This window comes from Bacillus sp. TCT6 (assembly GCF_056033845.1).
Genome location: NZ_JBVYHX010000001.1, coordinates 1,803,944 through 1,861,614, shown reverse-complemented (window position 1 = coordinate 1,861,614; position 57,671 = coordinate 1,803,944). Strand labels below are relative to the sequence as shown.

The following is a 57,671-nucleotide window of genomic DNA, read 5'->3' as shown; positions in this document are numbered from 1 at the left end:
AAACACTGTGCACCATGCAATTTAACAAAGTCCGAGTTCGGAAACTTTTCCATTAACTTATCGATACAATATAAAATAAATTCTTTATCTACTTCAACATCTAAGTGCTTTATCGTATATAACCACGTATTTGGATTATCACTCGTTTCTTTTAAAAATTGTACTAAGTTACTAATTCCCTCTTTGTCATGTTCATCTAAATGATCCGTAAGAGAAAAAATAGATTTAAAATAACGATTTTCTTCTTCACTTAGAAACGCTAGTTGCTCCTTCTTTTCTTTCGGAACAAACGTGATTGCTAAACAGCCTGTATAACGATATTTTTCTTGTAATTTACTATATTCCACAAGAACTGGTTCTATAAAGTTTGGATCTTGAACATAGAAAGCTTGCAATGTATCATCATATCCAGATAGAACTTGTACGTGTGAAGCATGCTCAATATCTATACTTAATAAAACAGGAATTCCTTCGTCAATCAGTCTCTTATAATTCTCTTCATTCCCTTTAAAATAACGATATTCATAACCTAATTCTTCTAAATAAGAAACAGTATCTGAAAACTTCGAACCTGTCATATCAAAAATAAACTCTGCTATTTCATCTTGTGTACGTTTCTCTCCCCATATACGCAACATCATCTCTAAACTTGTCGGAACACAATAATTATCCTTTTGTACAATAGGAACTATCGGCAAGTGAACCTTTTTTCCATCCGGATTTTTTTCTAAATTATGATATAAAGATTCTTTTAAACTCTTTTCTTCTCTTAATAGCTTTTGTAAATCTGCAAACTTATTCATTTTGTACAACGCTTCTGCACGTAAATGTACAAAGTAAGTATTATAGGCATGATATGGCAGCTGAGTATTTATGTTATCTATTACCGCTAACATTTCTTCATATTGCTCTAAATCTAATAAATACTTTACCTTCTCAAAATGAAAATATGGTACTTGTGGAAACTTTACAATCGCATCATCAATTAACTGTATTGCACGTTTTTGTTCCCCTTTATTCGCATACAATTGTGATAATAAATAGGTAGATAACTCTTCACAATCTTCATGCTGTATGCCAGCAATAAATTGTTCTTCCGCTTTCTCCCATTCACCTGTATGCATATAAACGTAGCCCCATTTATCAAAGACTGCACGTGTACTGTACTCCTCTGCTTTTTTCATATACATTAGCGCTTCTTCGTTTCGTTTCATTTCTAAAAGACATCGTACTAACGTAAAATATGTTTTCGCTAAAAAATCTGCATCTATTTCTTCTTTACCTAACTCTTCTAAAGAAGATTTTAACAACTGCTCTGCTTCAAGAATTTTTCGCTCATCAATTAACTCATCACAATATAAAGAGAGCGTTCTCATATTTGGGAATTTTTTATAAGCGTAGCGAATGAGAAATGAACTGTATTGGTGCATAAGCCCTTCATCAGTAAGGCGAATTAATATATCAAACTCCTTATGCGAAGGAATATTGGCAAGCCAATTCTTCACATAGGATAAAGTATTCGTTTCTTTTATATATGCAATTTCATTATTTATTTCCTGTAATCCGTCTACAAATCTCTTATCTTTCAAACACGCTTCTAACTGCTTAAAATCTAGCATGCATTCACCTCGAATTTATATTTAAACTGCTACTTGCTTAGATTTTACACACCATATAGTATGTATTCAACTAAAATCTCTTATAATGGATGGTATTAATTAATATTATTCAAATTTATAACAAAATATAGTAAAAACGATTGCTTTTCTCTGTATTTTGTTTGATTATATGGAATAACGTAACATGCAGTTTTGATCTTGTAAAAGCTGAACTTAGTACATAAAATTATATCGCCGATAATTCAAATATATCAGCGATTATATGTCGAATACCGACTTATCGACATTAAACGACAATTCTTATATATCATACCTTTTAACATACTATGTCACCAAATGTAATTTTCATATTCGGAGCGTACACTAAAGAAGAATGCACATGAAATATTTTGTAAAATCGGAGTTCAGCTTCATATTGAGCTAGCGCATTATCATATGTTAATCCTCTGTCTATTAAACATTCTATAAATTGCTGCTTATCACCCGGATTGCCTGCAATCCCCTCTTCTTTTAATGATTGATACAAATCGTTTTTATCATTGTGATGCATATTTGAATCTAAAAAGTTCACTTTATCGCTTACTCTACACTCAATATTTTTCACACCTAATTCACTTAAATATATCGGTATTTTCATGCCTATATTGCCATCTTTACCATTTCTTTTCGTATCACTTTCAAATAATTTCTGCAAAACACCTAACTGAATAAATTCTGATTGTTTCTCCCCATCTAAAGAGTATGAAGACATATTTGATATCCAATGTGGTTCAAAACAGATTATTTTTCCGCCCTTTTTAATTGAATGTATCATTTTTTGTAGCATCGTTTTTGGCGAACTCATATGTAATAAGAAAGCATGACAGATTGCTATATCGTATTTATCGTTCAGTTCAATTTCTGTAGCATCTTCCTCAATAAATTCTGATTCATACGGGAGGGAACGAAACAACTCTCTCGCTTCAGCTATTAATGCTTCTCCGCTATCAATGCCTGTATATGTTGATCCACCTGGAAGTAACGGCAACAAAACTAACCCTAAATAACCATATCCACAGCCATAATCAACAACATGTACTGGATCAGAAATCTTCCAAACTGAATTCACTAGAAAACTTACATAATCGCTATTGTAATATAAATCTCTCGTGTTTTTTAAATACGCTAGTTTACTGTTCCAATCGTATGTTTCCAACGTCTAACGCCTCCTTTTATATACACCCCTTACAATTCTCCATTTAACAAAAACATTCCTACATTTTAATTCCCCCAGAAATTAGTTTAATAAAGTGAGATTACTACTTACATGGCTCCTATACCAAATAAAAAGGCATACATATCTGTAATGATACATACACCTTTTATGCTACATCTCCTCAGGTGCCTCCACCCCAAGTAAACGTAATCCTTCTTTTAGTACAACCGTCACAGCATAAACCAATGCGAGTCTGCTGTCTTTTTCTTCGCTCTCTTCTAATATACGAACATTACCGTAATATTTATTGAATGATTGTGCTACATCTAATACATATTTCGAAATGATTGATGGCTCATTTTTATTGAAAGCTGCTTCAATTACTTGAGGGAATTTATTAAGTAATTTTACGACACTCCAGCTATGATCATCTTTTAAAGCAAACGTACATGTTTCAAATTCTACACTTTCTTTTCTTAAAATAGAGCAAGCACGTGCATGTGTGTACTGTACGTACGGGCCTGTTTCTCCTTCAAATTTCAGCATGTTTTCTAATGAGAATTCAATATTGTGCATACGCTCATTTTTTAAATCGTGGAAAATAACTGCCCCTACACCGACTTGCTTTGCTACTTCTTCTTTCTGTTTTAAGTTTGGGTTTTTCTCTTCAATATTTTGTTTTGCAAGTTCAATTGCTTCCTCAAGTACTTCTTCGAGTAAAATAACTCTTCCTTTACGTGTCGACATTTTCTTACCATCTTTTAAAATGAAGCCAAACGGTACGTGTTCCATACCATCAACCCAAGTATAGCCAAGTTTTTTTAATACAGTGAAAAATTGATTGAAATGTAAGCTTTGTTCTGGACCAACAACATATAGCGCTTTATCAAACCCATAAGTGTTTTGACGATATAAAGCTGCTGTTAAGTCACGCGTTGCATAAATCGTCGCACCATCTGATTTTCTAATTAAGCAGGGCGGCATTCCTTCTTCTTCTAAATTAACGACTAATGCGCCTTCTGATTCTTCAAGCAAATCATGCTCTTCTAAAATCCCAATAAAATCTTCCATTAAGTTATTATAAAATGCTTCTCCTTGAAAATTAGTAAATTCAACACCGAGAAGTTCATAAATGCGAGAAAATTCTTTAAGGGACTCATGACGGAACCAATTCCAAAGCTCTACCGCTTCTTCATCACCTTCTTCTAATTTCTTAAACCAAGCACGTCCTTCTTCTTCTAGTTCTTCGTCGTCTTTTACCTCTTCATGGAATTGGACATATAACTTAAATAGCTCACGTATTGGATCTTCTTTAACTACTGCTTCATTTCCCCATTTTTTATAAGCCGTAATTAACTTTCCAAACTGTGTTCCCCAATCTCCTATATAATTAATCCCTACAACTTCATAGCCACATTTTTCAGCGATATGTTTCAGCGAATTTCCTATCATTGTAGAACGTAAATGCCCCATCGAAAAAGGTTTCGCGATATTAGGAGAGGAATAATCAATTACTACTGTTTTTTCACAGCCAAAGTGGTTTTGACCGAACTCTTCTTTCTCCGCTAAAACTGTTTTTAATACTGCATCACTTACAGTTTCACGATTGAAAAATACATTTACATAAGGACCAACGGCTTCTACTTTCATAAAAAACGGATTATTTAATTTCTCAGCAACTTCCTTTGCGATAAGAGCTGGTGCTTTTTTATATTGCTTCGCTAATGAAAAGCATGGGAACGCTGCATCTCCAAATTCATCTTGTTTCGGTGTTTCAATTAAATCTAAAATTTGTTTTTGCGTTAATTCATTCGTGAAAATATTAGATAAACTTTCCGCAAACTGCATTTTATAATCCATGATACAACCTCCTTATTTTTTAAAACACAAAAAACTCGTCTCTAAAAAAGAGACGAGTTTTAACCCGTGGTACCACCCTTGTTGTTCGTTACGAACCACTTTCCCGTTTATAACGAGGACAGGGGGCCTCGGCTTTCTCTACTATTCGTTCAAGAAGCATCTCCGAAGTGCGCTTCATCTTTTTCTTCCGTACTAGGCTCACACCATCCCTAGCTCGCTTTCCTTCTAAAAAAGACTACTCTCTTCATCACAGACAGTATATTTAATTAATTATTGCTTATTATACATCTTTTCAAACAATTAGCAAGGGTCAATTACACCAAAGTGAAACTTAGCACTTTTTCTTTTGTATACATAAAAATTGTGTTTTTCAAATCTAGAACTACGAAAATGATCTTTTAAAACGACACGTTTTCTCGCCACTCGTTTTGCCTCCGCAATTGTTTCGTCAGTAATATCATGATACAAAGCGAAGTGTTTTAATCCTTTAATTCCGTCGGATTCTATGACAGTTTCTTCAAACATCGGATCAAGGTAAACGACATCGTAACTATTGTCTTCACATTGCGCTAAAAATGAAAAATGCTCCGTTTGCTTTACTTGAATTCTTTGCATTGCTTCATCAATTTCAGAAACGGATGAAGACCATGTTTTCAAACCATTTTCCATAATATAAGCCATATACTCATTGCCTTCAAGTCCTGTTACTTTTCCGCTTTCACCAACAACATAACTAGCTACAATACTATCTGATGCCATCCCGAGCGTACAATCTAACACTGTCATTCCTCTCTCTAATTGCGTGGCTTGTACAAACGGATCGTGTTCTCCACGCATTAACCTTTTTACACGAAACATCGCTGAGTTCGGATGAAAGAAAAACGATTCTTCCGTACCTTTCGGATAAATAGCTAATCGGTTCTTCCCTACGACAAGCACATCTTGTTCATACTGCTCATGCAGCTTATGTACTGGTATGTCATTACGTTTAACGAATGAACGATTTAATTCTGCGGCTACCTGCTTTGCATAATCTGTCATTTCTTTATTCGTTCTTCCTGCTGTTGTTACGATCATTGTTTCACCTCTATATAAAGAAAAGAGGGAGATTTACTCTCCCCCTTCTTTAGCAATTCTTTTCGAAAGCTTGCTCTAAGTTCGTAATAATTTCGTCCATAGTTGCACCTTCAATTTCATGACGGTGAATGAAGTGAACAACTTCTTTTCCATTTAATAATGCCATAGATGGTGAAGATGGAGGGATTTCTCCGAAGTATTCACGCATTTTTGCGGTAGCATCTTTATCTTGACCTGCGAATACAGTTACAAGATGATCAGGTTGTTTTTCAGCACGAACAACCGCTTGACCTGCTGATGGACGTGCTAAACCAGCTGCACAACCACAAACAGAGTTTACAACTACTAAAGTTGTACCTGATGTATTTTCCATAAATTCTGTTACAGCTTCTTCTGTAGTTAACTCTTCAAACCCAGAACGCACTAACTCTTGGCGCATTGGGATTACCATTTGGCGCATGTATTCTTCATAAGCATTTGACATCTTGTAATCTCTCCTTCAACTTTCATTCCAAATTCATCATATCACGCTCTATTACTAGGTGCAAAAGAAAGATTACGATGATTTCATTTTTTTGTAGGGATTTCACAAACCCCACCGCGGCAATGTCCAACTGGGACAAGTTTTCTATTGTTAGCGATATAATCGTATACTTTACTTCCAAAACCAAGTACGATAGATAGCTTTATAAAAGGAACGGCAAACCAATAAGATGGTACGGCCTTTGCTAATACATCTATGCTCTGAATGCCGTCATACCACTTATTATTTTTAAAAATATACAGTCTTTGTTCCATCTTACTTTGTAGTTCTTGAGAAAGCTCATACTTCTCAACTACATCTTCATCTCGAAATGAAACAAATTTCATCTTACCTTTTTTATCTAATTTTTTCGTACGTTCTGCAACCGCCGTACACATCGGACACCAACTATCATAGAAAACAATCATATATTATTCCCCTTTACGAGACTCTGTCATTTGTTTCCATACAGAACCTTTTGCTTCTTCTCCGCCTTCAATACGCTCTAATGCTAGACGCGCTTGCATCGCTACTTCAAACTCTGGATCATCTTGCGCTGCTTTTAATGCTGGAATTGCACTTTCATCTCCAAGCTCAAATAAGAACATAGCTGCACGCCAGCGTACTAATTTACTTGAATCTTTCAGAGATTTAATCATAACGAACATCGCTGCTGGATCACCTACGTCTGACAAGCAATCGCCTGCTGTACGGCGAACACTTACTGAACGATCTAATAACGCTTTATATAATAATGGCAATACTCCATCACCTTTTACCATACCTAAATACGCAGTTGCTAAACGGCGGATCGAAACTTTTTCATCATCTAACGCCATCTTCAACACTGGAATATCTTCTTCAGTAGGATCCATTTGTTCTAATGCTGCAAAACGGTTTTTCCAGTCAGAATCTTTCATCATCTCTTCTGTTACTTTATATGGCTCACGCTTTTGAATCGTTACTTCAACAGCACCTGCTTGATTTAATAATTCTTTAACCGTTTCATTTACACGTTCTTCTGAATAAGCAGCAACAATCTCTTCCACTACTTCTTTCCCGATTTCTTCAAAGTTACCGTAACGTGTACTTTGTTCCACCCATTTACGCTCTTTTACAACGTTTGGTGCAGACATTTGCACTTTCATAATTGATTCTTTAAAACGATCTGGTAAACCAACACGTTCTTCCGTCGTTCCATCTGTTAACTTTACTTGCATTGGAATTGTAAAGAACATTTGAACAAACACTTTCACTTCTCCAAAATGAGCAAGTTGTTGTTCTTCACTTTCTTCCACTACTTCTTCGCCGAAAACAGCACGAACTTGTTGTAATAAAACTTTCCAGTCATACTTCGCATTTCGCTCCACTGCTAAAAAGTCGGCTACATGATATACACCTTTAATGCCTTCAATTTTCAAAATTTCTTGCACTTGCATTGGCGCTTGTTCTTTATTTTCATTTGTATAATTATTACGCGCTCCTGATGGTAATACTTCATTCAAAATAACTTTCATTGTATTTGGACTTGGCGTCGGTTCAATTGCTTTAATCTTCACGTAAAAAACTCTCCTTTATTGCATGTTCTTAGCTGTATTGTAACATGTTATCACTCTATACTCCTACTCGGATGCTTAATTTTACTAATTCCTTTTCTACATTTCTGAAAAGCTTTATTCATTCTATTTTCACCTAATCTTTCCAAAACTATAGTTAAAAGTCTAATTGACAATTACATAAAAAGAAATTAACCTTAACTCATAAAATGACCTTGGTCATTTTATGAGTCAAGTCATTTTATGAGTTAAGTCATTTATAAGTGGAGGGATAACAAATGAATAATGTCATAATTATTGGTGGCGGTATCGCTGGACTTTGTGCAGCAATTTCCCTACAAAAAATAGGATTAGATGTAAAAGTATATGACAAAAAAACTGAACCCACTGTTGCTGGTGCAGGTATTATCATTGCCCCAAATGCAATGCAAGCACTGGAATTATACGAAATTTCTGAGAAAATCAAAAAATTCGGCAACGAAAGTGACGGTTTTAACCTTGTATCCGAAAAAGGAACTACTTTCAATAAATTAATTATTCCAACTTGCTATCCAAAAATGTACTCCATTCATAGAAAATATTTACATCAATTATTACTTTCTGAACTAAAAGAGGATACTGTCGAATGGGGAAAAGAATGCGTAAAAATAGAACAGAATGAAGAAAACGCCTTAAAAATAGTATTTCAAGATGGTAGTGAAGCACTCGGCAATATACTCATTGCGGCTGATGGTATTCATTCTGTCGTTCGAAAACAAGTAACACAAGGCGATAATTACCGTTATGCAGGCTATACGTGTTGGCGCGGCGTAACTCCTACTAATAACCTTTCTTTAACAAACGATTTTATTGAAACTTGGGGAACAAACGGTAGATTTGGTATCGTCCCTCTTCCCAACAATGAAGTATACTGGTATGCACTCATAAACGCTAAAGCTAGAGATTCAAAATACAAAGCTTACACAACAGCAGATTTATATAATCACTTCAAAAATTATCATAATCCCATTCCAGCTATTTTAAAAAACGCATCTGACGTTAATATGATTCATCGTGATATTGTAGACATCACTCCAATGAAACAATTTTTTGACAAACGCATCGTATTTATTGGAGATGCTGCCCATGCACTTACTCCGAATTTAGGTCAAGGTGCTTGTCAAGCAATTGAAGATGCGATTATTCTGGCTGAATGTATCGAAAATAATGCTCATTATCGTCAAGCATTTATAGAATACGAACAAAAAAGAAGAGATAGAATTGAAAAAATCTCAACCACTGCGTGGACAGTTGGAAAAATGGCGCAAATAGAAAGTAAACCTTTAACTATAATAAGAAATGAAGTAATGAAACGTATTCCAAAATGGATTTCTGAAAGGCAAGCACACGAACTATATAGTTTTCGTTTATAACAAGAAACTATAAACAGAATTCTTTCTATCTTGCTTTCGATTATATAGAGCTTTATAAAACAATAAACTGAATTCTGACGTAAGATTCTATTTGAGATTATCTATTAAACAGCTATAATTGTTTGTGTTAGGAGTAGATAAAATGCTAAGAGAAACGAGAAAAAAAGAGTTAAAAGAACTTATATTCCTAAAGGCAATACAGCTCTTCCAAGAACGTGGGTACGAAAACGTAACGGTTCAAGATATTACTACTGCATGTGGTATTGCAAAAGGAACTTTCTTCAACTATTTTCCGAAAAAAGAAAACATATTATTATTTTTAGGTGATTCTCAGATTGACCTATGGAATGAAAGTTTAAAAACGTATAAAAATATGGAACATCCAAAAGAAAAAATCAAACTTGTTTTAGGAGATTTACTGGATCGATTTACTGGACATGGTGATTTCATGAAGCATGCCGTCTTTGAGATTATAAAGTCAAACTACTTAGTAGAAAATGAATTAAAAAGTATACAACAGCTACAAGAAGGTTTGTCTTCAATTATTACCGAAGCGAAAGAGGCAGGAACATTAAACAGTCAATGGGATGTAAATATTATCACTTCTACTATTATGAGTACTTATTTTTATACACTAATGTCCCATTCCCAATTACATGCTAATGAAACAAATGCAAAAAATATACTCTATCAACAGTTGGATGTTGTTTGGGGAGGTATCACTCAAAAATAATAGAGGGCTATTAACCCCCTCTATTATTTTTGATACTCTTTACTTCTTATCATGATGCCCCCTCCCGCCTTCTCTCCAAAAAGGTAATACTCTCAATCACAACTTCAGTTCTATATATTCTCTTGCCTTGTTCATCATCGTAATTACTCGTCTGAATACGCCCTGTAATCCCAACAAGTGACCCCTTCTTACAATATTCAGTTACATTCTCAGCCGATTTTCGCCAAACGACACAATTAATAAAATCGACTTGTTGTTCACCTAAACTATTTCGAAATCCTCTATTCACCGCAATACATATTCTTGCATAAGCGACGCCTTGTTTTGTGTAGTATAATTCTGGCTCCTTTGTCAATCTACCGATTAATACAACTCGATTCATCATAAGTTATACCACCTCACATATTTTTCTTCATTGTAAGGAGAAGTATTTGAATAGTAAAAAGCACAAAATGATATATCCGTAAGTAAAAAGTATTATTTTAGACCCTACAAAACAAAAAAAGAAACCATACATAGTTCAAACATGTATGGTTTCAAAATTTATTACACTTCAGTACAAGATATGTAATATCCTCCGCGAGCCATCTTTATTTCAGCACGGTACATTACATTTTCTAAGTAGAACGTAATCGGTTTAACTTTACTCTCAAATTTTAGTCTCTCATTGCATTCAGTTGCATATCCTTCAATCACTGAAGTAATAACTTCTGATGATGGATACGTTAAAGTTTCATCTAGTTCTATGAAAAAACTTTTAGAAAATAGTTTTTTCATAATCCCTTTCTTCTCTTTCATCATATTCCATCTCCTTCAATTCAAGTTGATAACATCCATATTATACCATACATTCAATATATCTTTGAAAATAAAAAAATCCTGCATTTTTCATGCAGGATTTTTTTATTAGTCATTTTTCGTAAAGTAAGAAACAAAACGAAGAATTTCTAAGTATAACCATACTAATGTAAGCATTAGTCCCATCGCAGTATACCACTCCATATATTTCGGAGCTTGACTACGTACACCATTTTCGATTAAATCGAAATCTAGTAATAAGTTTAATGCAGCAACTACGATAACAACTGCACTAATAATAATACCGATTGTACCACCTTGGTGAATGTATGGAACAGTTACACCAAACATATTTAGTAGGAATACGACTAAATACATAACCATAATTCCAAGTGTTGCTGCCATAACGCCTGTACGGAATTTATCCGTTACTTTTACTACGCGTGTTGCATATAACACTAACATTGCAAATAGAATTGAGATTGTTAGTAATACAGCATTTAAAACGATAGAATCGCCAAATTTCATTGTATAAACTGCTGAAATACTTCCTAACACAACCCCTTCTACCGCTGCATAGATTGGTGCACCAAAAGGTGAAATACGCGGGAAGAACATAGACGCAAATGCGATGATTGCCGCAACGATTAAAGCACCAATTAATACTGGCATCTTCATCGTCCCCTGCATCATTTGTATGTATGAATAGACAGACGTTGCAAGTAGCAAGATAAGCATAATGAACGTTTTGCCTACTGTTCCGCCAATCGTCATCGCAGAAGCGCTTGCTCCCTCTTTACGGAATGCCTCTTTTTTCAACATTGGATTAGATGTTCTCATTTTTTCCCTCCTAAAATAGGTTCTACCAATAGTGTAAAGTTTTTCTCTTTACTTTTCAATATATGCAGCTTGTTTTTATTTTAATCCTTCAACGATGTCTGATAGTTCACTCCATCTTTCCATCTTTTTTTCTAGCTCTTCTTCTGTTTTCTGCTGTGCTTCAGATAATTCTTGTGCCTTTGTGAAGTCAGATCCAACTTTCGCAAGTTCTTCCCCAATTGACTCAATTTTCTCTTCAAGTTCGGCAATTGTATCTTCAATCGTTTCCCATTCACGCTGCTCATTGTATGAAAGTTTACGTTTACGTTGTTGTTTTGGAGCTTCTTCTACTACTTTTTTCTCTTTTTGAACTTCCGCTTTCTCCATAAGTTCTCTCGTTTTTTCCATTTCTAAATAATCTGTATAACTACCTAGGAACTCACGCACTTCGCCTCCGCCAGTAAAGATGAACAGTTCATCTACTACCTTATCTAAGAAGTAACGGTCATGCGATACAGTTAAAACGACACCTGGGAAATCTTCTAAATAATCTTCTAGTACTGTTAATGTTTGTGTATCTAGATCGTTCGTAGGTTCATCAAGTAAAAGTACGTTTGGTTCTCCCATTAAAATACGTAATAAATATAAACGTCTTCTTTCACCACCAGATAGTTTACCAAGCGGTGTACCATGTGAATGAGTCGGGAATAAGAAACGTTCTAACATTTGAGATGCACCAATTACTTTTCCATCTGTTGTATGAATAACTTCTGCAATCTCTTTAATGTATTCAATCATACGCTGATTTAAATTCATCTCTTCATTTTCTTGCGTATAATAAGCAACTTTTACAGTTTGTCCTACTTCAACTTCACCACTATCAGGAGATAACTTACCTGCAAGCATATTTAATAGAGAAGATTTCCCGCTTCCGTTCGCCCCAATAATTCCAATACGATCACCTGGTTTCACAATATGATTAAAATTATGTAATACCGTCTTATCGCCAAATTTTTTCGTTACATCTTTTAACTCAAGTACTTTCTTTCCTAGACGACTTCCACTTAGTGCAATATCAACTGACTGTTTTGCAGCTGGTCCTTCTTGTTCCTTTAGCTCATCAAAACGCTGAATACGCGCCTTTTGTTTCGTAGAACGGGCTTTTGCACCACGACGAATCCAAGCAAGTTCACGACGATATAAATTTTGGCGTTTGGATTCTTGTGCCAATTCTTGCTCTTCGCGAAGTGCTTTCGCTTCTAAAAATGTACTATAGTTTCCTTCGTAGCTATATAATTTACCATTATCTAATTCAAAAATACGGTTCGTCACACGATCTAAGAAATAACGATCATGGGTTACAAGTAATACCGCACCTGTATATCTTGCTAAATATTCTTCTAACCATTCAACTGTCTCATGGTCAAGATGGTTCGTAGGCTCGTCTAAAATTAATAAATCAGGTGTTTCAATAAAACATTGTGCCATTGCGATACGTTTTTTCTGTCCACCAGATAAATTTCCAACAATTGCAGTGAAATCTGTAATTCCTAATTTCGTTAGAAGAGATTTCGCATTTGCATTTGCTTCCCATGCACTCATTGCATCCATACGTTGCTGCACTGCAAATAATTGTTCCTGTACTTTTTCATTACTTGGATCTTTTTCAATATTTAATAGCGCTTTTTCATAATCACGAAGAAGACGAATTAAAGGTGTATCACCATGGAACACTTGCTCTAATACTGTTAGTTTTTCATCAAAATCTGGTTGCTGTGATAAATAACTAATTGTATACCCACGTGAATGCGTCATATCACCTGTATCAGGAGTTTCTAATCCTGCAATAATTTTTAATAATGTCGATTTACCAGTACCGTTTACACCAATAATTCCGACACGTTGTCCTTCTGTAATACTACATGATAATCCATCAAATAACGGCTTTTCTCCATATGATTTTGATAAGTTCTCCACAGTTAACATTTTCATATTTGTGCATTCCACTCTTTCATAAATTGTTCAATAAACTGTTCCATGTAACGATGACGAATTTCAGCCTCTTGTTTTGCTGCATTCGTATTCATTAAATCTTTTAATTTCAAAAGTTTTTCATAAAAATGATTTAAAGATGGATCATTATTTTTTCTATACTCTTCTTTCGTCATTTCTTCACGCGGCGGAATAGTTGGGTCATACATTAATCTCCCTTTTGCCCCGCCATATGCAAATGTACGAGCAATTCCAATTGCACCAAGAGCATCTAAACGATCCGCATCTTGAACAATTTTCCCTTCAAGTGACTCTACTGTGCCGCCATGGCCACCTTTATAAGACATATTGGCGATGATATGAAGAATATGTTTACTTTCCTCTTCTTCAACACGTAACTCTTCTAACCAATCAGAAACTTTTTTCATTCCTGCTGCTTCACTTTCATTTAGCTTTTCATCTGCCACATCGTGAAGTAATGCTGCCATTTCAATTATAAAACGATTTCCACCTTCTTGCTCAGATAAAGAAATCGCCAGTTTATGTACACGCTCAATATGATACCAATCATGCCCACTCGCATCTTTTTCTAAAATATGTTTTACAAAAGTAATTGTTTTTTGGATTTTTTCTTGTTTTGTCATTTTATCTTCACCCAGTTACTTATTGTAACACGCCCGCATTTTTTCATCACATATTTTCTTGTCTGCCCATACACTAGGTGGTAGGCATCATCATGAAGGAGGAATAAACATGTTCTATAATAATCAACCGCCTTACCCAAGGCAACCATTTTACCCTCAACAGCAGGAACAGAGATACACAGAACAATACGAAGAACAAGAGTTACAGCAACAAGAACAACAATATGACGAAAATCCATATGCAACAACGCAAAATCAAGAAACTGAATTTCAACAAAATCCATATGACACACGTCCAAATTATGAATATCCTCAAAATCCATATGCAGTAGCACAAAACCAAGAACAACAATATCCTCAAAATCCATATGTAATACCACAAAACCAAGAACAACAATATCAACAAAATCCATATGCAGCACCACAAAACCAAGAACAACAATATCCTCAAAATCCATATGTAGCACCACAAAACCAAGAACAACAATATCAACAAAATCCATATGCAGCACCACAAAACCCATACACAACTCAACCACAACAACCGCAATACCAACAACAAATGTATCAACCAAACTACGACGCACGTGTCTCACCACCTAAACCACCAACAATAGATCCAACTCAACCACAAATTTTACCGCCTGGACCAACACTAGACATTACACAACCACAAATATTGCCACCTGGACCAATTACTGAACCAACACAACAACAAATTCAACAAGTTGTCGGTACACAGTTTTTACCTTTCAAGAAACCCGTACTAGATTTCGTAAAACCATGGGTAGATTACGGTTTAAATGAAGCAAAACATACATCACATGAACACGCATTAACAGAAGTTGCTGCGATTATGTTTTTAGTTGGTAAAGGCTTCAATCCGACGATTGCACATTATATCGTTGAATCTTGGGAGAAGAATGAGCAATTTTAGGGTTGTTTATTTGATAAAATATAAAAAACACAAAAGTGCCAAACCCCTTATACCACAAGGGTTTCGGCACTTTTTAATATCTAGAACAAATTTTATTGAAATAATTATTTTTATAGATTTTCATACTTTTTTATATAGTACGTGAACAAAATGTGAGCAAAATGTGCGCAAATATATGAATCACATTTTGCTGTTGGTGCACTGGTTATTTAAACCAATTATCAATTATGAGATTTATATGAAAAACCAACACTTTTTCCTGTTGGCACCCGGACAGTTTCCTGATATCCAGCCACGACACTCATGCACCGTGGCTGGATAAATAAATTCAATTAAGTTTTTCGTCTTTTTCTTCCTTTTTTCTCCGTCCATTCCGACCAAGTAACGTTTTGATAAAGGGGCTACGCTATCCCCACAGCATTCTTTTTTCAAAGAACAATTAACTGTAGAAATGTCGTACCGCCGATTCCAAAGTAAAAAGGCACCTGATTAAGTGCCCTAAATTGTGCCCCGAACAGTACTCCTAAAATTCCATTACTTTTTAAATCATGCCAAGCGCTGTAGCAAAGTTGATGATACCTGATTTACGTTTTCTATAAAACTTACCTCGTTTCATTCCAAGGATAGTATAAATGTAATCATCATTTAATTCTTTGATACTCATATACTTCATTTCAAGAGTCCTTTGTTCATCCTCATCAAGAGCTTCTTCAAAAGCTCGTTTTAACTGTCTATATTTCAACTCATATTTATCCGCTTGCTTTAGCTCAGGAAACAATAATTCTACTCCAAGTTCTGTTTTTTCCTGCTGATTTTGAAACCGAATACGTAACACTCTGTATTTCCGCAACTCTTCTATCACGAAAGTGCGGATTTCTTTCTCCTCTATATGCTTGAAAAATGATAATTGATCCAAATATAATCCTCCCACGTCTCAATCCTTACATATATAAGGCTAAAACTTTAAATATTTTAGATATATACCTTTATATGTGTATGAAATTAGTTCGTAATCCACAATCAGCTGTAAACCTATATTTTTTTACGTCTATTATTATGTAATTTACTAGCAGTGATTATTTAACTTAACAAAATCTCACCAGATTCTCTAAGCATATTTAATGGTTTTCACCAGGCATAAAGTATAAAAACAATTAAAAAAAGAGACTGTCTTCAAAAGTTAATCTGTGGATACTTTTTTGACAGTCTCTTTTTTATATCAAAATTTTCAACTACAAAACTTACAAGTGATTATACGAATGTTATACCTGCACTTGCAAAGCCTGTAATAGCAGTAGCTATATCAAAACCAGGTGTAGTTGATGAAACAACAAGTAATATCTTATCTTGTGGAGCGACCGCAATGGCTTCTCCGACAATGCCACTTGAAGTAGCACCGATAGCAATTAGACCACTAAATGCTGGTGTTAATAGTAATGGTACACCTACTGGAGTGAAAGTATTACTTGCTGCTGGTGCGCTGTACAACTGCATTTGAATTTGTATGCTTCCTAATGCTAAAGCAACCGCTACAGTTACACTAAAGAATCCTGCTAACGAAGTAATTGTACCTGCGCGAGGAGCTACAAATGCGAAATCAAATACTGGAGGTACAGGGCCTATAGTAATCGGGCCACCAGGTGGGACAATTACAGGGAAGAATGAACTTCCAAATCCAAGAAGTGCTCCTGTGTTTGCTAATCCACCTAAAACAGTTGCTAATGCTACTGGCCCACCTGATGCGAACGGAATAACTGCTCCAGCTCCCGTTGCTCCTGTTAGGCCTGTTGGACCTGTTAGACCTGTTGGACCCGTTGGACCTGTTGGACCTGTTGCTCCTGTTGGACCCGTTGGACCTGTTAGGCCTGTTGCTCCTGTTAGGCCTGTTGGACCTGTTAGACCTGTTAGACCTGTTAGACCTGTTGGACCTGTTGGACCTGTTGGACCTGTTGGACCTGTTAGGCCTGTTGCTCCTGTTGCTCCTGTTGCTCCTGTTGGACCTGCTCCGGTTCCTGCTGGGCCTGTTGGACCTGTTGGACCTGCTCCGGTTCCTGCTGGGCCTGTTGGACCTGTTGGACCTGTTGCCCCTGGAGTAGCATTGATTAATTGAATTAATAAATTAAAAAGAATTTGTAAAGTTGCAGGGTCGACATTTGAGTCGCAGGATATAGGGATCAGATCTAAAGCGAAGAAGAATTGTGCAAGTGCGCTATAAAATTGTTGCAATAATGTTGACAATTGACCTAAATTAGGAGCTGGAGATTGTAATAAAACTAAAATACTTTGAGTTAATTGTTTCAAAAAATTAACTTCTGGGGAAGGTAATAAGGAATTTAAGAAAATTAAAAATTGATTAAACAAATTGAATAACGCTACTCTATTTGCATCACTTGGATTTGCAAAAAATGCTGAAATAGCTGATACTAATGAGTTTAGCAAAGTAATTAATTGACTTAATTGTTCCCTAGTAATAGGAACTGACTGTGGATTTTTACAACAATCTGCTGAAAAAACAATCGGATTGCAGTTATTATGATCAAAACAATCATTATGTTTCATTTATTTCCTCCTTATTTAATAATTTTGAGAGAATATTCTTATACTAAGAAACACTCTATTGTAATAGTGTTGAATATTTTTAAATATCCATTTTCTTAGAATAAAAATAGTTACTAATAATTAAACTATAAAAATTCAGTTTAATTACATTCACAACTCACATAATATAAGTATACGCATCTATTTATCTAGTGCTTAGATTAATTCCCTAATGAAAAAGCGTATTTTTAAAGGAATACGTTATTACTCCTATCAACGTGTTTATTTTGTCAATAAACGAAAAGACTTGTTAATTTATAATTTATAATTTATATAATGCCATTCTAGAGTAATATCAAATGAAGTTTTTGGAAAAAGTTTAATCTTTACAACCTAGTTGTTTATATCATGAGTTTCTAATAATGCATTTCATTTTCCATTAAGAGCTAATCATTTTGCTTTTGCTGACTAATTATTATTTCTTTGTAACAACTTATACTCATTTTACATACATTATCTTGAATCCTTACTTGTTAAACCATTTAATTGTTCATGACTCACAAACATCAACAATATTTGAATGGTGTACTGATTCATAAAAGAGTACCATATAATGGTACTCTTTTTTATTTCTTTGTAACAACTTATACTTATTTTACATACATTATCTTGAATCCTTACTTGTTAAACCATTTAATTGTTCATGACTCACAAACATCAACAATATTTGAATGGTGTACTGATTCATAAAAGAGTACCATATTGAAGTGACCCCTAAAAGTTAGACACGGTTATTTCATTAGGCAGCTTGATAAAAGTGAGTCCAGTATTGTACCGGGCTCATTTTTAATTTTGCCTTAATCCGTTTCGTATTATAATAATCTATATATTTTTCTAATTCTATTTTAAAGTGCTCTACATTTTCAAATTCTTTTATGTAGAGGAACTCCGACTTCATAATCCCAAAGAAATTTTCTATTACTGCGTTGTCGTAACAGTTGCCTTTTCGAGACATACTCTGGACGATAGCTCTTGATTCAAGAGTACGGACGTATTGTCTCATTTGATAATGCCATCCTTGATCCGAATGCATCAGTAGCTGGTGCGTTTCAGGTAAACGTTCCAATGCTTTCTCTAACATGTCTGAAACAAGCGAATACGTCGGTCTAGAACCAATTGTATAGGTAATAATTTCACCATTATACAAATCTAATACAGGTGATACATACAGTTTTTCTCCAAACAATTTAAACTCTGTGATGTCTGTTACCCACTTTTGATTCGGTGCATCTGTATGAAAATTACGCTCTAAAATATTAGGTGCAATTCTACCGACTTTTCCTTTATAGGATTTATATTTCTTCATACGCACAACACACTTTAACCCAAGCTCTTTCATAATGCGCTGAACCTTCTTGTGGTTCACTTTCTGGCCACGATTCGTTAATTCATCACGAATGCGACGGTAACCATAACGACCTTCATTTTCCTCATAAATCGCTTTAATCTCAGCTTTCAAATCGGCATCTACATCTGGACGATTCATTTTCTTTACTAAATCATAATACGTGCTTCGAGGAATAGTAGCTAGCTCCACGAGTGCCTTCACCGAATATTTATGCCTTAATTCATAGACTACTTGCGCTTTGTCTTGTTTTGTGATTTTTCCTTGTTTTGAACTAAGGCATTTAACTTTTTTAAGTACTCATTTTCCATCTCAAGCTGTTTAATGCGTGCTTCAAGTGCTTCGACTGACCCTTCAGCTAAATGTTGTTTTAATTGTTTATTTGAATCTTTTTTCATGGATGGACGCCCCTTTTTCTTAGATTGAAGGGCATCAATTCCTTGTGTTTCGAGCTGTTTTTTCCAAACAGAAATCGTTGAAGGGGCAGGAATATTAAAGATAGCTGCCGTCTCAAATAAGGACATACCGTTTTCAATCATAAAGTTTAGTACGTCTAGTTTAAATTGTTGTGTGTAATTTGTACATCGTTTTAGAAAAGCTTCCAGACCATTCTGTTTATATTGGTTTACCCAATTCAAAATGATTGTGTCACTTATACCGAGCGATCTACCCATTTCTCGATAACTTTCATTTCCGTTCAAATAACGTAGAACGATTTGTATTTTTTCATCAGCTGTAAATTTAGCCATAGAAAAACTGCACCTCCAATTGTTAGACTGTGTCTAACAATTGGGGTGCAGTTCATATAATGGTGCTCTTTTTTATTTCTTTGTAACAACTTATACTCATTTTACATACATTATCTTGAATCCTTACTTGTTAAACCATTTAATTGTTCATGACTCACAAACATTAACAATATATGAATGGTGTACTGATTCATAGAGGAGTACTATATAATGCAGTGACCCCTGTCAAGTAGACAGGATTTAAAAAGCGCAACTAAGTAACCTGAGTTCTATATTTATATGGACTCAGATTATTTAATTTCTTTTGAAATCTTTGATGCCTAATTGATTCATCAATCTTTGTATGCGCTTATGGTTCAAATGAAGGTTATAGGTGACTTTCAGTCACACTTGCACTCCTCTATATCCATAAATCCCTCTTAGTTTTTTATGACACTTCAATATCTTTTTCTTGGTTTTAGCGTCCTCTAGTTGTTTTTCAGAAGGCACTAAGTGCCGCTTTGTCCACTTATATACCCACTTCTAGTTACACCAGCGATGGCACATAATAGGCTAACCGTATACCCCTTTTCTAACATCTCAAGTATAGCTTCAAACTTTCTCGTTTTGGATATAGCTTGCATACCTCCTTTTACATCCCTAAGAGCTTTTTTAACATTTCATTCTCGGCTTCTAATCGTTTAATCTTAGCTTCTGGATCTTTTTTTGTTCTTCCTATACCTGGCCCTTTCGCTTTTCCACGTTTTTCTTCTAGTCCTTTGATACCTTCAGCTTCAAAGTATTTCACCCAACGACTTACAACCGAGTGATGAATATCTAATTCTTTCGCAATGTTTTTATAGCTCATGCCTTCTTTTAAGTATAAATCTATAGCTTTTTTCTTAAATTCTACATCGTAAGTGACTCTAATTTTCCCCATAAAAAAATCCCCTCCATAGTAAACAGGTTAATGTGCTTTCTTTTTCCTGTCTACTATAAGGGGATCATATCAATATCTCGTCCTCTTTTTGTTTTAGATATGCTCACCATGATCAATATAAGTATCGCCGTATTCGTATGCCGGCGCAGGTGGTCTACCGTGATCAAAATCGGCCACATTAGAAATATAATCTGGTCTTTGTGGTGCAGGCGGTCTACCATGATCAGCTTGTGATGTAAAAGATTCTGTAAAACTTCCAATAGTTAAAACTGCAGCAAAACTAACAAATCCCATTAGTACTTTTTTCATTTTAACGCACTTCCCTTCTGAAGTAATTCTTTAGCATCATAAGATATATTAAAGTATTGGCTAGCCTTCTCATGATTACCTTCTTGATAAAGTTTTTTCGCTAAAATTCCAGAGTACTCTTCCATAAATCCATAAAGTTTTTGGGATTCGAAGTAATCTAGTCCATCTGCAATCGTTGTTTCTAGATTCTGCTTATAATTTTCATCGTATTGTGCTCGAAGTATTCGTAAATGATGTGTATATTCAACGTCAGCTAATTCAAAACCTTGAGTCAAAAATTCTTGCGCTTGTTCAATTTCATTTATTTTGAAATGTTCTCGAGCCAGTAAGAATATAGTTTTATGATATGGTTTTTCAGATTTATATACATCCATTAAATGTCGAATTGCAGTTGCGGATATACCTTGTTTTGCATAAAGGAAACCCAAGTTGTACTGAATTAAGGTAATTAGTCGAGCGCAGTTATGTTTTTTAGCCATATCCAAACACTTAACAAAAAGTTCTTCTCCTTGTTCAAACTGACTTAAAGTGACACTTGCTAATCCCAGGATTGTATCACATTCAATTTGATTTATTACATAATCTTCATACTTTTTGTATATGTCTTTTGCTTTCATTACATGCTTAATTGTTAATAAAGGTTGTTGAAGATGGTAATATAGTTCACCAAGTTTATAATTAAATTCAGCTTTTTCAATGTCATTAGGAATATACTCTAAAAGTCGTTCAGCTTCTTCAAATTGCTCCATAGCCTCCATATAGTTAGCAATCATGGTGTTATGCACAGCTTTATAGAAATGGTAGTAGTATCTTAAATACTCATCAATAGTTTTTGTTGTAAGTTTTTCAACTGCATCAAAATCACTACGAGTTACATATGATTTATTTATTAACACTTTATAACTATAATCCAATAAAGAATAGTACAGTAAGAGATTTTGATCTTGTAAATCTCGATTTTGTTCGACCATTAAGACACTAATCTTTTCATCAACTTCTTCTTTCATTCTTGTCGCCTTTGTTATTTGTTTAGATAGAATAACCTTATACCATTCATTTAATAGTCTGGTAACTTTTTCATTATTCAGAATGATCATATCACAATCTCCTTTATTTAGTTTATATAAAATCAATCATAACAAAGTTTAATTGTAATAAGTTGTAAAAAACAATTTTATAAATAATATTCAGAATATTTAATTTATTTTTTATCAATTGACGTAAAAACATCGGTAAATCGTTAGATTGTAAAGAAAGAATTATCTATATAAAACTAATTGTAATGCTAGTAATGGTATAGCGTGAACCTTATTTGTCGAAAATTTTTGGTAATTATTTGGTTTATAAGTATTTATTTCCCATTATTTTGGGGTTAATATCTGAATTATGCTAACAAATAAAGGTAAATTAGCATGATATTGTCTTAATTAATATTTTAGGAGGTATGAAAAATGAAAAAGATTAGTAAAGTTTTAAGTGTTGCAGGATTATCTCTTGCTATATTCGGAGGAGGAACAATTGCAAGCGCAGCTGAGAATAACACAGTTGATTCTACTATAAAAAAAGGTAATGTATTAGATTTAACAGATCAATCGAATGTACAAATAGGTGAGGTACTAACGTTTGGGGAACTTGTTAATCAAATTGCTGCAGATACCAATAAACCTAGAGAAGAAATTTCTCAGCAACTCATGGCTCAGGGGAAAGCTCGTGGACAATCATCTGCTGCAACACTTGCCGCTACGTACAGAACACTAACAACCAATTTTTCAGTAACACCTTTCTATAGCCCTTCATTAAGGTTTTATTGTGAAACAAATGAATGGGGTGGAAGCTTCAGGGGTATTAAGGAAATAAAACATATTAATATGAATAGAGATGCAAATGGTCTTTCTAAAACGTTCAGTGGTACAGTTCAAGCAAATTTAGAGGATCCTAACAGAATTTTCTATATTGTTAATGGTGATTTTCATAATAATGGCACAACTACTTTTAATGGCAATGTATCCATTACTGTAGGGAAGACAGGAAGTGTAGGTTTTAATGCATCTTATGCGACGAGTCACTATAAATATACTTATAAAGAAGGATATGTATATTTTTAAAGTTGATAAATTTTTAAATGATCGATTACTTCTTAATTACATGTTAAGTTCATTATACATGCTAATTTAATGGAGGTGATCTCCCTGCAACCTAAATATATTCTGTTCATTCAAATTCTAATAGGAATACTAATAATCATGGCACCAATTATTATTACTGGTGAATTATATGATGTTTCAAAGACTATGGGTGATTTGCTAGTTGCTGAATTAATAATAAGAACACTTTCTTTCATAATAGGACTTGTAGTTATTAGCAAGGGGTTTGAAAATTATTCTAAATAGTTATTAGTACGTTATTTTCTAGAAACTTATAAAAAAGGTCTACTCATATTGAGTAGACCTTTTTCTCTACTTCACATACACATAGGCTTCATTTGCAGTTACATAGTATGTTGTGCCTTTACTGTTGTGTACTTTGTATTGTGGTGAACCATTAACGGATACTTTAGCATCAATCGTAAATCCAAGCCCTTCATCTACTGTTCCTGCTACATCTTTATCAGACCAAGAAGCAGAGTCATAGAAACGAAGGTCGTCCACTTTAGAAACAACACGTTTTCCTACTACAGAACTTGAAGTAGTAGTTTGTTCCCCTTGATATTTAATGTAAGAAGGGTTGTTATAAATCCATTGGTTACCGCCAAGATTTAACCAATTACCTTGTTTTCCCCATACTTGATATGCTTCTCCTTTATTTAATTGACGGATGACACCATAATTCGTTGATGGTCCACTTCTTAGGTTTACGTTAAATCCATCAATATAAGCTACTCCTGTTTCGCCTACAACGTTTTGAAATGGTTCTTGTGGTTTTGGTTTAACTGTTGCGCCTTCATACGCCTTTTGTACGTCCGCTCTGAATTGCGATTCTGATACACCGTGACTGCGAAGGTAATCAATCGGATCTTCGTGGTCAGTTCCACCTAATTTGTAAGTAATATCTTTATGTGTCCATAAACCTTTGCTTGGATGAATCCCTCTATCTTTTAAAATCTTAGCTAATAGTTTTACATAACGCTCGTAAGAAGATTTAAATTTATCTGGGTTGCTAGTTTCAGAAAGTTCTACGTGAACAAATCTTTTATTTGCATATGGTCCAGCACCGTAAGCCACATATTTTGTATCGGCAATTTGGACTGTTTCGTTCCAATCTACAGCATAGTGTACAAATGCATTTCTCCATGTTCTAGCTTCATAATTTCGAATGTTAATCGCTGGTGCTTCTGGTGTTGCTGTACTATGTGCCACAACGCCCTCATAAGCGCCCACACCGTAGCGATATGCTTGTTTCGGTAAGTCTTGGATAATTAGTACTCTATCGGCAAAAGAAGCCGTAGCAAACGAAAATAAGAGTAATAGAGTCATAAATAATGAGCTGAATAGTTTAATTGGTTTTTTCATTGTGTATTTTCCCCTTTTTGCCAAACAAAAAGAGCACCGTCTTTTGACAATGCTCTCCTTATGTAAGGCGTGTATTTTTTATTTGGTATTATGTTTTTCTTTTCGTGCATCACTTCTTTGGATTTTTGCTTGAATTTCGGATGCTACACTTTCTAATAACCATGCAGGAATCCATTTTTCCCAGCCAATTCGTGCACAGTTTGCTGCGAAACTATTAAAAATGTGGTAACTCAATCCACCGACTACCATGAAGAAAAAGAAATCAGGTAGTTTAAGAGCAATATCAAATAAATGTGCAAGGGCTGGTAATGATAAAAGCACCACGGTTCTCGTGATGCCCTCAATTCCATATTGTGATGAGTATGTTCCGTCTAGCTTTGAAGCTTTACTACCTGTAATCCAGTCGAGCATGATAATCCAGCAGTAAATCGAGATCCAAATTAAGTTCGCTTTACCGTATAACAAATTAATTATTGTTCCTAATCCACCACCGATAGCACCACCTACTTTAAATTGAGTACTTGTAATAACATCGCTTATATTCAATGCCTTGATGAGTTCGTGAATTCTTTCCAAGTTCTCACCTCCTTTCAAATTTTGACCAAAATAAAAAAGCCTGCTGCAGCACGCTCAATTTCGATAAAGTTATATGTTCATTTTCTTCCACGCGTATTCTAGTGGTTCAGTACGTGGTAGTTTCATTACTGCTTTTTCAGTAGTTTCGCTTTCGTTTCGGGAGAAATTAAACATAACCCCTTTTCGTGTGGTGGTTTGTCTCACCCCTGTAATATACATGTCACTAATTTCTAATTTTGAGCCTTTGCGTATTTGTGGTTTACGTTGTACGGTTGGATATATTGTTTTCGGTTGAATTATGATGCCTTTTATTGTCATGAAATCACCAGCCTTATTCTACTCTTAATGCAATGTTGTACTCCGGAAATGAACTCCATACACTTGAGTAGTAGGTATTAAATAATTTGTATTTCTGCAATTCTCCATCTTGAGAAATTTCAACGATATCGCCAGTTACAAAATTTGAACCTCTATATGTGTAAAGACCATCAAATTTTGCTCTTAATCCATCTACGTTATCTCCCATAAAAAATGATGTAAATATTATATCTCCTTCTAAAGATGGCGCCTTTAAAAATACCTTATCCCAAATGAAAGTAGGAACAGAAACATTTTTTAATCCCTCATATATAAGTTTACTTCTAGCAGCCACCAGTGCTGAATAAGGGTCCCATTTTGGACAAACGCTCACCAATACACTAAAAGGAGAAGATATAGGTGTGAATTGTTCTTGTTGATATAGTTCATCTGGAATACCAAATAATCCTATTACAGTCTTCCCTTTTCGTTCTGGAAGATTATCATCGTTTTCATAAACACAATAGATAACAATGTCTTTATCAACGTATAAATATAGGTCCACCATAGCAATTGGTTTGCTAATAGTAGTAAGACTAGTATTGTTAATTGTTTTCCCTTGATGAAAACATAATGGATAGAACGCACCAGGCCCTCCGAAAGTAACATCCTTCTCTTTATCATATCGTTCAATTAATCTAAAGCTTGCATCAGTAACAAAATTAGCAGAATCCCTTATATCAAAATGGGGATATTTACCTGCTATAATATCTTGGCTACTTGCAGCAGCGACTTCGAATGGCCGCAATTCTATAGAATGGTTCTTCATACCGTCGTTACCGCTTGAGTACATGACATAAATTTTATCTTTTGATGGCGCATCAGCATTTAATTGCTGCCATCCAGCCTTTTTCATTTCATCGATAATCTTCATAAAGACTTCTCTTCGCTCTAGTCTGTGTAACTTACAAATTTTATTTGTCATTCTGTATGTTCCTCCTTAACTTAAACGTATCGCTTTCATAGAAACATTAAAAGTAGAGGTTGCCACGCCCCTATTTTCTATATAAAGATGGACCTTGTTTGTATGATCTTTATCTTCGCAAGGAATGGATAAAATATCATACGTTCTTTTTTCGGATAAGCTTTTATAGATTTGATTCCCATACTCTTTTTGATCGTACATAAATAACATTGCTTCAACATTTGAATCATTTGTAACTTGAATCGTACGAATATCGTATTTGTTACAACCTACATCTAGTGGAGTATATAGAGTTTTTCCTGGTTCAATTGTAATTTGTATATTCCTCTCAATAAGGATTGATGGTGTAATCTCGCTTTCGGATGTATATTTATATAATTTCATTACAGTTCCCATATTGTATTCACCTCAATTATGTTTTAGATGAATATTAAAATAAATTGGTTCAAATGCTAGGAAATTTGTATCCTTCACAACCTTTACCCAAAAATCACGCGTACTTTGTGCGGTTACTGAATCAATCTGTATTTCATTTGAATAGCTTGTCCCATCTAACGAAATAAGCGCCCAAGTGTAACCGACTTTCTCCATGTACTGTTGAATGGATAGTTTTATATTTGTAGCAGCACCGATGTTATCATTTACGATTGTCATTTTTACAATACGCTCATTATTCACCATGTAACCTAAGTTCGTTGGATCCGTTGTATTTAATTCTTCGCTATTCATTTTGATTTGCAGGGATGAACCCATGCAATACATATCCCCACCGTAAAAGGTAGCTTGTTTCTTTGCTAGTAGTTCGTTTTCCTCGTCATATATTTCTATGATTCCCTCAAACTCTAAAGAAGGAAGTAGAATATCAATGCCTGTATGAGCTGCAGCTACAATGTTAGTAGACAGGATATTATCTACAGTATCTTTTAATACAACCTTATAATTTTCATATAGTTGGCGCAGACGTAACATATTGCTTGTTGTCATAATAATTTTATTGATGTCTAGCGGTACAAATCCCTCTGCAGTTCCTCTTTTTAAAACAACACCAATTCTTTTTGCTTCCAATGAATCGTTATCCGCATAATCAAAAAATGTATCTGTCTTTGTATAAAAGTCCCATTGATCTTCCTTGCATATTGCCATCCACTCTTTAATGCTTTGTGAACCATTAGCAGAATAGGATTCAAGAAACTCGACTTTATTCTTTTCATTTTGATAGATTAGCAAGCCGCCTTCATCTCCTTCTTTTGTAGGAGCATAATCCGCTATAACCTGGATTGCAAAGTTACTTTGTGGTTTATCGATTAAAAGCATAACGTCTTTATCTGTAGAATGATTCATGCGTAAGAATCCTTTTTTAACAGCATTGTTAAATGAATTTGATGGTGACATAAGCCATTTTGGATTTACGGAATCAAAATCATCTACAAATATTTTTCCGCTTTCTTTTTCGTATAGCGATACTTGTTTTTTTTGAGCATTAAAGGGAATTAACTCTCCGGCCAGAATATCGATTGCATCAAAATTTATATTAAGGCCGGATAAACTCACTGTATGAACGCCCTCAGTTAAATCCGATTTCTCGTATAGTAATGCCTGATAATGTACAGTAGTATTTTTATAATTGATATTTTCAGTTGGTAGATTATCAATTGAAATTTGACCTATATCAAATGAAGGGGAGAATAAGCCTATAATCCGCAAAGCTTTACCATAAAACTGAAATTGTAAAGTCGCTAAATCTTTATTACCTGGACAATAGTGTATAGAACCACCGTAGTAGTCAGGTCTGTTAGTCGTGCTCCATGCTCCGGAATATTGGAAATTGCTATCCGTATCATCAAACCGTTTCCAACCAGACTCTGGTTCTTTTAATACATCACCGACTTTAATAGGAACGACAAGCCCTCCTGGTTCTCCGAAATCTAGAGCATCTAAAGTGCTTATCTGATCTGTATGCAAAACAACATTATGAACTTTGTACTCTAGATCGTTCTTTTCGTATAAAAGAATAGAATATTCCCCATATGAAGCAGGGTTATAGTTAGTATAAGTACCACAATTTTCACCATCTATCTCAACATAAACAGTACCAGTCCAACCTCTATGAGTACCACCTATTATCCGAAGTTTACTACCCACAAATGAAAATCGTATTTTTGATTTACCACTACAATGATGGTATTTACCATAAGCAGCGTAAGACGATTCAGCTATTCTCCAATCACCTTCATACGTAATAAGGGTACTGTCATCATCATAACGTCTCCAACCGGTTTCTGGATTTTTGAGTACTTGTCCTATATACGCCATACCATCACCTTCTCTTTATCTTGTTTTCTTCCAATTTGAATTTGTCCACCAAGATTGACGACTATGTCGCAGCCATAACTTCGGATCATCATTTTCTTTTTCGATAACTATTAATTCATCTGGTTTTTCTGTATCTAGTACTCTTTCCATTTTGAATAGTTCATTATCCTCTAGAACTGATTCTCTTTTTGGTGTATGTTCAAACCGTTCATATTTCTCTGTAACGACTTCTAATTCATGTTCCCTACAAAATGTATCGGCTTCATTAGTTACAGCTTCTACGCTAGTCTGTCGCTCTAATAATTCATGTTCACTAACGATTGCATATTGTTCAGATTCCCTTGCTGCATCTACAGTTTCAATTACATTTGCATCTATTGTTATAACTTCTTTATCGGCTGGTGTTATATCAGAGATAATTCCGCCCTCAAATTCACGTATACCGGTAAAGGCTTCTTGCTCTGTAATAAGAGCTTGTTGTGTATCCTGTTTATAAGAAATATCTAATGATATATGTTCAGCATCTAAGATAACTGGAACGGTGTCCCAAGCTACTTCTTCAATTACTACAGTTGTATATTCTTTTATTGCTTTTTCAGATTCAATTGTTTGATCTAGCTTCATTTGCATCACATTTAGTGATTTAGATGAATCATTAAGTAAGGCAATACGTGTTTCTAGTTCTTTTTGAACACGGCCAAACAAATCGAATTCTGGAAGATATACAGGAATACCAAGGCCCTCAAATAAATCAAACTCTTCTATGGTAGCTTGTAATTCTTTTTCGGTTTTATTGGCAACTTCATCAGTATTTACATCAGTAATAATTAAGCGTTCTTTTAATCCGAATGAAGAAATTTCATCAACATGTGTAAGTACTGCAGTATCTTCTTTATCAGCTTGTTCCAGTTCAACTACAGTTGCTTGTAGCTCATTTTTCACTTCTGCAAATGTAACGTCTGGCGATACGCCTTGTAATTCTTTTAAGATACGATGAGAATAATCTGCATCAGTAATACTGGCAGTTATTTCATGTAACCTCTCTGCTTCTTCTGCGACAATTTTCTGTACCTCGAATATGTTTTGCAATTTATTCGCATCATCAGTTTCGGAAATATCTTTAACAGATAATACCCGTGAAGCATTTTTAACTTCTTGTCCTACCTCTATAGCTGCAGTAAATACATTTTCTTTATTTGCGAATTCTTGTTGATCGGCATAAACAGAATCAAGTGTTTCTACGATACGTTCAAATGCGTGTGTTGTATCTACATTCGCATACTGTGCTTTTGTTCTTGTAAATGATGCAGATTCATTTCTTTCAGTATCAAATACATTTATTTTCTTCTTTACTTCGTTATTTGCAATAACATCTGCAGCAAGTTCCTTTGCTCGAATAGAGTGATCCAGGTTAATTTGAGCTACATCTATGTCACGAATTAAATACGCACTTTCAATATCTTCATAAGGAAGCAGGTCCACATTTTCAATTTCTTCTACACGATTCAACTCATATTGTTTAGCGATAGATGTTTCAATGTCTCTTTGCATACGAGCAAATAAATCATAATCCGGAAGATAAACAGGTATACCCATACCATTGAACAAATCAAATTCTTCTATGATTCCTTTGACTTCTCGCTCTTTTGTACCAAATTCGAATTGTGCCGGAGCATGAAGAAGCATTTCTTTTTGCTGTATATCACCAGTTTCATTTTCGGCAATGGATACAGGTAATATATTTGGCACTGCAGTAGATAAAGTAACCTCTGTATGTGTAGCTTTTAGCTCCCTGGTAACAATCTCGCTCGTTTCATTATGCATTGATACAGCTTCATAATCTGTTGTAACTCTATCGGCCATAAGATCATTATAAAAACCTTCACCATATACAATACGCGCAACATTTACCCATTCCGGTAATACTTCTACACCTGCAGCGAATTCACGTAACTTACCTTTTAGTAAATCCTGCTTTATGATTGGTGCAGCTTCATACTCATTCGTTATAAGATTTGTTTCATCAGAAGCGTGTACCATTACTTCTATCTCGTTTGGTTTTTCGCTCTTTACCCCTTCGATATGGTTTATATCAAAAATTCGTCTGTGTTGTGATGATTCTTCTCCAGAAATTAGTTGAACAGAAATCCTGTCCATTCGTTGCGAATGCTGCATTTCAATGTTGGCCACATTTATATTTCGATTTAAATCAGAATCAGTTGCATTTGAAATGTAGGCTTCTACCTCTATTTGTCGCAATGCATTCTCTACAGCATCTGTTAAAATCCCTTTTGCTCTTACTTTTGTGGCGGTTATTCCTGCGTTATCTTCTTTAACAGCCTTATATCTCGCATAAGGAGCAATGCAAACTGGATAATCAACATCATTTTTGTTTTCTGTATTCGCTGGTGTAATAGAGAAAGAATAAACTTTTTCATTCTGATTAGGTCCAGAACCAACGACAACAACATGACTTTTTTCTTTGGTACATATAGAAGGGGAAGCAATAGAATAAACTTTTTCACTCATTCTTCTGCTACCCCCTTATGCTTAAATATCTTCTTTGTAGATTGCTAAACCAATTGGATTAAATGGTGTTGCTTTTGCTTGTGTCATAGGACAAACTGGCGTTGTCGGTAATGTATAACGATATAATTGAGCCATTTCATAAGCGCCTGTGATTTCAGAACCAATAACCGGTGCTTCGTTAAATGTAACAGTCTTATCCTCTGCATTGTATACATAATCTGTTTTTTCTACTTCTTTACACGAAATGAATAACCTTAACGTTTCGCCCTTTGGCTTATGTTCTAAATGAAATACTTTACGGTGGCCATCACCTTGACCAAGTACTTCATCTACAACTGTTTTTTCAATTTCTAGCTCATCGGCTTGCTGGATATTCTTTGGATGAACCGCATATACGTCATCCAGTTTTCCGACGTAGCCATCATTTGGATGCACAATATAAATTTGAGATAAATGGTATTTACCACTATAAACCGATGGATTGAAGCGTCCTTGTCCACTATCTACTGACATATCATGAGTAATGAAAGCTAAATAATGATGCTGGTACATGGCTCCTGTACTTGATTGTGATAATTGAACCGTTTCGTTTCCGTTTGATGTATCAGAACCGTAATCAAGTGGCGCATTACCGATTTTCTTATTTGGTGAATATACAAATTGGTCGCCTGGTCTGCAGCCGCTTAAAATAATCATGTTTTTTCTTGGTGCAACATCGAATGTATATAACTTTCCGATATACAACGGAACAAATAATGCACGAACTGGATTTGGTGTTGGATCTACACGCATAAACATAATTAAGCGGTCCTTGTTTGCATTCCCATACAGATAAACAACAGAGTCGCGATTTAATTCTTTAGAGAAACGCTGCTCCGGTGTAAAACTAATTGATGTATAAGGCGATGGATTCACAAAATTAATCGTAGAATATACTTCGCCCATAATACTTTCCATCTTTTGTACATCGAAACTTGTTTTTGCCGTTAATGTATCCAGTGTTCCGTCTTCTTTTGGTAATAAGAAATAAATACCGCTAATCTTAATTGTTGTATCTGCTGCAGGTGCGGTTTTAAATACAATTTCCGTTTCAGTGAACGAATACTCGCTAGGATCAACAATAGTATTATCCTTGTAAACTACGGTCCTACTTTCGTCAAAGTTATGGAATGGCAATGCGAAGTTCTTTTTCGTTCCATTTCCTTTTCCTAATTCCCCTAATTTATCACCGGAAAGGATCTCTTTTTCAATAAAGTATCGATTGAAAGTAAATAACAGCATGTCATTGTTTGGCTCATATGTGTTGGTAGCTAATCTGTATTCGCACGTTACTTTATCCCCTTTTGCAATAGCGGTAGTAAATGTTACTTTTCCTGTAGTTGCATCCACCTTATATTTACTCTTTTCTTGTTCAAATCCATTTACATATACAATGACAGAAGGGCCAATAACAGGAGAAACAGGGATAGAGAAATCTTTCTTCACTCCATCCCCCATCCCTAATTTACCTAGTGGAGAATCTGCAGAAATAAACCGGCTATCAGTGAAATCAGAATCAGCAGTGTCATACGCATTTGCTATACCGAATCTTCTGCGTTCTCCATCACTTCCTAACGATTCAAACAACCTTACATCAATAAATTTTGAAATGCCGCTCTTGATTTGGAAAAATAGCGTTCGTTTCCAACCGTTATCTGCAAATAGTTTTTCTAATTCTTGCGGTAATGTTTGTAAATATACGACTTTATCAAACCACATATATGTACACTCCTTTATACTGTTTTCTCAAAAATACCTAATCCAGCAGGACGATAAGCCGTAGCAGGTCTTTTTGTAATTGGTGAAATAGCATCTACATTAAAGAATTTGTAAATGTCGTGTGAATCCGGACAAGTATTCTTTCTAACTTTTAATCTATCGCCATTTAATAGACCTAACGGAGACAATAGGATCATATAAGGTAAATATCCACGTACACCTTCATCTGGATGAACAATATAAGCACGAGAAGTATGTACTTTATTGCTATAAACAGACGGGTTGAATTGATATTTGTATTCGTCATTATCTTGCGATTGCCATGCTAGTGAATATTGGCCGCCATCTTTACCAACGCGATCTGGTGGCATTGCATTAGGTGCTACATTCCAAGCAATAAAATGGGCCTGGTACCTTGCTCCTAATCTTGAACGTTTAATAATTACGTTATCAATACCGTTACCAGGGGAACGTGGATAAGACTTCATGACAGGCATGTAGTTTTCTACATTTCTATATGGTTTCGTATCGTTAAAATCGAATTTGTGTGACGCTGCTTCATTTCCAGTATCAAAGGCTGTTCCCGCCCATAAAGCGTCACCTAATGTATCATCATTTGCATAGCTTTCTAATTGGCCCATATAAAGCGGTGTAACTGGAACCACATTGTTTTCAAAGGCTGGTGTATTATCAGCTTGTATTAATAAAACAACACGGCTTTCATCAACTTGGCCATTAATTCGAACCAATGAATCCGGCCACCAGTTTGTTTGAGCATTGATACCTTGTAAATTCGTATTTCGTAATGTTACTTTCACCCAAGGAGACATCATGACTTGTGTCTCTGCTTCGTCATAGGAGTAAACTTTATATGTACCGACACCACTTGGATTTGTCTTTAGAGTAATTCCTATCTTAGTTAATTCCACATCTAATAATATTTTTTCAAATTTATTAAATTCATAAGGGAGAACAAGAACGCCATCATCTGCAACGCTGGGTTCTTTTTCAATCATATAAACATAAAAACAAGAACGATCCCTACCGCTTTCTAAACGTTTTTTACCATCTTCGGCAAAAGCTTTCTTACCTTCTTCATTTGTGAAGTTGTATTTAATCTCTGACTTTTTAAGTGACCATTTTGAAATTTGAGCAATTCCATAAATAGAACCGCTATTGTTCTTCACTAGCATGTGCTTACTCATGCCGAACTCAAACTTTGAATCATCTTCGGATTTTACGTCTAAATCCGGATAAACGGCTCTAAAAAACGATTTTACTTTCTTCCATCCGTTAGCGATTACCAATTTAACAATTTCGTCTTGGAATTCACCTTCTGTATACATTTTTTCAACGTATGCCATCTATTTCACGCTCCTAATCTCTTAATAGTTGGTAATTAAGCCATATAGCCTTTTTCTCTGCAGATGCATTGTGGTATTCAAACTTTAGTTCTGCATTAGCAGGTATAGGTTTTACAATGGAGAAATTAAATCCCTCCGGCACATCTTTTACATAAACCTCTTTAAATACTTGTTGGCCATTAATAAATAAATTCCAGTAGTCCGAATCACTGTAATGTGAAGCGGCAACAGAAAAAGCAATCATTTCTGTTTCGAATGGTAATGAAAACTTATCTACATGAATTTCATCATGTATACCAACTCTTCGCCCTTGTATGAATGGCTCTGTTTTTGTTGGGAAGTAAGGTGCGTCGAATCTTCCACCAGCCATATAGGTAACAGCAAAACTCATCAATACGCCCCCTTATCTTAAAAAGTGCAATTCAAACCAAACTGTTTTATCAAGAATTCCTTGGTTATGGAATCGAAATACAATTGTGTCTCCTGCTTTAACTGCTTTATAAACCATAAAGTGCATCCCTTCCGGAAGCCGCTTTGTATAAATATCTTGGCAAACGGTTTGCCCGTTTACGATTAAACCCCATTTATCATCTAATTCGTAAATGGAAGAACTAACACTAATTGCGTAAATCTCCATATCTGCAGGTAATGTATATTTCACTTCATCCGTTTTAAATGATGTGGAATCCATAATGAAACCAGGTATAAATGGTTCTGTTTTAGTCGGATGAAAAGGTGGATCTAATCGGCCACCGGCTAAATAGGTTGTTTCAAACAAGAGCAATCACCCTTTTTCGTGTATTAAAAAATTCCCGTGCATCATTACGACACATCGGGAATTGGTAAATCAGATAGTATACCGTTACCTTTATTAAGAAGTCTCGGCTGCACACGCTCTAATTGCTTTTGTGCATTGTATATTAATTGTATCTCCATCTCTTTTCCGGTTACTTTATGAGAGACAAGGACCTTTTCTAGCATACCGTGTGCATTAAAGGCTAAGTCATAGTGCAGATATTTATCTCCATCAACTGCAGATAAACGAGCACCATCACGAATAAGTGTATATCCTTCGGTCATACCTTCTTTAAATACGTCATTTGGGTCGTTCCCAGGCATTGGCTTACCACCGGTATATATTTGCCTATCAATTAATCCTTTCATCAAATACATGATTGGATCATATAAGTTTTTTTGCATTATCATAGAATCACCCCTAGTTCACGCGCGTAACAGACCAGGTTTTGGCTGGACGCTGGATATAATAGTGATTTGCATCTTGATTTACCCGAGGAAATGATAAATCTGGTAAGGAACCATAATCGAACAAGATATTATTTTGCGTATCCAGTACTTGCAAACGTCCTGTAAGAATCCCTTTTGGGTTTCGTACTGCTTCAAATACGATAATATTTACGCCATATTCAAGTGGAATATCTACATATGTCGGATTGTTCCGGATGAAATAATTCTCTTCGATTAATTTATCATTACAGTAAATATTTAATAAATCGCCATCCTCTAAATCCCAATCCCAAAGCTTTAAACGTAATGTATCTACATTTACTGTAATACCGGTTATATCTGTATAGGGCGCAGGTTCATACCCATAGTTAACAGTTAAATCTAAAGTTTGATAGAATCCATCATCTGCAGAGATCATTGTATTAATCCCTTTAACAAAGTAATTCCACTGTTGACCAGAATCTCTATTGTAAACAGAAATAACATCAAATAATTGAATTCTTGGATCACCAACTACTGCTACTGTTAATGTTCTGAACTTCTGAATTGCCTTTAAATGATAAGCTGCAGCAACCGCTCTTCTTGCAAAGAATGTTGTTGCCCAGGGTACTTCTATCATTTCCTCTCGTAAATCACCCTGCGATACATTTTTTAATAGAAACGAATTAAGAAATCCGTTTGCGTAATCTCCACATTTAACAACAATACTGTTACTTATATCCTGGTCAGTTAGCTGCATATCTAAAGAAATAAGGTTTTCCCCTTCTCTAAAACTAAACTTTGCAGGTTCATTAATTGCATAGTCTGGCATCTTCATAAATGTACAACTTCCGTCTGGTTCGTGTTTGATGTAGTGGAATGTTGTATCTATAATATCGCGTACAATTTCATCCCATTTTTGAAATCTCTTTCCGGTTGCTCCTTCAACAATCCAACTTTGATTGGTTCCAGGAATATTTACTCTGTTACCGTGCAATGTAACTCCTGCTTTTTCAAAGAAGAACTTCACAACATCATAAACATTACCGGTAGGTGCAACAATTTCATCTGATCCAGGTGTTGGGATTACTGATTTATGTAAAACCTTCTTATAGGATGTAGTGCAGGTTACTGAAATCGTGCCACTTTCTGCATTTACCTTCACATCAGATACAAAACCATGTATATATGGTAAAGCCTCTTCACCGTAGCCAATAGACACCTTAAATTCAGTCTGCGGATATAGCTGGTTTGTATTTGTTACCTCACTGTTATAAAACCATTCTGAAATAGAAGAGAACTTACCATACCAGTTATCAGGAGCCATTTGGCCGTATTCATTTGCAAAGGTAATAGTAAATGTACTAGCAAACTGATCTGCGTTCTCCTGCACTTCTAAGCCTATTACACGGTGTTGTATTTGTACGTAAGAAGAAGAGTCTCTTCTTTTCATATAAACAATTAAATTAGGGGAGTTATTCCCAACCTGGAAATAGCTCCCCAACATTCTAATTAAAGAAATAGATCCTTCTCTCACATTCCATCAACTCCTACTCCTGCTTGTGACATAGATATTAATTTGCATTTTGCTATGACTAGCGTTCCTTTTCGTATTGCATCTACTTCATTCGGTGGGATAATACCCCCATAGGTACCATAATCACCTGTAATAATATGAGGGCGATATATTTCCCTCATGAACTCACGCCAATGATCGATATCGTTGAATAGAGCCGTAAATTCTACTTCACAACCTTTATTCCCCGCACTCTGGTAACGAGGATATCCGTGCATAACATTATAAGTTTTTAAGCCATCTAGTGATTTCGGTAATTTTGTTTGTTCAATCTTTTCGATATTAGGTACATGCCCAAATGCATAGTAATGTACGTCGCGTATATATGCTATGTCAGAGGAACCATAACCGATTGTTGTAAATTCAATTGTTTGTGGCCCTGCACCTACAAAGATTTCTCTGGCTTCCCAGTCATAAGGTCCTCTTGCTCTAAATCTCTCAATACCATTTACCCGAACAATAAAGTACTTATCTGGTAACATGCCATCAGAACCAATAGGAACCTGGGACAAAAACGAAAAGTTATATGTCCCTGGCCATGAGAAATCAATGGTATATCGTATTGTGTCTTTTAACTCTGCAGCCTTTCCTAAGAGATGGTATGAACCACCTCTTCTATGCAATGTTTTTAATATACTCATACATTTCGCACCGCCATTCCCATTAGATCATCAGCAACTACGTTTTGTAGCAGCTTTCTCATTTTTACAAAGTCATCTGCAGATTGTAGTTTTTCAACAGAGACTTTAAATGTAGCATTTTGAATTGATACGCCTTTATCTGTTTTCTTCTCAACGTGGGTTTGTCCAGCAAATGGATGTGCAGTTTTACCGATTAGATCAGCAGAACGTGCTCCCATTTGGCCAATTTGATTAGATACATCGCTTACTAGTTTCATTGGTTTAGGTGGAACGACAGCTTTATTTAATAGTTCAGAAGCTTTGTCTACTGCAGGAATCATTTTTTCCATCCCTACACCAAGACCTTCTGTAATATAGCCCCCGTATTCCATCATTAACCGGGATGGGCTTCGGATACCAAAGAACTTTAATACGGCTTTAGGTATTCCCGAAACAACTCCTTTAGCTTTTTTTATAAGCCAATCTGCCATACCGGACATACCTTCACCGATACCTGCGATAATATCTTTTCCCCAGCTAACTGCATCTTTTGCTACATTTTTTACTATGGAACCTACTTTACTAAATACATCTTTTACAGTATCTACAACTCCTGTAAATGCACCCGTGATTGCTTTCTTTATAGTCTTAAAGTTACTAACAATAAATTCTTTTATACCGCCAACAACATCGGTTATTGTGTTATATAATTTGTTGAAATTAGTAATTACAAACCCAACAAATTCACGAACTGCATTAATAATTGTAAACTTTATAAAATTCCAAGCTGATTGAATCACATTTTTAATCGTGTTCATAACGCTAGAAATTGTATCTTTAATAGATTCCCAAGAAGATTTCACAAAATCTTTTAAGAATTTTAATACTGTAGTAAAAGTTGATTTAATTGATTCCCAGGCTTTTTTTACAATTTCCTTAATCGTGTTAAAAACACTGGATATTGTATTTTTCATTTTTTCGAATTCGGTTTTTACGTACTGCTTTATTATTGCTAAAGCCATAGAGAAAATTCTTTTAATAGCATTCCATCCAGTAGAGAAAATTTTCTTCCAGGTGTTAACTGCCTTTTGGACACTATTCTTAATGAATTTCCATGTGCCATCTACAATTTTTTTCAAACCGCTTAATGCTAGATTAAAAACAAATTTAATGGCATTCCATCCAAACTCGAAAATATTTTTCCAAATTTTAATGTTGTATTCAATTCTTTGTTTTATATATTTCCAAGCTTCTTCTAAGACTTTACCCAAAAACGATGAAGCAGATTTGAAAAGTTTTTTTGTACCATTCCAAAATCCAGAGAAGAACTTACCTAAACCATTCCATGCCTTTTTTGCACCTTTTACGGTTGCGTCCCAAGCTTTAGAACAGACATCGCCAATCCATTTAACTGCTTTCTTGGTGTATTTTACGATGTCATCCCAGTTTTTATAAATTAGATATACTAATCCTACAATTGCTAGTATGGCAATCGTCCAGGGATTCATCAGTAAGGTCATCATGGATCTGCCCAACAGCGCTAGAGCTTTCCCAATTCCACCAAACATACCAATAAGTTTAGGGCCGACTTTAAGAATACCTGTAAATAGTAATGGTACTTTAGTAAGTATTGGTACTAGGAATCTCAATGAGCCAACAAATGCACCAACCCCACTTGTCATAAAGCCCATCATGGCGATTAATGGACCTAATACAGCGACCATACCTAAAATTGCTACAATACCAATTTGAATTGGCTTAGGCATAGAACTAAATGCCTTTGCAACCACCTCTACTGTTTTAATAATTGGAGGAAGTGCTACTTCTGCAATATCTAAAATAGCTTGTCCTAATGGTTCTAAAGATGCCATTGTAGTACGCATTAACTTTTGCCAACGAACACCAAAAGCTTCTTGCTGCGTCTTCTGCATTTTACCCATTGTGCCCTCGACATCGCCTAACGCACCATTTGCATTATTAAGGCCCAAGACAGCTTGAGCGCCCATGTCTTCCCATTTTGTACCGAATACAGCAACACCAAGTTGGTTTGCTTTTACTTTATCGTCCATCTTACCTAAATCGCCTAAGACGGCATTAAACACATCTGCAGAAGTTCCTTTACCTTTGTTAAAGTTATCCCAGACCTTTTGTGTTTGAGGTGACATTTCAGCAAAAGCATCAGATACACCTTTAGAACCGTCCTGTACCCGAATACCGAATTCTTTTACAAGATCGTTAATGTAATCGAGATTATAACTACCATCACGAGTACCATTTGCCATAATGGTAAACATCTCGTTAGCAGAGAAGCCGGCTTGTTTGTAAAGCGGAGCATATTCGGCCACATTATCAAACATTTCATTTGAATAGTTCAAACCTTCTTGTCCACCAGCAGCAAATAAATCAAATGCTTCCTTTGAGGAAATACCGAACTGATTCATTAACTGCCCTGCACCACGGGTTACCTCATTGATATCAGAATCAAATGTTTTACCCAATGTCATAGCGCTTTTTGTAGCTTCTTCTAATTCTTCGTGAGGAACGTCTTTCATATTCTGATACACTTTTATAAGAGACTGATCCACTTCTTCAATACTTTGGCCAAATCCATCTTTCCAAGTTTCTTTTGCGATTTTACCAAGGTTTTCAGCACCTTTTTCAGTAAGACCTAAAGAAGATTGGATGTTTCTTTGAGAAGTATCGAAGTCAGAAGCCACTTTTACAGCTGCAGCACCGATACCAGCTAAAGGTAAGGAAACGCCCGTTGTCATGTTTGTACCAACATCTTTCATTTTGTTACCTACATGACTAATTGATTCCCCTGCCTTTTGGAATTTATCATGCATTCCATTCGCAGTCTTTTGTACTCGATCTTCAAACTGTTGTAAATCTTTATAAGCGCCTTCTGCTTTAATACCAATCGTTCCGAACAGTTGGAACATTTCAGCTAACATTTACGCACCCCCTTCTGGGGCCGATAACCATTTTATTCTTCATCGTCGTCTTCCTGGAATTGAGCCATAATCTGCTCAACATGCGCTTCACACTCTTCTTTCGTCCATACTTCACCCATTTCATAAGATGATTCTTTATCGTCCTGGTTGTCAGTTAGTCCAAAAGCTTGAAGATAATCATTAAAAGTAGTACCTTCTTCAAGTTGACGAGTTTGAAAGCCAATGAACGCCATCTTCTTCCACTCATTTAGTTCTTCTTGCTGCTCTTCTCGTGCAATTAAAGAAAATAGGTCCATTAAACGCGAATACGGTATAGATAAGACATATTCATCTGTCCATCCATACCGCTTTTGGATCTTGTCGAAAGCACGTAACATGTTTTGTTCGGCTTCTTCTAAATATTCATCTGAATTTTCATTTACGCTTGAATCGGAGCTGCTGCTGGTTGGTTCCATTTCTCGCTCTGAACTTTCACTAGCCCCTGCACTTGGTTGAAAAAAGTCATTAAGTCTTCACTTTCCAGTAATCCTTGAATAACAGAAACCATTGCTTCGGGAGGGAGTTGGCAAAATTCCTCTTTCTTAGCTTTTAGTAAACTTGCAAAGAACTCTGTGAAATCATCTTCACAAGCCGGGATCATTGTTAGTACACGTAAAGCAAACTCTAAACCTTTTTGTTTTTGTTGTTCTTTAAGTGCAGCTAACTGAACGTTTTTTTCTTCTTCTGGAAGAGACTCTGCAGCTTTTGTTAGTTCATCCATTTCATTTTTAGCTTTACCGAAATCTGCAAAATCAGCTATTGCATGGCGTCCAACTTTAGAAATAATCTTAGCGAACCGCCAAACATCAGTTACATTTAAGCGACGCATCAATATTTTCTCCCCTAAAATCGTGATTTCTGTACCAGTATTCATCATTTTTTCTAAAATAGATTTCATTTCGTGCTCTCCTTTTAGCATTTAGCTTGTTTTATGTAATAGAAAACCGACTACCATTTATGCGGTAGCCGGCGCTTTAGTTGCTGCAGTTTTCTTTTTCTTTGGTACATAAATTTCATACGGTGGCGTAGATGGTGCAGATTCACTGTAATGACCGATAAATTTACATTTCAAACCAACCGTTCCTTTACCATCTTTTAGATCTACTTCAATAGATGAGACTACCATTGCATTGCGAATTACGAAAATAACAGGTAGTTCACTACCCGAAATCATACCGATTAGTGCGATATCATGGTAATTTGAATCTGGAATATCATTTGAAGGTTTCATAATATCGTAATCCTCTTCTGTAGTGCTATCTACCGTCATCCCAGGTAAAGCCAACTGTAGGTTTTCTTTTGTAAATTCAACTAATGTAACCTCAACGTGCGGTACATCTTTTAAAAGCCATTTACCGCGCACTAAATGACCAAGGACACCATCAATATCTGCATCATAATATTCACGATCAAAACCGACTTTTGTTCCGCCGGTAGTCGCTCCAACCATTTCGCCTAATTCTTTTATGCTTTTAAAATTTTTGTAAATAACACCGGGACCGATAACAAAATTATCAGTCGTGCCTTCGCGGACACCGTTAATCAATTTCCAAGCCATTTGTTCTACCTCCTAATACAAGTCCGTTCGAAATGTTCGAACAAGGAATTTTGCATTTATATGAATGATAGATGGGTCTTCATCTGGTACCGGCAGTTTACCTGCACGATGTATAGAAAGTATCCCATCATCTTTTAAACCAACTTCTCTATCTAGTAACTTCTCAATACGTGTAGCAATTAACTTCGCCTTATCATAATCCCCATTATCACAATACACATCGAAATTTAGAATCATACGATCTATAATTTCAACATCATCCGGATTATCTGCTTCAATTCTCATAACTACATAAGGCATTTTCATATCATCTTGTGCAGTTTGGGATGTAAGAGCAGGGCCTCTGTCTTCGCCTTCACCATATTCCGATAGATTAGACTTTATTATTTCATCGTTTTCTACAAGCATTCTAATAGCTGCGATAGCGTTAGACATCTATTACCCTCCCATCATTCTTTTAAGTTCTCTACGTTCTTTTTCAAACGCTTTTAATAGGAATGGACGGGCTTCCATATTACTTGTACCAGTTTCAAGCCATATTGCTTTTTTCAAATCGCTTCCTACTGCGCCTAACACTTCCGATTGTGATCGTTTGACATTATACTTAATCGAATTTAATAAATCACCGGTACGAACAGCAGGAGCTTCCCCTGGTTTAGAAGCGGTATATTTACGACTCGTATGAGGTATTTTGTATTGCTTACCGCTACGGCTACCTGTGAGGTTCTTCTTAACTTGATTTTGTAAATGAATAGATGCTGCTGTGACTTTTTCAACACACATAGCGTTAATATGCGTCTTTACTTGCTCCATATTACTTGAGTACTCAATTTCTACTGAATTCGCCATTTAGAATCATACCTTTTCGCAATAAATTTCAATGTGATGATTCATAAATGCAGGATTACGCGGCTCTCCTTTTACTTCAAATGTATAATCAGCGCCCAAATCTTCATTTTTGAAATGAATAAGATCATTGGGTTTAATTATGTAAGAAGCAGGTGCATATATCTTAAATGTTGTATCAAAATTTTGTTTATCACGCTTAAATCTCTCATTATCAGTAGCAGAATTCGTAGTTACACGGCAAATCATCTTCTCGTAAACGTCCTCTGGTACTTCTGCATAGTTACCAGCGGATTGCTTCTTTTTCTTTTTTCGTTTTACAACTACCTCATGAATATATAAATCATCCATTCCACCATCATCGAAATACATTTCGTTCATGTGGCCATCACCGGCTTAACTCTTGCTCTAAACCCTTTTAAGCCATTGAGTATCTTATTGTTTGTAGCTGGTTCATCTAGCGTTTCTGGGCTAATCTGGTACGAATAATCCCCAATACTCTCCGATGTCTTCATACCTTTTCGTTGTAAGTTAGCGCGAACTACTGCAGAAACAACCAAATCAATAATACATTTCTTCATAAGTACCTGCAGATCATCATAATCTTGTATCTTATATTCGAATTCATATAACTGATTTTCGGATAAACCATAAACAATACGCCCATTTACAGTAATAGAATCGATCATATCTTGTTTAGAACTAACATGAGTAACTTTTGCTATGGATTCAGCAGGAAAAGAAAGCCAAGCTAGTTTGCTTGTTTGAATGACTTCTTTCATTGGATTCTCCGGCTTAACTTTTAAATACTTCCTAACAATAACTGCATAGTAATCGATTAGTTCTTGAATAACCGTATCGGGCATTTTCTGCACATTTACGCGGTCTTTAATGTCCTGCATGGTAATATCCATTATGTTTCTTTCTCCTTCTTATCGACTTCTTTTACAAGTTCAAAATGTCCAGTACTTACAAGGTAATCAGCTTTATCATTTGCAACTGTTTCTTCTTGGCCATTCTTGAACTTTTGTCCATAAGCGGTGTAAGTACCACCATATCGTAACGTAACTACTTTCATGATTAGCACCCCTTTCTCGAATGTAAACTAATGAATAAAAGTTTACATTCGTATTGTTCGTTTTATTGGTTCTAACTCGTTTTCTATTAAAAACAAGAAAATAATAAAAAAGTATACATTCAAATCCCTAATAACAAAGGGTTTATTCCCATAAAAAATACGCCTGGATATTAAGCTCCAAACGTATCCGGAATATTTGTTAGGATTGCTACTGCATCCATTTCTTGAATTACAGCATCATCATCAAAGTGAATTACATAGAAACGTTTATCTTCCATGATCGCACTTTCACCCTCGGTTGTTTTACGGACACGAGTCTCGTATGTATTAACCGCGATAAAGTTTCGTGGATCAGCAAGCATGATTACATCATCTGTTAAAGATGGAACAGTAACAATGCCATATCCCATTGGTTTATTAACTTGGTCACCAGCTCCAAGTAATGCAGCATCTCCAGCGCCAGTAGAACGATTTGTTAAATATTCAATCCATTTCTCTCTACGGCTCGGTGACATGATCCAACGTAGATTGCTATTTTTATATTTATTTGGCATTGCACCAGATAAAGCAAAAATAGAACCTTTACCAAATCCATTCGCTGCCGCCGCTTCGCCTGTACCAGTTACTAACTTAGCATGGTCCACAATATGAGATTCTGACGATTTTTTAATTTTCTTTAACCAACCATCATTGATCGATAAGAACGGATCAGAAGATTCAGTGTCTCCATTCCAATGCAAATCCTCTAAATCGATACCTAATTGAGTTGACATAAGAGTCATTACGGTATCCTCGAAACCTTCACCTTCAATGTTTTCACGAAGAGTTTCTTCTGTAATTTCCCAAGGTAAACGCATAGCCTTTGTATGGTACTCAATTTTAGAAGTTTTAACACCAGCACGGTATTCATCATCTTTGTTTTCTGTTTTCTTACGCAGAATACGTCCGCCAATTGCAATTTTGTCTAACTCACCTTGCTTCGCTTTACGCATTTCTTTTCGGTGCAATTGTGAGAATGGTGTTGAATCAAATGCCATTCGGAAGAATTCTTTGCTTTGCTCTGGATTTAATAAACCAGAAGAAAGTGATCCCGTTGAAATTGTCTTTTCAATTTTAGATAAACGATTTAATAATTGTTGATTGTTCATATTGTTTATTCCTCCTTATATTACAAATTTAAATTTGAGAATACTGATTTTTTAATTTGTTGTTGTCCTGGTTTAAAATCTTCGTCTGGATCTAAGCCTTTACGGATAGAAGCAGCATTTTCGATATTTTCAAGTCGTTTTGTAATTGGTTCTAGTGCTTTTTGAATAACTGCTGCAGCTTTTTCTTCCTCTGTTTGCTCTTCTGGCGTCGGTTCTACCTCTTCACCATTCACCTGCTTTTCAATCTTTTCTAACTTAGTAGCTAGTGGTTCTACTGCTTGTTTAACAATCTCTGCAATATCTTCTGCTTTCATTTCATCTTCCTCCTGTGGTGAAGCAGCTTCTTTTATTTCAGTAATTAAAGCCAATGCTTCATCTAATTTTGTATGATTCTTTTGGGATAATACTTTACCCGCTTTTTTAATACTTTCTAAAACAATGCTTTCTGCTTGTACACTGTCTTCTGATTTCGCAATGGTATAACCACCTTTAATAGAAGAAAGTATGTCCTTCATATCATCAAGAGCAGCTACCATACGATCGATATCGGGATTACTTTCCCAAATCTCCCAATAGAACACATCTTCAAACAAATTAAATACAGCTCGTAAATCACGCTTTTGTTTTTCATCAATAAAGCGGTCTTTCACTTCGCCTTTTGTGATTTTGTGAGTTTCACCTTTAACGAAATCTAACATCTTTCGAATAAGGCCTTTATCTTCATGAGTAAAATCATCAGTCTTGGCGATTTCTACTCGTTCACCAAATCCACCCATAGAAAAACCGGTAACTTCACCTTTTTTAATTTCTTCCCAGGTGTCTGCATCATCAACACGAACAGTCATAAGCCATGTTCCTGCTTGTACTTCTTGTTCGCCTACTGTCATATCACTTTTAGCAATCCAGTTTTCAACAACTGTCCCTTTACCAGCAATTTCATCATGTTGCTTGTCAATGTGTTGGTAATTCTCCATAAAGGTATAAGCAGCCTTTTCAATTTCTTCTGCTGTCATTTTATCCCCGTGTGAGTCTTCTACATCAGGTTCATATACTACACCTGTAACAAGCTGCTTCTCTTCCTCTGTTTTAAGGATTGGAACTTGCTTTGATATATTTGGTTGTTTAGCAGATTCGCTTTTCATAATGGCGAATTGACGACCATTAGCGCCTTTTGTAACTAATGAAACATAGCTGATATTGGCGTTTTTTAGTTCGTATCCCATCGTTTTACCTCCTTCCCTATAAATATTGGGGTTCCACTGTCAAAACGCATAGCAGCCAATTTAAAGCCTTATACGTTTTGACGATGAAACCCCAATTAAATAGGTGTATTTTATTACTCTTCTGAAATCATAGTACATCGGCAATGCGGATGAGCTGGTGGGCACATCTTTCCATTACTAAATAGATCATCAATATCTACCGTTTCCCCATGTAAACCACCACATTCTTTACAAACACGTTCATCGTTTCCTGTAAGCCATGTTTTCTTGTTTCTATTTGCGCCCTTATAAGCAATTAAATTGCCGTAATTCATTGCATATGTAGTTTCTGTACGTGCAATCATCATCGCTCTGTAGTTGCTCGCTTCTGACATTACATCTGCAATGGAAACACTTAATGCATCGACACCCATTCCCTCACTAAGATTCTTTAGCATTGTTTCTCTTAATCTATCTTTAGTGGTTTCATGGATTCCCTTTGCTAATTCAAAAGCGTAAGTAGCTACCCATTTTGCAGCAACGTCACCAATTGGATCTAATACCATCCAGGTTAAACCATTAGAAGCTATAGTACTCTGTACAAACTCTGTTACATCATCCTGTAGTGTGTCCGTGACTTCATCGACAAACATTTGTCGTTCCTCATCCCAATCAACACTATCAAGAAATTCATCAACTTCTGCTTCATTAATTAAAGGAACAAATTCTTCATCTGTTTTATTAATACGAATTACGGGAAGCAGGTTTAATAGCCGTTTTCCCTGTTCAGAAAAAAATCAGCTACCTTCTTTTGCATAGCTTTCTCTATTTCTTCATGCTTTTCCCTAAATGTATTAATAGCAATTAAGTTATCTTGCTCATTATCTGCAGCTTTTGCAATTGGTTCCGGTAGAGAAGATTCAGTTGTACCATCAAAGAATTTATCCCCTTCTGGTACAGGTTCATAACCTACTACCTTACGGGACTCATTCAGTTTTAATATTCCACCTTCATAACTGTCTTTTGCATACTTCAAATCCGCTTCACGATCATCCGTATCGATTTCATTTAATTTGAAATGCCAATCTAAACCGCCTAGTATTTCAGCAAATACACGGAACAATTGATTATTTAATCGATGTTCTAAGATTTCTTGACCAGGCTCTATAATAGAACGCTTGTACATCTCGTTCATTTCTTTAGCGGTTGTTTGCCCCAACGAACCTGTCATAGCCCATCCTATGCGATAAGGCGGTACACGATGGGCCACACATATTTCCATTGCGCTATCCTGCTTATATAAACGGAAGCTACCTTCTTTTACATCTGGACTAATCTTTTCTAACCTTGCTTTTGCACCATGTGGAACAGGTACAACGGCTAATTTATGGTGTTCTCCTTTTGTTTCTGCAGAGAAAAATGCTTTCAGTTCATTTTCTGTTCCAGAATCTACTTCATCGACTCCCTCAAGAAATAAAATGGAATCCGGAATGGTTTTGCCTGTAAAAAAGTCTATATTGTAATCTCTTGCTGCTTGTGAGCCAACTATTGAACCTATAGAACTAACGTAATTAGGTATTCCATAATAAGAAGAACGAGAACCAAACTTACGAATAACAATTACTTCCCCGGCTTTTTCTGTCCCACTTCCTGCAAGATCCTCTGCACCTAAAGGCCTACCATCAGCAAGATGATAATCATCTGGATAATTAAACTTTTTAAACCAAATTTCTTTATTGTTTACGATTTGAGCAAAGCGTATTTTGTCCTTATGAGCACGTACTGTATGTCCCGGTATATGATAAAGCTCTACCGGACTTTCACCTTTATTATCGCGAACAACTTCAATGATTCCCCAACCAACTGTTTCATAATCCTCCCATACAGCTCTAAGAATTTCTGAACTTGTCATTTCTGGGTTGCACTTCCGCATGAAATTTTTTAGCATTTCATATTGCTCTTGGCTTGCTGCTTCTTTCACTTCTTCAAAAGGCGCGAAGTCAAAGCCAACACCCGCGATATCATCCACTTTCGCGCTAATACAAGCAGAATGAATAGGGTTACTTTCCTTTATATCCATTAGTACCTTCATATCATAAGGAGGCTTAACCAATCCCCTATCTCCATATATTTGCGCGAATGGATCAACCGCCATTTGTTTGCTGTTATCTTCCTTATTTTTTGGAGCATCTGCAGCTTTATTTATACTAAATACTTTTATATTCTTTATGGTTTTCTTGTCGCTCATATCCTTTGTATGTCCTCCTTTCTTCTATTAATAAGGAGCAAAAGAAATAGCCGAACAATAAATATCCGACTACACTCTTTTAACCTTTCCACCCATAACTACTTTACGTTTACTCATATCGTCCTCACATGCGTAACGAGTCATATCGATACTGTGATTATCTTTATCTTGTAATCTATTTTTTGGATTACCGTCTTTATCAACTTCATAATCAATATTTTCGAATTCTCCTGCAGTTTTTGGACAACGCTCCGGATCAATTATGATTTCTTCTAAATCATCTAACCATTTTTCACCGTATTCAACAGAACCAGGCCCTTTAACCGCACCTTTGATTTTCTTAATACCATGATCATTTTTCATTTCATCAATTGATTTTGGTTCCGATGAATCCGCAATTATCTCGACGTCATCCCAACCAAGTTGTTTAATCTTTTCAGCTAATGAGCGATTACTGATTTTAACGCCATGTATTTCACCGAATATATAAAGCTTTCTGCGCGTTTTATCATAATGCATACGACCAAAAGACAGTGCGTCATTCCCATAACCCCAGTCAATCCCTTGACGTATATTATCAAATGATTTAATTTCTTCATCTGTAATACGTCTGAATGTAAGGTTACTAAATGGAACAACACCACTGCCTGTCGGTTTCCCTTCATATTCATGTTCATATTGCTGTGGTTTAAGCCTTTTCGTTTCTTCTGCTTCTTCCACAAATTGTTTAGAGATATGAGGGTTATCATGATATGTACTATGATGTACAAATGTATTCTTTGGCTTGAATTGCGTTTCAAACTTCTTATTAACCCAGGACTGTTTTCTCTTCGGTGGGTTATACGAGTAATACATTTTATATCGCAATCCATTCGGTAATTCTTTACGCAAAATAGACTTCTCTATCGTAGATACATCTTCTTCTAATTTAAATTCGGCCAACTCTTCAAACCATGCAATAGCAACTGGATACTTCGCTATTTTAATAGATTTGATTTTTGCAGGATCATCAGCACCACGGAATATGATTTTATTCCCACGTGGTTTATAAATAATTTCCATTGGACTTTCTTTAAAACGAAATAAATGTTCTACACCCAGTATTTCTATAGCTTCTTTTATTTGCTCATAGCAAGATTCTCTTATTGTATCCTTTACTTTACGTATGCAAAGAACCGTAATAGGAAACTGAATAAGGTCCATAACAATACAAATGGATATGTCAGTAGATTTACCGGAACCACGACCACCCTTGCAAACAATTTTTAATATCGATTCGCATTTACGGGCTAACCAAACTTGATGGAATGCTGGCGGAAGTATATCGGCTATTTGTTTTTTAGACATTTAAATCACCACTGATATTGTCTACAATGACAACTGGCTCAATATTGTTATCATCATTATTAGTATTAGATTTAATTTTGTCGATTTGAACCTGGATAAATTCAAGTTTGGCCCTTCGCTCATCATCTATATTTGCTAATCTATCAAAATCTCTAATAAGAGCAGATAATGTAGAAAGTGCTTTAGATTGAGCATTTAAGAAACTAGCTTGCTTATCCCAAGCAAATTGAATCTCCCACTCTTCCTCATAGCCGCTTTCGGTAAGTTTGTTTTCCCGCAGTTCCTTTGTCATGTCTTCATTGTCCTTAACGAACATAATACGTTGAGCATGAATAATTTGAGCGTGTTGCAGCATTATACTTTCCCATAGAATCGATAAAGGATCATTGTTAATTGCTTCCTCTAGCTCTTCTTTTAAATCATATAATTCTTGCGGTAAATACTTTCTATATAAACCATGAGTAGCAGCATTACCATTACGCAGTGGAGCAGAACCTCCGGAATTACCGACAGCATTTTTATTTCCCTTTTTGGCCCCACCGCGATTGTTTATAGCATTCTTATTACCTTTGGGTGCTCCTGGTTTCTTTTTGGAGTACTCCGTATCTTTCTTTGGAGTACTCCGTTCATTTTTATGGAGTACTCCATTTAATTTGTCTATCCATCCATCTTTGGATTTCCATCCGCCAACCGTTTTTTCACTTACAGTTTTTTCGGATGTAGACAACAATTCGGCAATTTTACGATTTGTAATATCACCGTTATGTTCTTTAAATATTTCATACGCTTTGTTACGGTCTGGACTTCGTTGTCTGGCCATAATTACATAACACCTGCCCCCTTATCCAATTGTTTGCACTTCCTTCTCTAAACACTCAATGCATATATGAGCATTATCCGTATTTGCTTCACGGAGATATGTTTTATCAAAATGAGTAATAGTTAATGGCATTTTTAATGTCCACATGCACGGCTCATTACAAACAGAGCATGTAGGAACGTTTATAGTTTCTTCTTCCATTTACACCACCTCACGCTAATTGCTTTACAAAATAAAAAAGCAGCGAATTCGCTACTTTAAATTTTTCGTATTTTTTTCTTCTTCATTTATGTATCTATATAAAGTGGCCCTTGAAACATTGAACATCTTACAGACATCAACTTTAGGTAATCCTTGTTCAACCATTTTTAGCATACCCTCTATCTGTTCCGGAGTATGAGCACGTTTGCGACCACCTTGTTTTCCTCGTTCTTTTGCAGCAGCTACACCACTAACAACACGTTCATTAATAACCTCGCGTTCCATTTCAGCCATTGCACCAAATATATGAAATAAAAACCTTCCCATTGTTGTAGATGTATCAATACCATCTTTAATAGAAACAAAGTGAATTTCCTTATCATTAAATTCTTGCAATAAATTAACTAACTGGTGCATGGTTCTTCCTAAACGATCTAACTTGTAAACAACCAATGTATCACCTTTGCGAAGTTTGCCAAGTAATAATTGAAGCTCTTTTCTATCCTTTTTCGCTCCACTTTCTTTTTCTGTAACTATTTCTTCACAACCATAACGGTTTAATTCATCCAATTGCATATCTAAATTTTGTTTTTTAGTAGAAACCCTAGCATATCCGAATATCATGCACCATCATCCCTTGTTATTTGATATAAAAAGTGTATCAAATTCCTGTATCAAAATCAATTATTAATTGAGACATAGTTTTGAGACATTTGTTATACCATTTTTATAGGTTTTAAGGCCCATATATTAAGTGTCTCATAATGTTTTGTTTTTGAGACACTAGTTTTCGGACAAACGCAGTTGCAATCTACTTAAAATACCATTAATTAGTTCAGTTTCTTTTTCATTGGATTGAGTTAGCAATTTATCGATAACTTTCTGATCAGAATAAGCTAACAAAAATGAAGATATATAAGCTAATGCATTTACATATTCTGTAGCATCTTTACTATCATTATTTGCATGAGCAGTATATTGTACATTTGACAATACCATCACCCCTTACAATATTTGTGTTGAGTTTGTTTCGTTTAATTGGGAGCATTCAAACCATACTCTAAATCTCTCATTATCTAAAATCCACGTATTGCCGACCTTTTTGGATTCAAATAGCACCTGCTGCACATAGATTCTTTATATGACCAGGAGAAAGGCCGCTAATAAGATGAGCATCATTAACACCAATAACATTATCTAGCGCTGCATATGGTTTCAAATTAACATCTTCCCATTTAACACCATACATCCCTATCCCCATTTCATTCATTTTTGTTTTATCTGTCATTCTCTCTAAATGATCCAATACAATATCATTAATTAATTCCCATGTAACTGCATCAGATAAAACTCGTGTCTTTAACTCTGCTGTTAAATCATTTAATAATTCTAATTCCATATGTATCACCTCATAATAAATGCAACACGTTTGCGCTTATCTTTCCTTAACAACAAACAAGACGCCACCCAGATCACGGCAGCGCCTGCTCTAATTGCTATACACATGTTTGTTCTAAAAATAAAACATCCCTAATGGACACATCATAAGATTAGTAACCGTATTTTCTGTTCGTTAATTATTATGTTTATAGGCCTAGATTGTGCACATCTATATTCAGTGAGCGCATACCCTATTACATGAATACTACTTTAGGAGTGATTATATTATGAATCCTTTACCGATGAGGATTGTTGTAGCTCCAGCTTCTGCTTGGCAACATTTACCTCAATATCCTTCATATGGTCAATATGGTATGCAACCTGGGCATATCCCCTTTACTCCTACAATTGCGCCTTCTCCTGTAATATACCAATATCATTATAATTTCCCATCATTGTATTTCCAAGAGTTTCACGGTACATTTAACATCTAATATCTGTACCATTGATGTCAATTCATGTTATACCTAAAACAGTATTTAAATACGTTTAATGTGTAATTTCTATATAACAAAGAAAAAAGCAACCGTTATGGATGCTCTGATATCAATTATTTATTTGTATTTTAATTACGGTAAATGAAGTTTTACCCTTCTTCCAATCACCTAATATTGCTGCACCAATCTTTTTATGCATTATTAAGTAACTGGAAGAAGAGCAAAAGCTCTCCTTAATAACGGTATCATTCAATCGTTACCATCTGTTGGTTTCGGATTTTATGCGCCATCATTACGAACCGTTTAGAATTTTAAAAACAACATAATGAGTTGTGTTTCCCGCCACTTCCCACAATACAAATATAACACATTAATTCCAAAATAACCGGCACATTTCCTGCCAAAAAGCGGTCACGACTCTGCCAACTTTTTCATAGTTCAAATTTTTCCACTGCATCTGTTAATTCCACTGATACACCGAATATACTTTTTTTCATTTCTGTCATTTTCTTTTTTATAATCCACTGTGGATAATTCAATTCTTCTAGAATATTTCTAAAATAAGTTGGATTTAGCTTTAACACATCAGGATTTCTTCCAGTATTCCTTTTATATCTAATTATTACTTCTAATAGTTCTTCATTTAACATGAATCACAATTACCTCCCCCTTACATTTTATATTTATGTATATACACCATTCAATTCCTTGATACTACCACTTACCCATATCTTATATTTTGTGTAACTGCACCTGTCGCTGAAGTCCTTGATATTCATAGCTTCATAAGACTTTCCCTTTTGGGTTACACAACACAATAAAAATGAGGAACTGTATACAATTAAAACGTATATTGGGCCAAAATCCTTCATTTTTAAAATGTAGTACAAAAAAATAAAGGCTGCCACATATTATCCATCGCTAATATGTGGCAGCCTTTGCGTATTGGTACTTTTAAAAATTCATATTGATATTTAAACTAGTTATATATGAAATAAAGGAGCTTATTCTTATTTAAAATTAGGCAGACTATTTAGATTGTGATTTAATATTTGTAAGATGAACATCAAACATATCAATTATTTCAAGAAACCTATCAGCCTCACGGAAAACATGGTCTGCTAATAATGGATGAATGATACTCTTTATTTTACATTGCTCAATTAAATCACGTGCCGTTTTCTTAAAATCCCGGAGAGATGTGACTGACACACGATTTTGATCTAAAAACTGATCTAAAAGAGGAACTGTTTGAGATTGTGGTTTCATAGATTCTAAATCAACTGCTTGATACATTAATTCATCAAAATCATTGCTAAAATTCCGGGCTGTATCTACAAGCTTTCTTTCTGATGGATCAAGAAGATGACCAATAAATTTAGCATGGTCTGCCATAATCCTTAGAAAGAAAACATTCTCTTTAATAATAGCATCAGGAAGGGCATCTAATTTACCTTCATTTAATTCGATTAAACGGTTTCTAAAATAATTAGCTTCTCTACTTGTATGGTCCACTAACAGTGGAAAATTATTTTGTCCTGGCAATTTACATGTGAGAATTAATCCTAGAATTTTTCGTTTAAATCCCCAAATATTAGTTGCAGCTTGTTGTACTTCTGAATTAAATCTTTTTATTTGCCCATGATCTGTTTCATTTGTATAGGAATACGCTATTTGTTCGATATGTTCAAACAATCGGTAAAATTGATTGGCCTCTTCGATTAGTTGAGTATCCTCACATCTAAACCCCAATCGAAGAAAAAAAGAATGTTCCTTCATGATTCTAGACCAAAAACGAATTTCATTTAATGAACGTTCAACAAACATTACAGATGTAACACCCGTATCAGGATGTAATGAGGTTTCATCTCTATTCATTCTTAATCCCCCCAGTAAATGCTAACCTAGTTTCATTCTTATGAGTAAATATATATAAAAATACCCTCAATAAAAGTTCATGATGAATTTCGTATACATGTAAAATTAACCTAATCTATCATTATCAATAGCCAAAAAAGCTAATTCCTTATCTATTTATATATATGGAACAAAAATCAAGAAGAAAAAAGCAATGATTAGATTTTAAACCTAGTCATTGCTTTATCCATTGCATCTTGATTTACTCCTATATATCTTAACGTTACCCGTTCACTTGAATGATTGAATATCTCCATCAGCAAGGCTATATTTTTTGTCTGCATGTACATATGATATCCGAATGTCTTACGTAGTGTATGCGTCCCAATCTCATCTAAACCAAACTCTGCTGCTGTACTGCTAAGTATTTTATACGCCATGCTTCTTCCAATTGGTCGATTCGTTCCTTGCCTACTCTTAACTAGATACTCATAATCTCCCATACCTTCGAGATACCATTTTAACTCTCTTCTTAATGCTGCAGTAATTTGAATACGTTTCTGTTTACCTGTCTTCATTTCACGCATTGAAATATGGCTTCCCTTTAAATCTCCAACCTTCAGTTTTAGAATGTCACTAATGCGTAGGCCTGTGTTAATTCCCATTACAAACAAGATATAATTACGTTCGCTCTTTACTTTTAAATACTCTTTAATTTGTTGTATTTGCTCTGGATCACGTATCGGTTGAACAAAATTCATTATTCATTACCTCCTGTTTCTTCTGTCTCGTAAACTTCTAATCCAAGCGCAAAAGCAAGTTTATAAAACGCTTTAGACTTCCAACGTCGGTATGTACGCTCTGACATCCCTATTTCGTTATAAACCATGTAATCACATACGTCCTCTTCTTCTAAATAACGTTTAAAAATAATATCCCTTTGAATACTTCCTGCACGTCCATTTCCTAATCGAGTTAGAAACTGATCAATACGTAATGACATTTTCTCAAGCCACTCTTCTCGTTTACTTTGTTGAATATTTGCTATAGCAACATCTTCTAACGGTTTTCCAACTGCATGTGTAGGACCATGCTCACGTATTTCATAAGAAGGAGTGACTTTCATTTCTTTACGCATCATCCCAAACTGTCTATGTATACGTACACTTTCCAACACACCTTCTAATTCCTCTTGTGTTGCTGTTCTATCAATTTTTGGTAAGAAAGATAATTGTTTAGTCATGTAAGACCACTCCTTTTTATTTTTAAATTACTTTTGTCTTAAAGCTCCACGTCTACGTTCATAACGTGGACCACGAATTCCCATTAAATCTTCAATGTCACGAGTGCTTAGTTTTTCTTTTCGTTTTTTCTTGTTTTTCTTCTTAGCTTGTTTTGATTGCTTTTTCCATTCGCGCAATTGATCTCTTAGCACCTTCATTCCCCCATCTCCCTTTTCAAAATAAAAAGGACACCTATCCCTAAAACAGCTTTCATTGCCGCTTTAATGAATTGGTGTCCTCTAGTTTTCTAGCCGGACTATATTCTGTTTGCTTTCACTTTAAAAGAATTATTGTTTTAACTGTTCTATTAAATTACTCTATTCATCGTTCCCTTCCAATTCCTCACTCTCTTCACGTATTTGTCCAATTAATGAAATTACAGAACCAACTGCTTGAACCCAACTTCCTATAATATCTATTAGCTTTCCTTCTTCATTTTCATTAGTTTCGTTGTTTACCTGAGTGTTTGTATCTTTCTCCACATCATTTACATTACCTTCTTTATTAGACTGGTCCTCATTTCTGATACTTTTTAATTCGTCAATACCCCCTATTGCCTGTAATGAATTCCCAATTGATTGTAATAAGTTTCCTATAATATTTAAGTGTTCATCTTTATCGGATGTATCCTCAAATTCATCTGCTAATGCTGTAAGTCCACCCAAAGCCTGTGTCCAATTCCCGGCAATCACTAATTTAATTTGTGTTTCTTCTTTAAAATCGATAATTAATCCCGATATTACAGTGACATTACCAATTGATTGGATTTCATTACCGATTTTTTCAAGAGACACTTCTCCTTGACCATCAGCCTCTAAAGCATTTCCAACAGCCTGTAATACGTTTCCATAAACATTTAAATCCTTTCTTACATTACTGCTTATAAAATCAAAAGGCGTACTTCCAATAGCGGAAGTAATTGTTCCTATTGCTGCAACCCATGCACCAAATATCTCTTTAAATTGATTCTCCATTTAAAACATATCCCAGCATTAAGTAATTAATATAATCCTATTCAATTACTCATCTCACTGTTAATAATTTTAAATGTCTCTTTGCCATCTCCTTTTATGATAATGTCTTATAAAAGTATTTTTTTAGGAATTATACGTATTTGTTAAACGTACTTCTATATTGCTTTTATACATATTACTGAACCAACTTTATAAACCGACTACATCTTTGAACTTATTAAAATACTCAATATTCATTATCCGCTCCACATAATGTAAAATGTTCAAAAAGCTCATATTGATCAGTGAAACATTTTGGACAGATATACATTTGTATCACCACTTTCTTTTAAAATAAAACTTTTATTAAGTGTTATTCCCATATAACTCTTCCGATTCCGTTTATACTCTAACTGTGACTTTA

62 protein-coding genes, 1 pseudogene and 1 other annotated feature (1 of these 64 cut by a window edge) are annotated in these 57,671 nt (G+C 35.2%); of the genes and pseudogenes, 6 read left to right on the top strand and 57 right to left on the bottom strand.

Annotation, left to right across the window (positions count from 1 at the left end; translation table 11 throughout):
• The 7 genes from AC0ONG_RS09565 to AC0ONG_RS09535 all read right to left on the bottom strand — a co-directional run.
• Positions 1–1,619: the 5' end (the start) of a bacteriocin-processing peptidase family protein gene (locus tag AC0ONG_RS09565; RefSeq protein ID WP_016098459.1), read on the bottom strand. 2,584 nt of this gene lie to the left of the window's left edge; the window shows 1,619 of its 4,203 coding nt (coding positions 1–1,619); its start codon is at positions 1,617–1,619; the stop codon falls past the left edge of the window.
• A gap of 316 nt (positions 1,620–1,935) precedes the next feature.
• Positions 1,936–2,814, bottom strand: coding sequence for a class I SAM-dependent methyltransferase (locus tag AC0ONG_RS09560; RefSeq protein ID WP_016077792.1), 879 nt, complete (start codon positions 2,812–2,814; stop codon positions 1,936–1,938).
• 171 nt (positions 2,815–2,985) lie between these two features.
• Entirely contained in the window at positions 2,986–4,674 is a 1,689-nt protein-coding gene (argS, locus tag AC0ONG_RS09555) for an arginine--tRNA ligase (RefSeq protein WP_016077793.1), read from the bottom strand.
• A gap of 45 nt (positions 4,675–4,719) precedes the next feature.
• Positions 4,720–4,934: a binding site (T-box leader), on the bottom strand.
• A 40-nt stretch (positions 4,935–4,974) separates the two neighbouring features.
• A complete protein-coding gene (locus AC0ONG_RS09550; protein ID WP_016077794.1) occupies positions 4,975–5,751 on the bottom strand; it encodes a class I SAM-dependent methyltransferase in 777 nt (258 codons plus the stop codon).
• 49 nt (positions 5,752–5,800) lie between these two features.
• Entirely contained in the window at positions 5,801–6,235 is a 435-nt protein-coding gene (locus tag AC0ONG_RS09545; RefSeq protein ID WP_000063708.1) for a BrxA/BrxB family bacilliredoxin, read from the bottom strand.
• 83 nt (positions 6,236–6,318) lie between these two features.
• The gene (locus tag AC0ONG_RS09540) at positions 6,319–6,702 is read right to left on the bottom strand and encodes a thiol-disulfide oxidoreductase DCC family protein (protein WP_000634874.1); all 384 of its coding nucleotides are present in this window, start codon (positions 6,700–6,702) and stop codon (positions 6,319–6,321) included.
• A gap of 3 nt (positions 6,703–6,705) precedes the next feature.
• The gene (locus tag AC0ONG_RS09535; RefSeq protein ID WP_000692582.1) at positions 6,706–7,833 is read right to left on the bottom strand and encodes a conserved virulence factor C family protein; all 1,128 of its coding nucleotides are present in this window, start codon (positions 7,831–7,833) and stop codon (positions 6,706–6,708) included.
• Between the two features lie 275 nt (positions 7,834–8,108).
• Here AC0ONG_RS09535 and AC0ONG_RS09530 point away from each other — a divergent pair, with 275 nt between their 5' ends.
• Positions 8,109–9,242: an FAD-dependent oxidoreductase gene (locus tag AC0ONG_RS09530; protein WP_016077796.1), complete on the top strand. Its 1,134-nt coding sequence runs from the start codon at positions 8,109–8,111 to the stop codon at positions 9,240–9,242.
• Positions 9,243–9,384: 142 nt separating this feature from the next.
• Complete coding sequence (locus AC0ONG_RS09525; RefSeq protein WP_016077797.1) at positions 9,385–9,975, top strand: TetR/AcrR family transcriptional regulator; 591 nt, start codon at positions 9,385–9,387, stop codon at positions 9,973–9,975.
• 49 nt (positions 9,976–10,024) lie between these two features.
• On the opposite strand, the gene AC0ONG_RS09520 is transcribed toward AC0ONG_RS09525, so the two are convergent.
• The 5 genes from AC0ONG_RS09520 to AC0ONG_RS09500 form a co-directional block, all read right to left on the bottom strand.
• Complete coding sequence (locus tag AC0ONG_RS09520; RefSeq protein ID WP_000982013.1) at positions 10,025–10,360, bottom strand: single-stranded DNA-binding protein; 336 nt, start codon at positions 10,358–10,360, stop codon at positions 10,025–10,027.
• Positions 10,361–10,521: 161 nt separating this feature from the next.
• Positions 10,522–10,776, bottom strand: a complete 255-nt coding sequence (locus AC0ONG_RS09515; RefSeq protein ID WP_016077798.1) for a DUF4318 domain-containing protein — start codon at positions 10,774–10,776, stop codon at positions 10,522–10,524.
• A 105-nt stretch (positions 10,777–10,881) separates the two neighbouring features.
• Positions 10,882–11,613, bottom strand: a complete 732-nt coding sequence (locus AC0ONG_RS09510) for a Bax inhibitor-1/YccA family protein (RefSeq protein WP_001260655.1) — start codon at positions 11,611–11,613, stop codon at positions 10,882–10,884.
• Positions 11,614–11,688: 75 nt separating this feature from the next.
• A complete protein-coding gene (locus AC0ONG_RS09505) occupies positions 11,689–13,584 on the bottom strand; it encodes an ABC-F family ATP-binding cassette domain-containing protein (RefSeq protein WP_000783164.1) in 1,896 nt (631 codons plus the stop codon).
• On the bottom strand, positions 13,581–14,228 hold the full coding sequence (locus AC0ONG_RS09500) for an HD domain-containing protein (RefSeq protein ID WP_000165956.1): 648 nt from the start codon (positions 14,226–14,228) through the stop codon (positions 13,581–13,583). Before AC0ONG_RS09500 ends, AC0ONG_RS09505 begins: the two co-directional genes overlap by 4 nt.
• Before the next feature lie 109 nt (positions 14,229–14,337).
• Between AC0ONG_RS09500 and AC0ONG_RS09495 the strand changes: the two genes are divergently transcribed.
• On the top strand, positions 14,338–15,165 hold the full coding sequence (locus tag AC0ONG_RS09495; RefSeq protein WP_074789604.1) for a hypothetical protein: 828 nt from the start codon (positions 14,338–14,340) through the stop codon (positions 15,163–15,165).
• Positions 15,166–15,706: 541 nt separating this feature from the next.
• Here AC0ONG_RS09495 and AC0ONG_RS09490 read toward each other — a convergent pair.
• The 7 genes from AC0ONG_RS09490 to AC0ONG_RS09460 form a co-directional block, all read right to left on the bottom strand.
• Positions 15,707–16,081: an ArpU family phage packaging/lysis transcriptional regulator gene (locus AC0ONG_RS09490; RefSeq protein WP_268503108.1), complete on the bottom strand. Its 375-nt coding sequence runs from the start codon at positions 16,079–16,081 to the stop codon at positions 15,707–15,709.
• Between the two features lie 335 nt (positions 16,082–16,416).
• Positions 16,417–17,724 (bottom strand): exosporium glycoprotein BclB-related protein, encoded by a 1,308-nt coding sequence (locus tag AC0ONG_RS09485; RefSeq protein WP_474203580.1) that lies wholly within the window; start codon positions 17,722–17,724, stop codon positions 16,417–16,419.
• Between the two features lie 778 nt (positions 17,725–18,502).
• A protein-coding gene (locus AC0ONG_RS09480) for an IS3 family transposase (RefSeq protein ID WP_474203579.1) occupies positions 18,503–19,857 on the bottom strand; the annotation gives its coding sequence in 2 pieces (ribosomal slippage) (positions 18,503–19,404 and positions 19,404–19,857; 1,356 coding nt in all).
• 488 nt (positions 19,858–20,345) lie between these two features.
• Entirely contained in the window at positions 20,346–20,480 is a 135-nt protein-coding gene (locus AC0ONG_RS09475; RefSeq protein WP_255255609.1) for a hypothetical protein, read from the bottom strand.
• 8 nt (positions 20,481–20,488) lie between these two features.
• Entirely contained in the window at positions 20,489–20,776 is a 288-nt protein-coding gene (locus AC0ONG_RS09470; RefSeq protein ID WP_268502209.1) for a transposase, read from the bottom strand.
• Positions 20,777–20,869: 93 nt separating this feature from the next.
• Complete coding sequence (locus AC0ONG_RS09465) at positions 20,870–21,085, bottom strand: hypothetical protein (protein WP_000757098.1); 216 nt, start codon at positions 21,083–21,085, stop codon at positions 20,870–20,872.
• The gene (locus tag AC0ONG_RS09460; protein ID WP_268502212.1) at positions 21,082–22,182 is read right to left on the bottom strand and encodes a response regulator aspartate phosphatase; all 1,101 of its coding nucleotides are present in this window, start codon (positions 22,180–22,182) and stop codon (positions 21,082–21,084) included. Before AC0ONG_RS09460 ends, AC0ONG_RS09465 begins: the two co-directional genes overlap by 4 nt.
• Positions 22,183–22,536: 354 nt before the next feature.
• Between AC0ONG_RS09460 and AC0ONG_RS09455 the strand changes: the two genes are divergently transcribed.
• Both AC0ONG_RS09455 and AC0ONG_RS09450 read left to right on the top strand, forming a co-directional pair.
• Positions 22,537–23,190: a hypothetical protein gene (locus AC0ONG_RS09455; protein WP_000724005.1), complete on the top strand. Its 654-nt coding sequence runs from the start codon at positions 22,537–22,539 to the stop codon at positions 23,188–23,190.
• Between the two features lie 69 nt (positions 23,191–23,259).
• Positions 23,260–23,475 carry a hypothetical protein gene (locus AC0ONG_RS09450; protein ID WP_033665752.1) on the top strand — a complete coding sequence of 72 codons (216 nt, stop codon included), beginning with the start codon at positions 23,260–23,262 and terminating at the stop codon, positions 23,473–23,475.
• Positions 23,476–23,541: 66 nt separating this feature from the next.
• Here the strand turns inward: AC0ONG_RS09450 and AC0ONG_RS09445 are convergent, their stop codons facing one another.
• The 32 genes and pseudogenes from AC0ONG_RS09445 to AC0ONG_RS09290 all read right to left on the bottom strand — a co-directional run bounded on the left by AC0ONG_RS09445 (position 23,542) and on the right by AC0ONG_RS09290 (position 52,676).
• A complete protein-coding gene (locus AC0ONG_RS09445) occupies positions 23,542–24,594 on the bottom strand; it encodes an N-acetylmuramoyl-L-alanine amidase (RefSeq protein WP_474203578.1) in 1,053 nt (350 codons plus the stop codon).
• Between the two features lie 78 nt (positions 24,595–24,672).
• Entirely contained in the window at positions 24,673–25,170 is a 498-nt protein-coding gene (locus AC0ONG_RS09440) for a phage holin family protein (protein ID WP_000439586.1), read from the bottom strand.
• A gap of 331 nt (positions 25,171–25,501) precedes the next feature.
• Entirely contained in the window at positions 25,502–26,452 is a 951-nt protein-coding gene (locus AC0ONG_RS09435) for a hypothetical protein (RefSeq protein WP_474203577.1), read from the bottom strand.
• Positions 26,453–26,467: 15 nt separating this feature from the next.
• Positions 26,468–26,848: a hypothetical protein gene (locus AC0ONG_RS09430; RefSeq protein WP_474203576.1), complete on the bottom strand. Its 381-nt coding sequence runs from the start codon at positions 26,846–26,848 to the stop codon at positions 26,468–26,470.
• A gap of 12 nt (positions 26,849–26,860) precedes the next feature.
• Positions 26,861–28,765 (bottom strand): hypothetical protein, encoded by a 1,905-nt coding sequence (locus tag AC0ONG_RS09425; protein ID WP_474203575.1) that lies wholly within the window; start codon positions 28,763–28,765, stop codon positions 26,861–26,863.
• A 15-nt stretch (positions 28,766–28,780) separates the two neighbouring features.
• Entirely contained in the window at positions 28,781–31,294 is a 2,514-nt protein-coding gene (locus tag AC0ONG_RS09420; protein WP_474203574.1) for a hypothetical protein, read from the bottom strand.
• Positions 31,295–31,315: 21 nt separating this feature from the next.
• The gene (locus AC0ONG_RS09415; protein ID WP_474203573.1) at positions 31,316–33,052 is read right to left on the bottom strand and encodes a hypothetical protein; all 1,737 of its coding nucleotides are present in this window, start codon (positions 33,050–33,052) and stop codon (positions 31,316–31,318) included.
• A 14-nt stretch (positions 33,053–33,066) separates the two neighbouring features.
• Positions 33,067–34,416: a hypothetical protein gene (locus tag AC0ONG_RS09410; protein ID WP_044797457.1), complete on the bottom strand. Its 1,350-nt coding sequence runs from the start codon at positions 34,414–34,416 to the stop codon at positions 33,067–33,069.
• A 13-nt stretch (positions 34,417–34,429) separates the two neighbouring features.
• The gene (locus AC0ONG_RS09405) at positions 34,430–34,807 is read right to left on the bottom strand and encodes a hypothetical protein (RefSeq protein ID WP_000006649.1); all 378 of its coding nucleotides are present in this window, start codon (positions 34,805–34,807) and stop codon (positions 34,430–34,432) included.
• Between the two features lie 12 nt (positions 34,808–34,819).
• The gene (locus AC0ONG_RS09400) at positions 34,820–35,194 is read right to left on the bottom strand and encodes a Low copy number virion structural protein (protein WP_474203572.1); all 375 of its coding nucleotides are present in this window, start codon (positions 35,192–35,194) and stop codon (positions 34,820–34,822) included.
• 44 nt (positions 35,195–35,238) lie between these two features.
• A complete protein-coding gene (locus tag AC0ONG_RS09395) occupies positions 35,239–35,622 on the bottom strand; it encodes a hypothetical protein (RefSeq protein ID WP_000605844.1) in 384 nt (127 codons plus the stop codon).
• A gap of 10 nt (positions 35,623–35,632) precedes the next feature.
• Positions 35,633–37,177 (bottom strand): hypothetical protein, encoded by a 1,545-nt coding sequence (locus tag AC0ONG_RS09390; RefSeq protein ID WP_001206675.1) that lies wholly within the window; start codon positions 37,175–37,177, stop codon positions 35,633–35,635.
• Complete coding sequence (locus tag AC0ONG_RS09385) at positions 37,174–37,857, bottom strand: hypothetical protein (protein ID WP_474203571.1); 684 nt, start codon at positions 37,855–37,857, stop codon at positions 37,174–37,176. Before AC0ONG_RS09385 ends, AC0ONG_RS09390 begins: the two co-directional genes overlap by 4 nt.
• A complete protein-coding gene (locus AC0ONG_RS09380; RefSeq protein WP_474203570.1) occupies positions 37,854–40,790 on the bottom strand; it encodes a phage tail tape measure protein in 2,937 nt (978 codons plus the stop codon). Before AC0ONG_RS09380 ends, AC0ONG_RS09385 begins: the two co-directional genes overlap by 4 nt.
• Positions 40,791–40,822: 32 nt before the next feature.
• Positions 40,823–41,245, bottom strand: a complete 423-nt coding sequence (locus AC0ONG_RS09375; RefSeq protein ID WP_474203569.1) for a hypothetical protein — start codon at positions 41,243–41,245, stop codon at positions 40,823–40,825.
• On the bottom strand, positions 41,209–41,727 hold the full coding sequence (locus AC0ONG_RS09370; RefSeq protein WP_153579526.1) for a hypothetical protein: 519 nt from the start codon (positions 41,725–41,727) through the stop codon (positions 41,209–41,211). The genes AC0ONG_RS09375 and AC0ONG_RS09370 overlap by 37 nt, the downstream gene beginning before the upstream one ends.
• A gap of 57 nt (positions 41,728–41,784) precedes the next feature.
• Positions 41,785–42,387: a hypothetical protein gene (locus AC0ONG_RS09365; RefSeq protein ID WP_000312356.1), complete on the bottom strand. Its 603-nt coding sequence runs from the start codon at positions 42,385–42,387 to the stop codon at positions 41,785–41,787.
• Between the two features lie 12 nt (positions 42,388–42,399).
• Positions 42,400–42,822 (bottom strand): hypothetical protein, encoded by a 423-nt coding sequence (locus tag AC0ONG_RS09360; protein WP_061663826.1) that lies wholly within the window; start codon positions 42,820–42,822, stop codon positions 42,400–42,402.
• A gap of 3 nt (positions 42,823–42,825) precedes the next feature.
• Positions 42,826–43,236, bottom strand: coding sequence for an HK97-gp10 family putative phage morphogenesis protein (locus AC0ONG_RS09355; RefSeq protein WP_199697820.1), 411 nt, complete (start codon positions 43,234–43,236; stop codon positions 42,826–42,828).
• Between the two features lie 6 nt (positions 43,237–43,242).
• On the bottom strand, positions 43,243–43,614 hold the full coding sequence (locus AC0ONG_RS09350; RefSeq protein ID WP_098920115.1) for a hypothetical protein: 372 nt from the start codon (positions 43,612–43,614) through the stop codon (positions 43,243–43,245).
• Positions 43,611–44,147: a hypothetical protein gene (locus AC0ONG_RS09345; protein WP_474203568.1), complete on the bottom strand. Its 537-nt coding sequence runs from the start codon at positions 44,145–44,147 to the stop codon at positions 43,611–43,613. The genes AC0ONG_RS09350 and AC0ONG_RS09345 overlap by 4 nt, the downstream gene beginning before the upstream one ends.
• Positions 44,147–44,311: a YqbF domain-containing protein gene (locus AC0ONG_RS09340; protein ID WP_000869887.1), complete on the bottom strand. Its 165-nt coding sequence runs from the start codon at positions 44,309–44,311 to the stop codon at positions 44,147–44,149. The genes AC0ONG_RS09345 and AC0ONG_RS09340 overlap by 1 nt, the downstream gene beginning before the upstream one ends.
• A 170-nt stretch (positions 44,312–44,481) precedes the next feature.
• Complete coding sequence (locus tag AC0ONG_RS09335) at positions 44,482–45,459, bottom strand: major capsid protein (RefSeq protein WP_474203567.1); 978 nt, start codon at positions 45,457–45,459, stop codon at positions 44,482–44,484.
• 20 nt (positions 45,460–45,479) lie between these two features.
• On the bottom strand, positions 45,480–46,682 hold the full coding sequence (locus AC0ONG_RS09330) for an XkdF-like putative serine protease domain-containing protein (RefSeq protein WP_474203566.1): 1,203 nt from the start codon (positions 46,680–46,682) through the stop codon (positions 45,480–45,482).
• Positions 46,683–46,795: 113 nt separating this feature from the next.
• On the bottom strand, positions 46,796–47,314 hold the full coding sequence (locus tag AC0ONG_RS09325; RefSeq protein ID WP_000496054.1) for a phage head morphogenesis protein: 519 nt from the start codon (positions 47,312–47,314) through the stop codon (positions 46,796–46,798).
• Positions 47,315–47,427: 113 nt separating this feature from the next.
• The gene (locus AC0ONG_RS09320) at positions 47,428–48,909 is read right to left on the bottom strand and encodes a phage portal protein (protein ID WP_474203565.1); all 1,482 of its coding nucleotides are present in this window, start codon (positions 48,907–48,909) and stop codon (positions 47,428–47,430) included.
• 69 nt (positions 48,910–48,978) lie between these two features.
• Complete coding sequence (locus AC0ONG_RS09315; RefSeq protein WP_474203564.1) at positions 48,979–50,256, bottom strand: PBSX family phage terminase large subunit; 1,278 nt, start codon at positions 50,254–50,256, stop codon at positions 48,979–48,981.
• Positions 50,249–51,076, bottom strand: coding sequence for a phage terminase small subunit (gene terS / locus AC0ONG_RS09310; RefSeq protein ID WP_474203563.1), 828 nt, complete (start codon positions 51,074–51,076; stop codon positions 50,249–50,251). The genes AC0ONG_RS09315 and terS overlap by 8 nt, the downstream gene beginning before the upstream one ends.
• Positions 51,077–51,097: 21 nt before the next feature.
• On the bottom strand, positions 51,098–51,277 hold the full coding sequence (locus tag AC0ONG_RS09305) for a hypothetical protein (protein ID WP_000390790.1): 180 nt from the start codon (positions 51,275–51,277) through the stop codon (positions 51,098–51,100).
• A 51-nt stretch (positions 51,278–51,328) separates the two neighbouring features.
• Positions 51,329–51,901 carry a recombinase family protein gene (locus AC0ONG_RS09300; RefSeq protein ID WP_000576168.1) on the bottom strand — a complete coding sequence of 191 codons (573 nt, stop codon included), beginning with the start codon at positions 51,899–51,901 and terminating at the stop codon, positions 51,329–51,331.
• A 159-nt stretch (positions 51,902–52,060) separates the two neighbouring features.
• Entirely contained in the window at positions 52,061–52,276 is a 216-nt protein-coding gene (locus tag AC0ONG_RS09295) for a hypothetical protein (protein WP_000244509.1), read from the bottom strand.
• Positions 52,277–52,282: 6 nt separating this feature from the next.
• Positions 52,283–52,676 (bottom strand): annotated as a pseudogene (locus AC0ONG_RS09290) (DNA-binding protein).
• A 268-nt stretch (positions 52,677–52,944) separates the two neighbouring features.
• Between AC0ONG_RS09290 and AC0ONG_RS09285 the strand changes: the two are divergent.
• Positions 52,945–53,151: a hypothetical protein gene (locus AC0ONG_RS09285; RefSeq protein ID WP_001068927.1), complete on the top strand. Its 207-nt coding sequence runs from the start codon at positions 52,945–52,947 to the stop codon at positions 53,149–53,151.
• 434 nt (positions 53,152–53,585) lie between these two features.
• Here the strand turns inward: AC0ONG_RS09285 and AC0ONG_RS09280 are convergent, their stop codons facing one another.
• The 6 genes from AC0ONG_RS09280 to AC0ONG_RS09255 form a co-directional block, all read right to left on the bottom strand.
• A complete protein-coding gene (locus AC0ONG_RS09280) occupies positions 53,586–53,804 on the bottom strand; it encodes a hypothetical protein (protein WP_000930974.1) in 219 nt (72 codons plus the stop codon).
• Between the two features lie 379 nt (positions 53,805–54,183).
• Positions 54,184–55,032 carry a DUF2935 domain-containing protein gene (locus tag AC0ONG_RS09275; protein ID WP_474203562.1) on the bottom strand — a complete coding sequence of 283 codons (849 nt, stop codon included), beginning with the start codon at positions 55,030–55,032 and terminating at the stop codon, positions 54,184–54,186.
• A gap of 197 nt (positions 55,033–55,229) precedes the next feature.
• Positions 55,230–55,772 (bottom strand): site-specific integrase, encoded by a 543-nt coding sequence (locus AC0ONG_RS09270; RefSeq protein ID WP_474203561.1) that lies wholly within the window; start codon positions 55,770–55,772, stop codon positions 55,230–55,232.
• Positions 55,772–56,254 carry an ArpU family phage packaging/lysis transcriptional regulator gene (locus AC0ONG_RS09265; protein WP_474203560.1) on the bottom strand — a complete coding sequence of 161 codons (483 nt, stop codon included), beginning with the start codon at positions 56,252–56,254 and terminating at the stop codon, positions 55,772–55,774. The genes AC0ONG_RS09270 and AC0ONG_RS09265 overlap by 1 nt, the downstream gene beginning before the upstream one ends.
• A 27-nt stretch (positions 56,255–56,281) precedes the next feature.
• Positions 56,282–56,452 carry a hypothetical protein gene (locus tag AC0ONG_RS09260; protein WP_083596019.1) on the bottom strand — a complete coding sequence of 57 codons (171 nt, stop codon included), beginning with the start codon at positions 56,450–56,452 and terminating at the stop codon, positions 56,282–56,284.
• Between the two features lie 159 nt (positions 56,453–56,611).
• Positions 56,612–57,268, bottom strand: coding sequence for a DUF6944 family repetitive protein (locus tag AC0ONG_RS09255; protein WP_474203559.1), 657 nt, complete (start codon positions 57,266–57,268; stop codon positions 56,612–56,614).
• Between the last annotated feature and the right edge of the window lie 403 nt (positions 57,269–57,671).

Bases quoted from the DNA above. Each gene is read 5' to 3' on its own strand.
- AC0ONG_RS09450 (WP_033665752.1), top strand. From the start codon at position 23,260: ATGGAGGTGATCTCCCTGCAACCTAAATATATTCTGTTCATTCAAATT.
- AC0ONG_RS09285 (WP_001068927.1), top strand. From the start codon at position 52,945: ATGAATCCTTTACCGATGAGGATTGTTGTAGCTCCAGCTTCTGCTTGG.
- terS (WP_474203563.1), bottom strand. From the start codon at position 51,076: ATGGCCAGACAACGAAGTCCAGACCGTAACAAAGCGTATGAAATATTT.
- AC0ONG_RS09500 (WP_000165956.1), bottom strand. From the start codon at position 14,228: ATGACAAAACAAGAAAAAATCCAAAAAACAATTACTTTTGTAAAACAT.
- AC0ONG_RS09425 (WP_474203575.1), bottom strand. From the start codon at position 28,765: ATGGCGTATATAGGACAAGTACTCAAAAATCCAGAAACCGGTTGGAGA.
- AC0ONG_RS09520 (WP_000982013.1), bottom strand. From the start codon at position 10,360: ATGATGAATCGAGTTGTATTAATCGGTAGATTGACAAAGGAGCCAGAA.
- AC0ONG_RS09335 (WP_474203567.1), bottom strand. From the start codon at position 45,459: ATGAACAATCAACAATTATTAAATCGTTTATCTAAAATTGAAAAGACA.
- AC0ONG_RS09360 (WP_061663826.1), bottom strand. From the start codon at position 42,822: ATGTCTAACGCTATCGCAGCTATTAGAATGCTTGTAGAAAACGATGAA.
- AC0ONG_RS09300 (WP_000576168.1), bottom strand. From the start codon at position 51,901: ATGATATTCGGATATGCTAGGGTTTCTACTAAAAAACAAAATTTAGAT.
- AC0ONG_RS09470 (WP_268502209.1), bottom strand. From the start codon at position 20,776: ATGGGGAAAATTAGAGTCACTTACGATGTAGAATTTAAGAAAAAAGCT.
- AC0ONG_RS09435 (WP_474203577.1), bottom strand. From the start codon at position 26,452: ATGACAAATAAAATTTGTAAGTTACACAGACTAGAGCGAAGAGAAGTC.
- AC0ONG_RS09385 (WP_474203571.1), bottom strand. From the start codon at position 37,857: ATGAGTATATTAAAAACATTGCATAGAAGAGGTGGTTCATACCATCTC.
- AC0ONG_RS09530 (WP_016077796.1), top strand. From the start codon at position 8,109: ATGAATAATGTCATAATTATTGGTGGCGGTATCGCTGGACTTTGTGCA.
- AC0ONG_RS09375 (WP_474203569.1), bottom strand. From the start codon at position 41,245: ATGGAACCAACCAGCAGCAGCTCCGATTCAAGCGTAAATGAAAATTCA.
- AC0ONG_RS09260 (WP_083596019.1), bottom strand. From the start codon at position 56,452: ATGAAGGTGCTAAGAGATCAATTGCGCGAATGGAAAAAGCAATCAAAA.
- AC0ONG_RS09270 (WP_474203561.1), bottom strand. From the start codon at position 55,772: ATGAATTTTGTTCAACCGATACGTGATCCAGAGCAAATACAACAAATT.
- AC0ONG_RS09540 (WP_000634874.1), bottom strand. From the start codon at position 6,702: ATGATTGTTTTCTATGATAGTTGGTGTCCGATGTGTACGGCGGTTGCA.
- AC0ONG_RS09255 (WP_474203559.1), bottom strand. From the start codon at position 57,268: ATGGAGAATCAATTTAAAGAGATATTTGGTGCATGGGTTGCAGCAATA.
- AC0ONG_RS09410 (WP_044797457.1), bottom strand. From the start codon at position 34,416: ATGGCATACGTTGAAAAAATGTATACAGAAGGTGAATTCCAAGACGAA.
- AC0ONG_RS09320 (WP_474203565.1), bottom strand. From the start codon at position 48,909: ATGAGCGACAAGAAAACCATAAAGAATATAAAAGTATTTAGTATAAAT.
- AC0ONG_RS09305 (WP_000390790.1), bottom strand. From the start codon at position 51,277: ATGGAAGAAGAAACTATAAACGTTCCTACATGCTCTGTTTGTAATGAG.
- AC0ONG_RS09325 (WP_000496054.1), bottom strand. From the start codon at position 47,314: ATGTTTGTCGATGAAGTCACGGACACACTACAGGATGATGTAACAGAG.
- AC0ONG_RS09340 (WP_000869887.1), bottom strand. From the start codon at position 44,311: ATGAAAGTAGTTACGTTACGATATGGTGGTACTTACACCGCTTATGGA.
- AC0ONG_RS09370 (WP_153579526.1), bottom strand. From the start codon at position 41,727: ATGAAATCTATTTTAGAAAAAATGATGAATACTGGTACAGAAATCACG.
- AC0ONG_RS09295 (WP_000244509.1), bottom strand. From the start codon at position 52,276: ATGGTATTGTCAAATGTACAATATACTGCTCATGCAAATAATGATAGT.
- AC0ONG_RS09455 (WP_000724005.1), top strand. From the start codon at position 22,537: ATGAAAAAGATTAGTAAAGTTTTAAGTGTTGCAGGATTATCTCTTGCT.
- AC0ONG_RS09545 (WP_000063708.1), bottom strand. From the start codon at position 6,235: ATGTCAAATGCTTATGAAGAATACATGCGCCAAATGGTAATCCCAATG.
- AC0ONG_RS09460 (WP_268502212.1), bottom strand. From the start codon at position 22,182: ATGATCATTCTGAATAATGAAAAAGTTACCAGACTATTAAATGAATGG.
- AC0ONG_RS09485 (WP_474203580.1), bottom strand. From the start codon at position 17,724: ATGAAACATAATGATTGTTTTGATCATAATAACTGCAATCCGATTGTT.
- AC0ONG_RS09330 (WP_474203566.1), bottom strand. From the start codon at position 46,682: ATGGGATACGAACTAAAAAACGCCAATATCAGCTATGTTTCATTAGTT.
- AC0ONG_RS09465 (WP_000757098.1), bottom strand. From the start codon at position 21,085: ATGAAAAAAGTACTAATGGGATTTGTTAGTTTTGCTGCAGTTTTAACT.
- AC0ONG_RS09495 (WP_074789604.1), top strand. From the start codon at position 14,338: ATGTTCTATAATAATCAACCGCCTTACCCAAGGCAACCATTTTACCCT.
- AC0ONG_RS09280 (WP_000930974.1), bottom strand. From the start codon at position 53,804: ATGTTAAATGAAGAACTATTAGAAGTAATAATTAGATATAAAAGGAAT.
- AC0ONG_RS09355 (WP_199697820.1), bottom strand. From the start codon at position 43,236: ATGGCGAATTCAGTAGAAATTGAGTACTCAAGTAATATGGAGCAAGTA.
- AC0ONG_RS09405 (WP_000006649.1), bottom strand. From the start codon at position 34,807: ATGAGTTTTGCTGTTACCTATATGGCTGGTGGAAGATTCGACGCACCT.
- AC0ONG_RS09265 (WP_474203560.1), bottom strand. From the start codon at position 56,254: ATGACTAAACAATTATCTTTCTTACCAAAAATTGATAGAACAGCAACA.
- AC0ONG_RS09515 (WP_016077798.1), bottom strand. From the start codon at position 10,776: ATGATGAAAGAGAAGAAAGGGATTATGAAAAAACTATTTTCTAAAAGT.
- AC0ONG_RS09420 (WP_474203574.1), bottom strand. From the start codon at position 31,294: ATGAGTGAAAAAGTTTATTCTATTGCTTCCCCTTCTATATGTACCAAA.
- AC0ONG_RS09275 (WP_474203562.1), bottom strand. From the start codon at position 55,032: ATGAATAGAGATGAAACCTCATTACATCCTGATACGGGTGTTACATCT.
- AC0ONG_RS09395 (WP_000605844.1), bottom strand. From the start codon at position 35,622: ATGATAATGCAAAAAAACTTATATGATCCAATCATGTATTTGATGAAA.
- AC0ONG_RS09525 (WP_016077797.1), top strand. From the start codon at position 9,385: ATGCTAAGAGAAACGAGAAAAAAAGAGTTAAAAGAACTTATATTCCTA.
- AC0ONG_RS09510 (WP_001260655.1), bottom strand. From the start codon at position 11,613: ATGAGAACATCTAATCCAATGTTGAAAAAAGAGGCATTCCGTAAAGAG.
- argS (WP_016077793.1), bottom strand. From the start codon at position 4,674: ATGGATTATAAAATGCAGTTTGCGGAAAGTTTATCTAATATTTTCACG.
- AC0ONG_RS09550 (WP_016077794.1), bottom strand. From the start codon at position 5,751: ATGATCGTAACAACAGCAGGAAGAACGAATAAAGAAATGACAGATTAT.
- AC0ONG_RS09345 (WP_474203568.1), bottom strand. From the start codon at position 44,147: ATGGATATTACCATGCAGGACATTAAAGACCGCGTAAATGTGCAGAAA.
- AC0ONG_RS09505 (WP_000783164.1), bottom strand. From the start codon at position 13,584: ATGAAAATGTTAACTGTGGAGAACTTATCAAAATCATATGGAGAAAAG.
- AC0ONG_RS09415 (WP_474203573.1), bottom strand. From the start codon at position 33,052: ATGTGGTTTGATAAAGTCGTATATTTACAAACATTACCGCAAGAATTA.
- AC0ONG_RS09350 (WP_098920115.1), bottom strand. From the start codon at position 43,614: ATGAACGAAATGTATTTCGATGATGGTGGAATGGATGATTTATATATT.
- AC0ONG_RS09430 (WP_474203576.1), bottom strand. From the start codon at position 26,848: ATGGGAACTGTAATGAAATTATATAAATATACATCCGAAAGCGAGATT.
- AC0ONG_RS09445 (WP_474203578.1), bottom strand. From the start codon at position 24,594: ATGAAAAAACCAATTAAACTATTCAGCTCATTATTTATGACTCTATTA.
- AC0ONG_RS09475 (WP_255255609.1), bottom strand. From the start codon at position 20,480: ATGCAAGCTATATCCAAAACGAGAAAGTTTGAAGCTATACTTGAGATG.
- AC0ONG_RS09380 (WP_474203570.1), bottom strand. From the start codon at position 40,790: ATGTTAGCTGAAATGTTCCAACTGTTCGGAACGATTGGTATTAAAGCA.
- AC0ONG_RS09315 (WP_474203564.1), bottom strand. From the start codon at position 50,256: ATGTCTAAAAAACAAATAGCCGATATACTTCCGCCAGCATTCCATCAA.
- AC0ONG_RS09365 (WP_000312356.1), bottom strand. From the start codon at position 42,387: ATGGCTTGGAAATTGATTAACGGTGTCCGCGAAGGCACGACTGATAAT.